Origin of the sequence: Brevundimonas sp. (genome assembly GCF_041648615.1) — a bacterium.
Lineage (GTDB): Bacteria > Pseudomonadota > Alphaproteobacteria > Caulobacterales > Caulobacteraceae > Brevundimonas.
In genome coordinates this window covers 1-57,671 of the sequence record NZ_JBAZOS010000005.1, presented here as the reverse complement: position 1 = coordinate 57,671, position 57,671 = coordinate 1, and the positions used below count along the sequence as shown (strand labels likewise).

The 57,671-nt window shown below is 68.0% G+C and carries 49 protein-coding genes and 1 tRNA gene (1 of these 50 running past the window's edge); 24 read left to right on the top strand and 26 right to left on the bottom strand.

Annotated features, from left to right (window positions below):
* Nucleotides 1-900, top strand: partial view of a PAS domain S-box protein gene (locus WC555_RS04010; protein ID WP_373251341.1) — the 3' end only. The gene continues 1,068 nt to the left of window position 1, outside the view; 900 of the gene's 1,968 nt are visible here — the last part of the coding sequence; its start codon lies off the left edge, out of view; the stop codon is at nucleotides 898-900.
* Nucleotides 901-978: 78 nt separating this feature from the next.
* Here WC555_RS04010 and WC555_RS04005 read toward each other — a convergent pair whose 3' ends face one another.
* On the bottom strand, nucleotides 979-1,812 hold the full coding sequence (locus tag WC555_RS04005; RefSeq protein ID WP_373251339.1) for a protein-glutamate O-methyltransferase CheR: 834 nt from the start codon (nucleotides 1,810-1,812) through the stop codon (nucleotides 979-981).
* Nucleotides 1,809-2,900: a chemotaxis response regulator protein-glutamate methylesterase gene (locus tag WC555_RS04000; RefSeq protein WP_373251337.1), complete on the bottom strand. Its 1,092-nt coding sequence runs from the start codon at nucleotides 2,898-2,900 to the stop codon at nucleotides 1,809-1,811. Before WC555_RS04000 ends, WC555_RS04005 begins: the two co-directional genes overlap by 4 nt.
* A gap of 311 nt (nucleotides 2,901-3,211) precedes the next feature.
* Between WC555_RS04000 and WC555_RS03995 the strand changes: the two genes are divergently transcribed.
* Together WC555_RS03995 and WC555_RS03990 are read left to right on the top strand one after the other, a co-directional pair.
* Complete coding sequence (locus WC555_RS03995) at nucleotides 3,212-4,108, top strand: BLUF domain-containing protein (RefSeq protein WP_373251445.1); 897 nt, start codon at nucleotides 3,212-3,214, stop codon at nucleotides 4,106-4,108.
* 171 nt (nucleotides 4,109-4,279) lie between these two features.
* Nucleotides 4,280-6,298 carry an ATP-binding protein gene (locus WC555_RS03990; protein ID WP_373251335.1) on the top strand — a complete coding sequence of 673 codons (2,019 nt, stop codon included), beginning with the start codon at nucleotides 4,280-4,282 and terminating at the stop codon, nucleotides 6,296-6,298.
* 301 nt (nucleotides 6,299-6,599) lie between these two features.
* On the opposite strand, the gene WC555_RS03985 is transcribed toward WC555_RS03990, so the two are convergent.
* Nucleotides 6,600-7,235: a dienelactone hydrolase family protein gene (locus WC555_RS03985; protein WP_373251334.1), complete on the bottom strand. Its 636-nt coding sequence runs from the start codon at nucleotides 7,233-7,235 to the stop codon at nucleotides 6,600-6,602.
* Nucleotides 7,236-7,374: 139 nt separating this feature from the next.
* Between WC555_RS03985 and WC555_RS03980 the strand changes: the two genes are divergently transcribed.
* From WC555_RS03980 to ppsA, 5 genes are all read left to right on the top strand, one after another.
* Nucleotides 7,375-8,685 carry an erythromycin esterase family protein gene (locus WC555_RS03980; RefSeq protein ID WP_373251332.1) on the top strand — a complete coding sequence of 437 codons (1,311 nt, stop codon included), beginning with the start codon at nucleotides 7,375-7,377 and terminating at the stop codon, nucleotides 8,683-8,685.
* A 43-nt stretch (nucleotides 8,686-8,728) separates the two neighbouring features.
* Entirely contained in the window at nucleotides 8,729-9,322 is a 594-nt protein-coding gene (locus tag WC555_RS03975) for a hypothetical protein (protein WP_373251329.1), read from the top strand.
* A gap of 220 nt (nucleotides 9,323-9,542) precedes the next feature.
* Nucleotides 9,543-10,007: an Hsp20/alpha crystallin family protein gene (locus WC555_RS03970; RefSeq protein WP_373251328.1), complete on the top strand. Its 465-nt coding sequence runs from the start codon at nucleotides 9,543-9,545 to the stop codon at nucleotides 10,005-10,007.
* Nucleotides 10,008-10,053: 46 nt separating this feature from the next.
* On the top strand, nucleotides 10,054-10,710 hold the full coding sequence (locus tag WC555_RS03965; RefSeq protein WP_373251325.1) for a phosphoribosyltransferase: 657 nt from the start codon (nucleotides 10,054-10,056) through the stop codon (nucleotides 10,708-10,710).
* Nucleotides 10,711-10,803: 93 nt separating this feature from the next.
* Nucleotides 10,804-13,284 carry a phosphoenolpyruvate synthase gene (gene ppsA / locus WC555_RS03960; protein ID WP_373251323.1) on the top strand — a complete coding sequence of 827 codons (2,481 nt, stop codon included), beginning with the start codon at nucleotides 10,804-10,806 and terminating at the stop codon, nucleotides 13,282-13,284.
* A 54-nt stretch (nucleotides 13,285-13,338) separates the two neighbouring features.
* Here the strand turns inward: ppsA and WC555_RS03955 are convergent, their stop codons facing one another.
* The 5 genes from WC555_RS03955 to WC555_RS03935 all read right to left on the bottom strand — a co-directional run bounded on the left by WC555_RS03955 (nucleotide 13,339) and on the right by WC555_RS03935 (nucleotide 22,516).
* A complete protein-coding gene (locus WC555_RS03955) occupies nucleotides 13,339-14,841 on the bottom strand; it encodes a tryptophan halogenase family protein (RefSeq protein WP_373251321.1) in 1,503 nt (500 codons plus the stop codon).
* 15 nt (nucleotides 14,842-14,856) lie between these two features.
* Entirely contained in the window at nucleotides 14,857-16,818 is a 1,962-nt protein-coding gene (locus tag WC555_RS03950) for a glycoside hydrolase family 3 protein (RefSeq protein ID WP_373251318.1), read from the bottom strand.
* A gap of 74 nt (nucleotides 16,819-16,892) precedes the next feature.
* The gene (locus WC555_RS03945) at nucleotides 16,893-19,685 is read right to left on the bottom strand and encodes a TonB-dependent receptor (protein ID WP_373251317.1); all 2,793 of its coding nucleotides are present in this window, start codon (nucleotides 19,683-19,685) and stop codon (nucleotides 16,893-16,895) included.
* Between the two features lie 229 nt (nucleotides 19,686-19,914).
* The gene (locus WC555_RS03940; RefSeq protein ID WP_373251314.1) at nucleotides 19,915-21,351 is read right to left on the bottom strand and encodes a glycoside hydrolase family 30 beta sandwich domain-containing protein; all 1,437 of its coding nucleotides are present in this window, start codon (nucleotides 21,349-21,351) and stop codon (nucleotides 19,915-19,917) included.
* A 97-nt stretch (nucleotides 21,352-21,448) separates the two neighbouring features.
* Entirely contained in the window at nucleotides 21,449-22,516 is a 1,068-nt protein-coding gene (locus WC555_RS03935; protein ID WP_373251312.1) for a LacI family DNA-binding transcriptional regulator, read from the bottom strand.
* Nucleotides 22,517-22,609: 93 nt separating this feature from the next.
* On the opposite strand from WC555_RS03935, the gene WC555_RS03930 reads away from it, so the two are divergent.
* The 3 genes from WC555_RS03930 to WC555_RS03920 all read left to right on the top strand — a co-directional run bounded on the left by WC555_RS03930 (nucleotide 22,610) and on the right by WC555_RS03920 (nucleotide 27,008).
* Complete coding sequence (locus WC555_RS03930; protein WP_373251310.1) at nucleotides 22,610-23,854, top strand: MFS transporter; 1,245 nt, start codon at nucleotides 22,610-22,612, stop codon at nucleotides 23,852-23,854.
* Nucleotides 23,855-24,018: 164 nt separating this feature from the next.
* Nucleotides 24,019-25,347, top strand: a complete 1,329-nt coding sequence (locus WC555_RS03925) for an Hsp70 family protein (RefSeq protein WP_373251309.1) — start codon at nucleotides 24,019-24,021, stop codon at nucleotides 25,345-25,347.
* Between the two features lie 182 nt (nucleotides 25,348-25,529).
* Nucleotides 25,530-27,008 (top strand): AMP-binding protein, encoded by a 1,479-nt coding sequence (locus WC555_RS03920; RefSeq protein WP_373251306.1) that lies wholly within the window; start codon nucleotides 25,530-25,532, stop codon nucleotides 27,006-27,008.
* Here the strand turns inward: WC555_RS03920 and WC555_RS03915 are convergent.
* On the bottom strand, nucleotides 27,005-27,766 hold the full coding sequence (locus WC555_RS03915; protein WP_373251304.1) for a TetR/AcrR family transcriptional regulator: 762 nt from the start codon (nucleotides 27,764-27,766) through the stop codon (nucleotides 27,005-27,007). The genes WC555_RS03920 and WC555_RS03915 overlap by 4 nt on opposite strands.
* A 293-nt stretch (nucleotides 27,767-28,059) precedes the next feature.
* On the opposite strand from WC555_RS03915, the gene WC555_RS03910 reads away from it, so the two are divergent.
* From WC555_RS03910 to WC555_RS03885, 6 genes are read left to right on the top strand one after another with little or no spacing between them, the layout of a single operon-like run.
* Nucleotides 28,060-30,681, top strand: coding sequence for a TonB-dependent receptor plug domain-containing protein (locus WC555_RS03910; protein WP_373251302.1), 2,622 nt, complete (start codon nucleotides 28,060-28,062; stop codon nucleotides 30,679-30,681).
* Between the two features lie 17 nt (nucleotides 30,682-30,698).
* Nucleotides 30,699-31,985, top strand: a complete 1,287-nt coding sequence (locus WC555_RS03905; protein WP_373251299.1) for a serine hydrolase domain-containing protein — start codon at nucleotides 30,699-30,701, stop codon at nucleotides 31,983-31,985.
* Nucleotides 31,982-32,791 carry an alpha/beta fold hydrolase gene (locus WC555_RS03900; RefSeq protein WP_373251298.1) on the top strand — a complete coding sequence of 270 codons (810 nt, stop codon included), beginning with the start codon at nucleotides 31,982-31,984 and terminating at the stop codon, nucleotides 32,789-32,791. Before WC555_RS03905 ends, WC555_RS03900 begins: the two co-directional genes overlap by 4 nt.
* A gap of 3 nt (nucleotides 32,792-32,794) precedes the next feature.
* Nucleotides 32,795-34,282, top strand: coding sequence for an MFS transporter (locus WC555_RS03895; RefSeq protein ID WP_373251296.1), 1,488 nt, complete (start codon nucleotides 32,795-32,797; stop codon nucleotides 34,280-34,282).
* Nucleotides 34,283-34,338: 56 nt separating this feature from the next.
* Nucleotides 34,339-35,220, top strand: coding sequence for an SDR family NAD(P)-dependent oxidoreductase (locus WC555_RS03890; protein WP_373251443.1), 882 nt, complete (start codon nucleotides 34,339-34,341; stop codon nucleotides 35,218-35,220).
* Nucleotides 35,217-36,866: a carboxylesterase/lipase family protein gene (locus WC555_RS03885; RefSeq protein ID WP_373251294.1), complete on the top strand. Its 1,650-nt coding sequence runs from the start codon at nucleotides 35,217-35,219 to the stop codon at nucleotides 36,864-36,866. Before WC555_RS03890 ends, WC555_RS03885 begins: the two co-directional genes overlap by 4 nt.
* A gap of 312 nt (nucleotides 36,867-37,178) precedes the next feature.
* On the opposite strand, the gene WC555_RS03880 is transcribed toward WC555_RS03885, so the two are convergent.
* The 9 genes from WC555_RS03880 to WC555_RS03840 all read right to left on the bottom strand — a co-directional run bounded on the left by WC555_RS03880 (nucleotide 37,179) and on the right by WC555_RS03840 (nucleotide 46,493).
* A complete protein-coding gene (locus tag WC555_RS03880; RefSeq protein ID WP_373251292.1) occupies nucleotides 37,179-37,868 on the bottom strand; it encodes a response regulator in 690 nt (229 codons plus the stop codon).
* 6 nt (nucleotides 37,869-37,874) lie between these two features.
* On the bottom strand, nucleotides 37,875-40,553 hold the full coding sequence (locus tag WC555_RS03875; RefSeq protein ID WP_373251291.1) for a DUF4118 domain-containing protein: 2,679 nt from the start codon (nucleotides 40,551-40,553) through the stop codon (nucleotides 37,875-37,877).
* Nucleotide 40,554: 1 nt separating this feature from the next.
* Entirely contained in the window at nucleotides 40,555-41,133 is a 579-nt protein-coding gene (gene kdpC / locus WC555_RS03870) for a potassium-transporting ATPase subunit KdpC (protein WP_373251289.1), read from the bottom strand.
* Nucleotides 41,134-41,145: 12 nt separating this feature from the next.
* Nucleotides 41,146-41,931: a TorF family putative porin gene (locus WC555_RS03865; RefSeq protein WP_373251287.1), complete on the bottom strand. Its 786-nt coding sequence runs from the start codon at nucleotides 41,929-41,931 to the stop codon at nucleotides 41,146-41,148.
* Nucleotides 41,932-41,957: 26 nt separating this feature from the next.
* A complete protein-coding gene (gene kdpB / locus WC555_RS03860) occupies nucleotides 41,958-44,027 on the bottom strand; it encodes a potassium-transporting ATPase subunit KdpB (RefSeq protein ID WP_373251285.1) in 2,070 nt (689 codons plus the stop codon).
* A 16-nt stretch (nucleotides 44,028-44,043) separates the two neighbouring features.
* On the bottom strand, nucleotides 44,044-45,753 hold the full coding sequence (gene kdpA / locus WC555_RS03855) for a potassium-transporting ATPase subunit KdpA (protein WP_373251283.1): 1,710 nt from the start codon (nucleotides 45,751-45,753) through the stop codon (nucleotides 44,044-44,046).
* 12 nt (nucleotides 45,754-45,765) lie between these two features.
* The gene (locus WC555_RS03850; RefSeq protein WP_373251441.1) at nucleotides 45,766-45,852 is read right to left on the bottom strand and encodes a potassium-transporting ATPase subunit F; all 87 of its coding nucleotides are present in this window, start codon (nucleotides 45,850-45,852) and stop codon (nucleotides 45,766-45,768) included.
* Between the two features lie 2 nt (nucleotides 45,853-45,854).
* Nucleotides 45,855-45,983, bottom strand: a complete 129-nt coding sequence (locus WC555_RS03845; protein WP_373251282.1) for a hypothetical protein — start codon at nucleotides 45,981-45,983, stop codon at nucleotides 45,855-45,857.
* 420 nt (nucleotides 45,984-46,403) lie between these two features.
* Nucleotides 46,404-46,493: transfer RNA gene (locus WC555_RS03840), tRNA-Ser, on the bottom strand.
* Nucleotides 46,494-46,628: 135 nt separating this feature from the next.
* Here WC555_RS03840 and msrA point away from each other — a divergent pair.
* The 3 genes from msrA to WC555_RS03825 are packed head-to-tail and all read left to right on the top strand — an operon-like array spanning nucleotide 46,629 to nucleotide 48,114.
* Nucleotides 46,629-47,291: a peptide-methionine (S)-S-oxide reductase MsrA gene (msrA, locus tag WC555_RS03835; RefSeq protein WP_373251280.1), complete on the top strand. Its 663-nt coding sequence runs from the start codon at nucleotides 46,629-46,631 to the stop codon at nucleotides 47,289-47,291.
* A gap of 2 nt (nucleotides 47,292-47,293) precedes the next feature.
* Nucleotides 47,294-47,650, top strand: coding sequence for an MmcQ/YjbR family DNA-binding protein (locus tag WC555_RS03830; RefSeq protein ID WP_373251279.1), 357 nt, complete (start codon nucleotides 47,294-47,296; stop codon nucleotides 47,648-47,650).
* Nucleotides 47,647-48,114 (top strand): hypothetical protein, encoded by a 468-nt coding sequence (locus WC555_RS03825; protein WP_373251277.1) that lies wholly within the window; start codon nucleotides 47,647-47,649, stop codon nucleotides 48,112-48,114. Before WC555_RS03830 ends, WC555_RS03825 begins: the two co-directional genes overlap by 4 nt.
* Here WC555_RS03825 and WC555_RS03820 read toward each other — a convergent pair.
* From WC555_RS03820 to flgF, 8 genes are all read right to left on the bottom strand, one after another.
* The gene (locus tag WC555_RS03820) at nucleotides 48,107-49,900 is read right to left on the bottom strand and encodes a DUF885 family protein (RefSeq protein WP_373251276.1); all 1,794 of its coding nucleotides are present in this window, start codon (nucleotides 49,898-49,900) and stop codon (nucleotides 48,107-48,109) included. The two genes, WC555_RS03825 and WC555_RS03820, sit on opposite strands and share 8 nt — an antisense overlap.
* Nucleotides 49,901-49,948: 48 nt before the next feature.
* Nucleotides 49,949-50,452: a hypothetical protein gene (locus tag WC555_RS03815; RefSeq protein WP_373251274.1), complete on the bottom strand. Its 504-nt coding sequence runs from the start codon at nucleotides 50,450-50,452 to the stop codon at nucleotides 49,949-49,951.
* A gap of 14 nt (nucleotides 50,453-50,466) precedes the next feature.
* The gene (locus tag WC555_RS03810) at nucleotides 50,467-50,892 is read right to left on the bottom strand and encodes a hypothetical protein (RefSeq protein ID WP_373251272.1); all 426 of its coding nucleotides are present in this window, start codon (nucleotides 50,890-50,892) and stop codon (nucleotides 50,467-50,469) included.
* A 35-nt stretch (nucleotides 50,893-50,927) separates the two neighbouring features.
* On the bottom strand, nucleotides 50,928-51,398 hold the full coding sequence (locus WC555_RS03805; protein ID WP_373251271.1) for a hypothetical protein: 471 nt from the start codon (nucleotides 51,396-51,398) through the stop codon (nucleotides 50,928-50,930).
* A 106-nt stretch (nucleotides 51,399-51,504) separates the two neighbouring features.
* Entirely contained in the window at nucleotides 51,505-52,242 is a 738-nt protein-coding gene (gene flgH / locus WC555_RS03800) for a flagellar basal body L-ring protein FlgH (RefSeq protein ID WP_373251269.1), read from the bottom strand.
* Between the two features lie 15 nt (nucleotides 52,243-52,257).
* Nucleotides 52,258-52,863: a flagella basal body P-ring formation protein FlgA gene (locus WC555_RS03795; RefSeq protein ID WP_373251267.1), complete on the bottom strand. Its 606-nt coding sequence runs from the start codon at nucleotides 52,861-52,863 to the stop codon at nucleotides 52,258-52,260.
* A complete protein-coding gene (flgG, locus tag WC555_RS03790) occupies nucleotides 52,860-53,648 on the bottom strand; it encodes a flagellar basal-body rod protein FlgG (RefSeq protein ID WP_373251265.1) in 789 nt (262 codons plus the stop codon). Before flgG ends, WC555_RS03795 begins: the two co-directional genes overlap by 4 nt.
* Before the next feature lie 16 nt (nucleotides 53,649-53,664).
* A complete protein-coding gene (gene flgF, locus WC555_RS03785; RefSeq protein WP_373251263.1) occupies nucleotides 53,665-54,399 on the bottom strand; it encodes a flagellar basal-body rod protein FlgF in 735 nt (244 codons plus the stop codon).
* Nucleotides 54,400-54,574: 175 nt separating this feature from the next.
* On the opposite strand from flgF, the gene WC555_RS03780 reads away from it, so the two are divergent.
* The 4 genes from WC555_RS03780 to WC555_RS03765 form a co-directional block, all read left to right on the top strand.
* Nucleotides 54,575-55,228, top strand: coding sequence for a flagellar basal body-associated FliL family protein (locus WC555_RS03780; RefSeq protein WP_373251439.1), 654 nt, complete (start codon nucleotides 54,575-54,577; stop codon nucleotides 55,226-55,228).
* A 2-nt stretch (nucleotides 55,229-55,230) separates the two neighbouring features.
* Entirely contained in the window at nucleotides 55,231-56,313 is a 1,083-nt protein-coding gene (fliM, locus tag WC555_RS03775) for a flagellar motor switch protein FliM (protein ID WP_373251262.1), read from the top strand.
* Nucleotides 56,313-56,855, top strand: a complete 543-nt coding sequence (locus WC555_RS03770; RefSeq protein WP_373251260.1) for a DUF6468 domain-containing protein — start codon at nucleotides 56,313-56,315, stop codon at nucleotides 56,853-56,855. The genes fliM and WC555_RS03770 overlap by 1 nt, the downstream gene beginning before the upstream one ends.
* Nucleotides 56,856-56,922: 67 nt before the next feature.
* Nucleotides 56,923-57,671: MotE family protein (locus tag WC555_RS03765; protein WP_373251258.1), on the top strand; the 749-nt coding region annotated here is incomplete at its 3' end.

The window sequence follows — 57,671 nt, the reverse complement described above, 5'->3', positions numbered from 1 at the left end:
TCCGAGGTCTGGATCCAGGCCAGCTACAATCCCATCTGCGACGCCTCCGGCAAGCCGATGAAGGTGATGAAGTACGCCTCGGACATCACCGTGCAGCGCAAGGTGGCCGAGCGGGTCAAGGAAATCTCCAACATCGTTTCGTCCGCCTCCACGGAGATGCGCGCGACGGCCGAAGCCATGGCCCAGACGGCGGCGGAGGCGACAACCCAGGCGGCCGCGGTCGCCAGCGCGGCCCAGGTGGCTTCCAGCAACGTCCAGACCGTCTCGGCGGCCGGGGAGGAGCTTTCGGCGTCGATCTCGGAGATCGCCCGGCAGGTCGCCGAGTCCACCAACATCACCCAGCGGGCCGTGGCCGAGACGGACACGACCAGGGCGGCCATCCAGACCCTGGCGGAGGCGGCCCAGAAAATCGGCAACGTCGTCACCCTGATCAACAACATCGCGGGCCAGACCAAGCTGCTCGCCCTGAACGCGACGATCGAGGCCGCCCGCGCCGGAGACGCCGGCAAGGGCTTCGCGGTGGTGGCGTCCGAGGTGAAGAGCCTGAGCGACCAGACCGCCAAGGCCACGCACGAAATCTCCTCGGAGGTCTCTGCCATGCAGGCGGCGACGAGCACCTCGGTCTCGGCCATCCAGGGCATCGCGGACACGATCGGCAAGGTCGCCGAGATCGCCGCAGCCATCGCCAGCGCGGTCGAGGAACAATCCGCCGCCACCGGGGAAATCTCCGCCAATGTGACGGAGGCCGCGGCCAGCACCCAGGAGGTTTCCAGCAACATCCAGGGGCTGAACGAAGGCGTGTCGCAAACCAGCGCCGCTTCCGCCCAGCTGCTCACCGCCTCGGGCGAACTGGCGGTCCAGGCCGAGGCGCTCAGCCGCGAGATGGACGGCCTGCTCTAGACCGGTCCGTAACCCGCCCGTGCGCCGGCCCGCCGCTTCGTCGGCGGGCCGGTTGCGTTCGGGGTCGGGGGGATTTGCTCAGGCGGAGCGGGCCAGGCGTGCGTCGGTGGGACGGTAGAGGCCGCGCAGTCCCGGGACCGGCTCCACATCGTTTGAAACGCCCAGCACCGTCTCGGCGCTGCCGAGCAGCAACGAGCCGTCGACCGCCATCGCGCGCCTGACCTGTTCGAGGATCCGGCGCTTGGTCTCGATGTCGAAATAGATCAGCACATTGCGGCAGAAGATCACGTCGAAGACCCCCAGGCCGGCCGAACCTTGCAGCAGGTTGTGAGGCCGGAACCGGACCATTTGCTGCAGCTTCGGCGACACGCGCCAGCCGTCCGGTTCCTGCTTGAACCAGCGCGCCTGGCGCTCCGGCGACAGGCCGCGTTTGACCTCGAAGTCATTGTACAGGCCCGCGCTCGCCTTGCGCAGGATCGGCTCGGACATGTCCGTGGCGAGGATTTCCAGCTTCCATCCCGCGAGCCGGTGTCCCATCTCCATCAGGATCATGGCCACGGAATAGGGTTCCTGGCCGCTGGAGCAGGCGGCGCACCAGATACGCAGGGTTCGCTGGGCCTGCCGGGCGGCGATCAGGGGCGGCAGGACCGCCTCCGCCAGCTGTTCGAAGGGCGCGGCGTCCCGGAAGAAATAGGATTCGTGGGTCGCCATGACGTCGACCGCCTGCTGCAGCAGCGCCTCCGACGCTCCGATCCGGAGCACGGCGAGCAACTCCGTCACCGTGCCCAGTCCTTCGGCCCGCGCGACCGAGGCCAGCCGGCTGGACACGAGGTAGGCCTTCTCGGTCGTCAGGACGAGGCCGGATCTTTGCCGGACCAGCCGGCAGAAGTGGTCGTAGTCCGGGCCGGTCACGAGGGCGCTCCGCTGATGCGTCGCATCCAGGGCCCGATCTGGTCGAGGGGCAGGACCCCGCCGGCGAGCCCGGTCGCGGCCGCCGCTCCGGGCATGCCCCAGACCACGCTGGACGCCTCGTCCTGGACGATGAAATGCCCGCCCGCTCGGCCCAGCGCCTCGCAGCCCTGGGCCCCGTCAGAGCCCATGCCGGTCAGAATGACGCCCAGCGCGCCGGAGCCGAAGACCCGGGCCGCCGTTCGGAACAGCGGGTCGACGGCGGGACGGCAGAAATTTTCGGGCGGGTCCTGATTCAGGCGCAGGGTCGGCATCGCCCCCTCGCGGGTCACGGTCATGTGCCAGCCGCCCGGCGCGATGTAGCAGTGGCCCGGCTTGATCCGGTCGCCGTCTTTCGCCTCCGCGCACGGCCGTTCTCCGGCGCGCGTCAACTGCTCCGCCAACAGGGCGGTGAAGGTGGGCGGCATGTGCTGGGTCAGGAGGATCGGCTGCTCGACCGCGCCCCGCAGCGCCGCGAACAATTTCAGCAGGGCCGGCGGGCCGCCGGTCGAGGCGCCAATGAGGATGACGCTCGGCCGGGTCCGGGGCGGACGGGCCAGGGTCGGCGGGGTCACCGTGACGGGCGCGGTCACGGTGGTCGGCGCCCGTACGATCGCCGCAGGCCGCTTCGCCGCCAGCGCCCTGATCTTGGAGGCCAGTTCGTGCCGGAATTCCTCGGCCGCGCCGAGCCCGGTCTCGGGCTTGGCGACATAGTCGCTGGCCCCGAGATGGAGCGCCTTCATGCTGATCTCGGCATTTCGCCGCGTCAGGGTCGAGGCCATGACGACCCGGACCGCCGGATATCGGACGACGATCTCGGCCAGGGCGGTCAGGCCGTCCATCACCGGCATTTCGATGTCGAGGACGACGACGTCGACGTCCCGCCGCGCCAGTTCCGCCAGCGCCAGTGCGCCGTTGGCGGCGGTCGCGACGACGCCGATGCCGGTTTCGGCGTTCAACTGTCGGGAGATCAGCCCCCGCACCACCGCGGAATCGTCTACCACCAGGACCCGGATATCCGTGGGCTGAACAGCCTGTTCGAACTGCGTCATGGGGAACCTCGATCAAACAGGCGGGACAGCGCGGGCCGGGACGCCGACCGCGAGGCCTGCGTGCCGCTCCGGATTCCCTTGTCACGAGTATCCGCGATGACGCCCTGCCGTCATCGGTTAGATGAGACCATTGATTGAGTAATTTTCCGTAAATAGTATTTGGACTGTATCTGTTGTTGCGACTTGCGATGGCTGAAGCGTAAATCGAAATAATGCGAATACCCCGCAAGTAGTCTGGCTGTTTGTAATATTACGTCATCCAGAAGATAAAATTGTACTTGAAGTGTAATTATGATTCGGATCCGAGGTTGATGCATTCCAGTTTGTCGGCGCTTTCGGGCGAGCAGATCAGGGCGGGCCGGGCGCTCGCCCGAATCGATCAGTCGGATTTGGCCAAACGCTGTGGCCTGAGCCTGGAAACGATCAAGCGCCTTGAGCGTATCCGGGGACCCGTCGACGCCAACAGCCGGACGCTCCGGGCGCTCGTCGAAGTGTTTTCGGGCATGGGCGTGGCGTTCGACAATCGCCAGGACGGCGGAATGGGCGTTTGCCTTGCGCCTGAAACGGCGTCGCGGCCGGCGGTGGGAACTGTGCGACCGTCCGGGACGGTCTGGAAGACGGATCGGCGTTCCGAGGAGGTCGGCTGCCATCGCCTGATCTACTACAGCACCGCCAATCCGGAGGCCCCCCTCCCGCTCCACGAACTGCTCGAGCAAATTCAGGTTGTCGGGGCCCAGCGCAAGGCGACCATGGACGTCACGGGAATCCTGTTCGCCCACGGTGGGCGGTTCCTCAGCGTCCTCGAGGGACCCAAGGACAGCGTCAGGCAGGTGTACGGGACGATTTCGTGTGACCGCCGCCATACCTCCCTGTCGATCATCAGCGACCAGCCGGCGCCCCGGCGGCGTTTCCCGGACTGGAGCGTCTGCTGCGGGTTGTTTCAATCTGACGCCGTGATGGTCGACGACGAACCGGCGCTGAAAGACGGCTTTCATCCCGAAGGTCTGTCCCCGGCTTCGGCGCTGGGATTGCTCAGCGTGATGCGGGATCTCAGGGAGGCGTCCCCCCGAAAGGATCTGCATTCGCGTTGTCCCTGCCCGCTGGCCGGCATCTGTCTTGATCGGGTCTGCGCCAGCGCCGCCGCTGGTTCCGGCGAGGCGGAGGCCGCCGCTGACAAGATGCGACAATCCGCCGCATTTCGGCCCTGATTGGACCTTGGGTGCAAAACGGCGCCCCTGACGGGGTTCTCATGCGCCTCCTGGTTGCAAGGCGTGGGCCACGCCCGGATGAGGGCCCGCTTCCGGCGCCGACGGCGGTTTGCAGGACTCGCAAATCGCTTCACGCGTGAGGGACGGGAACAATCGTGCGCGGGTATCAAGGTGGATGGATCTGATTCTGAGAAGCTGGTCCCCCACGCGATTCATCCCATATCCGCAGGCGGCGGCTCCGCCCTTTCGGTCGGACCGGAAGAGCTCCTCTGGCGGCTGAAAAGGGCCCAGGCCCTGGCGCAGATGGGCAGCTGGGAATGGAATATCCACACCGGCGAACTGCTCTGGTCCGACGAGATATTCAACCTGTTCGGCCTGCCGATCGATGCCTTCGGGGCCAGCTATTCGGCCTTTCTGGAATACGTTCACCCTGAAGATCGTGCGCGGGTCGAGGAGGCTGTCAGGCTGGCCCTCGACGAGGGCGCGGACTATGCGCTCGACCATCGGATCCTTCGGCCGGACGGTGAAATCCGCTTCGTCCACGAGTACGGCGAGGTCGAGCGCGATCAGGCCGGCGTTCCGATGCGCATGCGAGGGATTGTCCAGGACGTCACCCACTCGCGGGCCATCGAGCGATCCGCCACGCGCAATCGCGATATGCTTTCCGGTATGTTCCGCATCTCGCCGGAGGCAATCGTCGTGGCGAACGAAGAGGGACGGGTCGTCATTTTCAGCGCGGGGGCCGAGGCCGTGTTCGGCTACGCCGCTCACGAGATCGTCGGGGGTCCTATCGAGCGACTCATGCCGGAGCGCTTCCGGGGCGATCATGGACGGCACGTCGCCCGGTTCGCCGCGGGCTCTTGCGACAGCCTGCAGATGGCTCAACGCAGGCCCATTCTGGGCCTGCGGAAGGACGGTGTGGAGATTCCGATCGAGGCTTCTCTCGCCCGGATCGTGGCCGGCGGGGAGACCCTCTTCACGACTATCGTGCGGGATCTGACCGAGCGATACGAAAGCGAAGCCTGCCTGGTCGAGGCCCGGGACCGCGCCGAGCAGGCCAGCCGGGCGAAGTCGGTCTTTCTCGCCAATATGAGTCACGAACTCCGGACGCCGCTCAACGGCATTCTCGGGGTGGCCGAAGCCCTGGCGAGCGCCGCCGACGATCCTCGCCAGAAGGAGATGGTGGACCTTATCGTGACCTCGGCGAGCGCGCTCGAAGCTCTGCTGACGGACATTCTCGATCTCGCCCGGATCGAGGCGGGCCGGATGGATATCCAGAACGAGCCGTTTGATCTCGGCGTCATGGTCAGGAGTATCGCGGCCCTCTTCGCCGCCAGCGCGGAGAGCAAGGGTCTGTCATTCACTCTGGACCTGCCCGATTCGGCGGCGCTGATCCTGGCGGGCGACGGCAAGCGGCTACGGCAGATTCTCAACAATCTGCTCAGCAACGCAGTCAAGTTCACAGAGACCGGCGGGGTAACCCTGGCCGTGGAGACGGATTGCGGCGTCGGCGGGCACCGGGTGAGGTTTTCTGTCCACGACACCGGCATCGGCTTTGACGAGGCGACCGGAGCGCGGCTCTTTCAGCCCTTCGAGCAATCGGACAGTTCGATCACGCGCCGCTTCGGCGGCACCGGTCTTGGCCTGTCGATCTGCAGGAACCTGGTCGAACTCATGGGCGGAACGATCGAGGCCAGGTCGGTCGCCGGTCGGGGCTCAACCTTCACCTTCGAAGTCACGCTGGCGCCGGCCATGCTCGAGTCGGTCGAAGATGTCGCGCCGCCCGAGTGGTCAGGGCAGCCCCTTCGCGTCCTCCTGGCCGAGGATCATCCGGTGAACCGGCGCGTGGTGGAGCTCATCCTGGAGCCGATGGGTATCGAGGTGCGATCCGTGGAGAACGGACATCTCGCGGTCGCCGAGGCGGCGGCCGGATCGTTCGACCTCATTCTGATGGATATGCAGATGCCCGTCATGGACGGCCTCGAAGCGGTCAGGCGCATACGGGGGAGGGAAGGCGAAGCCGGCCTGCCGCCCGTGCCGATCTGCATGCTGACCGCCAACGCGCTCCCCCATTTTCAGGCCATGGCCTTCGAAGCCGGCTCCGACGGGTTCCTGACCAAGCCGATCAGCGCCGTGGCGTTGATCCAGAAGATCGCTCAGCTCGCCTCCCGACCAACGCAACTGGCGTGACTATTTGAAGGAAAGGACAATCGGCGGCGGCCTGTGGCGGTGCTGCAGTCCAACGCCGACTCAGCCTGGCAGGGCGCAAACTGGGCCGGGCGCCAAGGCTGGGCAGCGAGCGATTTCCATTCGGCCAAGGCTGCCCGGCGATACCCCCGCACGGTCGGCAGATTCTCCGCTTTCGCTTCGGAACGTGTGGCGCAGGGTTTGATCGCGCGAGCCCGGTCGGCCAAGGTGGCTGTGTCGGACGACAGCGGGGCCAGGTGGGCCCACACAGCCCGGTGTGAGAGAGACGCGCGCCTGAGCGCGATCAGAGGCGCTCCGTGAACCAGTCCGTCGCCAGGGCCGTAACCTCTTCCATGGCGCCCGGCTCCTCGAACAAGTGAGTCGCACCGGGGATGACCGTCACCCGGACAGGGCCGCAGATTCGCTCCGCGGCGTCGCGATTCCAGCCGAGCACGGGTTCGTCATTCCCGCCGACGATCAGCAGGGTCGGGGCCGTAACCCGGGGCAAGGCCCCGCCGGCGAGGTCGGGCCGCCCGCCGCGCGACACCACGGCCGTCACCGCCCGCGGTCGCGCCGCCGCCGCCTTCAGGGCCGCGGCCGCCCCGGTGCTGGCGCCGAACAGTCCGATCGGCAGGTCCGCGAGAGCCGGCTGGTTCGCGACCCAGTCGATGGCGTCGACCAGCCGCCGGGCCAGCAGGTCGATGTCGAACACATTGGCCCTGTCCGCCGCCTCGGCTTCGGTGAGCAGGTCGAACAGGAGGGTGGCCATGCCGGCGTCGGTCAGAGCCTGGGCCACCTGACGGTTGCGCGGGCTCAGCCGGCTCGAGCCGCTGCCGTGCGCGAAGATGACGACGCCCCGGGGCGGTTCGATCAGACGCAACTCGCCCGCCAGGCCGACCGGCGGAATGGCGACAGAGACGAAGTCGGAGGTGTTCGTCATGGCGTGGCTGACCCTGGGACCGTGAGAGCGTGGACCGATGTCCCATCGGCGCCTTGACCCACGTCAAGGCGGTCGGGAGGCGGAACAGCCAGCTTCAACAGTCCGCGGCATCGGGACGGATCAGGATGGAGCCTGGGCGATGACCTTCGCCGATCGTTCGCAGACCCTGGATCTGGCGGCCCTGGTGCGCCGCCGTTCCGAGCCGCTGGCCGCGATCGGCGACGAGGCCTTCGCCGCGGCCTTCGACGTCTTCGCGGACGCGACGGTGGTTCTGCTCGGCGAGGGCACGCACGGCACGGCCGAATTCTACGAGGCCCGGGCGGCGATCACCCGGCGTCTGATCGACCGGCACGGGTTCCGGATCGTGGCCCTGGAGGCCGACTGGCCCGATGCCGCCGAACTGGATCGCTTCGCCCGAAACCGGGGCGTCTGGGGCCAGAAGGCCAGTTTCCCGAATTTTCCGCGCTGGATGTGGCGCAACGCCGAGTTCTCGACCTTCGTTCGCGATCTCAGGGCGTGGAATCTGACGCGGCCGGCGGAGGACCGCGCCGAACTGCGCGGGCTCGACGTCTACAGCCTGTCGCAGTCGCAAGCCGACGTCCTGGCCTATCTGGACCGGGTCGATCCCGAGGCGGCCGGATCGGCCCGACGTCGATACGGGTGCCTGACGCCCTATCTGGACGAGCCGCAGCGCTACGGAGCAGCCGCGCGCATGGGAACCGCGGATTGTGAGGACGAGGTGGTCGATCAGCTCGTCAGCCTGCTGGCGCATCGACTGAGCTACAGCGCGCGGGACGGCGACGACTATTTCGACGCCGAACAGAGCGCCCGGGTGGTGGCGGCGGCGGAAGCCTACTACCGCGCCATGTATCGCGGCTCCACGGAGAGCTGGAATCTGCGCGACAGCCACATGTTCGGCACGCTCCAGCGGCTGCTGCAGGCGCGCGGGCCGAACGCTCGCGCCGTTGTCTGGGCCCACAACTCGCATCTCGGCGACGCCTCCGCGACGGCCATGGGCGCGGGCGGCGAATACAATCTCGGCCAGCTGTGCCGCAGGGCCTTCGGTCCCGCCTGCGTCTCGATCGGGTTCGGCACTGACCGCGGGCGGGTGGCGGCCGCCGACGACTGGGGCGGCGACGTCCGCTTCAAGACCGTCCTGCCGTCGCGGCCCGACAGCTGGGAGCAGGTCTTCCTCCAGGCGGGCCGGGCGCGGTCCCTGACCCGGTGGCGCGACGATCCCGCACTCGCCGCCGCCCTGGACATCCCGCGGCTGGAACGGGCCATCGGCGTGATCTATCGTCCCGAGACGGAGCTGCGCAGCCACTATTTCGAGGCCCGGCTCGGGTCGCAGTTCGACGCCTGGGTCTGGTTCGAGCAAACCGGAGCGGTGACGCCCTCGCCCGGAGCGGCCCCGGAGGGGGCGCCGGACACCTATCCATTCGGGCTCTGACGCCGCGTTCGGGGCCAGAGGCGGCGAGAGAGGGAAGGAAGGCATGGCCGCGGGTCAGGAACCGAGACGGATCGAGGCGGATCAGGGCGCGCCCGCCACCGCAGGCGACCGCCCGATCGAACTCAAGATCCGGGAGATCGGCCAGCTGTTCCAGTCCCTGGATCCGCTGCCGTTCCGCGAGCGGGACCTGGACGCGGCGGTCGAGGAATATGTTGTCGCCTGGGCGCGCGAACAGGGCGGGGCGAGGCCGATCCATGTCCTGGTCCACCTGCCCGCGGATGAGGCGGAACGCGAGGAGGCCGGGCATATCGCGGACGCGATACGCAACTATTTCGCCTATCGGGCCGAGGTCGCCGGATGGGAGCTGAAGGAGCTGTTCCGCGTCGGCCGCGCCTCGCTCGCCATCGGTCTGATGGTGCTTGCCCTGTGCGTCGTCCTCGGGGCGGAGGTCAGCGGCCGGGTCGGAGACGGGTACGTCGGCCGGTTTTTCGGCGAAGGCCTGATCATCCTCGGCTGGGTGGCCAACTGGCGGCCGATCGAGATTTTTCTGTACGACTGGTGGCCGCTGACCCGTCGTCGCAGGCTCTATGAGCGGCTGGCCCGGGCGGCCATCGACCTCAGGCCCACGCCGACGTGAGGCTGGCGCGGCCCTAGCCCGGGTTCGTCGTGGCCTTGCGAGCCTGCCTTCGCCCTCCCCGGAGGGCGGGGCAGGCTGCGCCGCTCGCTGGACTCCACGACGCGCGACCGGCCGAGGCGACGTCGGGTCGCGCCGCCTTCGGGATTGAGCCAGATCAAGGCGTCATTCGCAGAAAGACGCAGGCTCTGCACGAGCGGCTTTACCCTTGAAGGAGATGACCATGACCGCGCATGACGCCAAATCACCTGCCACGACGCCGACCCGTGCGACGACTTTCTTCGCGCCTCTGCAACGCGAGATCGATCGGATCAGGGCGGAGTTCGGCAATGTCGATCTCCCCGATTTCTTCGCTCCCACGCCTCGTATGGATCTGATCGCTGACGATGCGGGGATGGAGTTGACGGTTGAGACGCCGGGCCTGACGGAAAAGGATGTCCGGGTCGAACTGGACGGCGATGTTCTGACCGTCAGTGGCGACAAGAAGTCGGAAAACGAAGAGCGGAAGCAGGGGTATCACCTGGTCGAACGCCGCTTCGGCTCCTTCAGCCGGTCCGTCCGCCTCCCTGCCGGCTTCGACGCCGGCCAGCTATCCGCTTCGATGAAGGACGGTGTTCTGCAGATCAAGGCTCCCCGCGCCAAGGACACCTCCGCCGGCAAGGTCGCCATCCCGGTCAAGGCCGGCTGAGAGAACGACGTGGAAATCCACCGACCGCGCACAGGGGACCGAAACCGTGACCATCCCGCTTCCCGTCTTTTCCGACCGGGCCGAGGCCGGACGACGCCTCGGCGAGATCCTGGCGGATCGCGGGGTCGCCGACCCCGTCGTCTATGCCCTGCCCAGGGGCGGCGCGCCGGTGGGGCTGGAGGTCGCGCGTGCGCTGAACGCCCCGCTTGATCTCGCCCTGGTGCGAAAGATCGGAGCCCCGCGGAACCCCGAGGTGGCGCTCGCGGCGGTGATCGACGGCGGCCACCCCCGGACGATCATCAACGAGGACGTGATGGCGGCGAGCGGGGCGGACTGGGGCTATCTGGAGGCGGAACGGCGGACGGCCCTGGCCGAGATCGACCGGCGCCGTCGCCTGTATCTGGCGGGTCGCGCCCGGGTCGATCCGGCCGGGCATACGGCGATCATCGTTGATGACGGCCTGGCCACCGGCGCGACCGCGCGGGCGGCCATCGCCGGCCTTCAGGCCCAGGGCGCGCGCCGGATCATACTGGCGGCGCCGGTCGCCCCGCGGGCGCTGGCCCAGGCGCTCGGCGACGCGGTGGACGCGTTTGTCTGTCTGATCGAGCCCGAGCAATTCCGGTCGGTCGGCGCCTATTACGGGGACTTCCACCAGGTCAGCGACGCCGAGGTGATCGCCTGCCTGGACGCCTCGCGGGCCTGAGGTTTGCGGGATCCCTGACCGCTGGATGATCCTGATCAAGGCGGTGTGAACGGATCCGGCCACTCTCGGGCCGTGTGGTCCCCGGAGTCGAGCATGTCAGAAGCGGCACATCCTGCGACGTCGATCGGCCCGGCGGCGCCGAGGGAATCGTATGTCCTCGGATTGGACGGCCTCGGTCTGGAGGATGTCGCCCGCGTGGGCGGCAAGACGGCGTCTCTGGGCGAACTGCGGCGATTGCTGCGCGGTCAGGCCGTCGGCACCCCCGACGGCTTCGCCGTGACCGCGGCCGCCTATCGGGACGCCCTGACCGCGGCGGGCGCCTGGCCGCGGCTGGCGTCGTTGCTCGAGGGCGTGGATGGGACGGATGTCAGCCGGCTTTCGGCCCGGGCCGCCGAAGCCCGGTCGATCGTCTATGCGGCGACGGACTGGCCCCCGCTCAAGCGCGCCATCCGACAGGGCTACCGGGCGCTGAAGGCGCGGTCCGCGCCCTCGCTGCGGGTGGCGGTGCGCAGCTCGGCGACGGCCGAAGATCTGCCGGACGCGAGTTTTGCCGGACAGCACGACAGCTTTCTGCACGTCACGGGCGAGGAGCGATTGATCGAAGCCTGCCGCCGGTGCTTCGCCTCCCTCTTCACCGACCGCGCCGTCGTCTACCGGATCCAGAACGGCTTCGATCATCTCAAGGTCGCCCTGTCGGTGGCGGTGGTGGGGATGGTGGACGCGGACGCCGGCGCCAGCGGCGTGGCCTTCACCATCGACACCGAGACAGCCTTCACGGACGTCGTCTTCGTCACGGCCGCCTACGGCCTGGGGGAGGCCATCGTGCAGGGGCGCGTGGACCCGGATGAATTCTATGTCCACAAACCCACCTATCGCCAGGGCTTCCGCGCCGTCCTCCGGCGATCACTGGGCGCCAAGCAGGTGCGACTCGTCCGCCCGCGCCGTCGGGCTGACCCGACGGTCCTGCGGGAGCGCTCCGTCCCGACGCGCGACCGGGGCCGGTACTGCATCGCCGATGACGACGTGCTGGCGCTTGCCGGGACCGCCATCGCCATTGAGGACCACTATTCCGCCCACGCCGGTCGGCCGACGCCGATGGACATCGAGTGGGCTCGCGACGACCGCGACGGTCGCCTCTACATCCTTCAGGCCCGGCCCGAGACCGTCGCGGCCCGGCGACAGGCCGGCGTGTACGAAGTCCGCCGTCTTGAGGCCCGCGGGGCGGCGGTGCTCACGTCGGGCAAGGCCGTGGGAGAGGGCGTCGCCGCCGGACTCGTGCGGCGGATCGACGGTCCGGCGGATCTGGAGGCGTTCCAGCCGGGCGAGGTTCTGGTCGCCGCGACGACGAGTCCGGACTGGCTTCCGGCGATGCGGGCGGCCGCGGCCATCGTGACGGACAGGGGCGGGCGCACCTGCCATGCCGCCATCGTGGCGCGGGAACTGGGCATTCCGGCCGTGGTGGGGACCGGCGATGCGACGGCGCGGCTCGAGGCCGGGCAGCCGGTGACGGTCGACTGCGCCGAGGGCGAGGAGGGGGTCGTGCACGCGGGCCGGCTGCCATGGACCGTGGAGCGGCTGCGACTGAGCGATCTTCCGAAGACACGCACCGCCGTCATGCTCAACCTGGCCCAGCCCGACCTCGCCTTCCGGAGCGCCGCCCTTCCCGCCGCCGGCGTCGGACTGGCGCGGATGGAGTTCATCATCGGCGAGCAGATCGGCGTCCATCCGATGGCCGCCGCTCACCCGGACAGGGTCGCTTCAGCCAGCGTCCGAAGCGCCATCGCCCGGCTGGCCAGCGCGGATCCGTCGCCGCGAACCTGGTTCGTCCGCATGCTCGCCGAAGGCGTCGGCACAATCGCCGCGGCCTTCTATCCGCGGCCGGTGATCATCCGGCTTTCGGACTTCAAGACCAACGAATACGCCGCGCTTCTGGGCGGCCGCGGCTTCGAGCCGGTGGAGGAGAATCCCATGCTGGGGTTCCGCGGCGCCGCGCGCTACGCCCATCCGCTCTATGCCGACGGCTTCGCCCTGGAATGTGAGGCGCTTCTGCGCGTCCGTCAGACGATGGGACTGACCAACCTGAAGGTCATGGTGCCCTTCTGCCGCCGGGTCGAGGAGGGGCGGCGGGTTCTGGACGCACTGGCCGCCCATGGTCTCAAGCAGGGGCGGGACGGCCTGGAAGTCTATGTGATGTGCGAAATTCCGAACAACGTCATCCAGATCGACGCCTTCGCGGCGCTGTTCGACGGCTTCTCCATCGGATCAAACGACCTCACCCAGCTGGTTCTGGGCGTCGATCGGGACTCCGGAGACGTCGCCTTCGATTTCGACGAGCGGGATCCCGGCGTCCTCGACATGCTCCGCCAGGCCGTGGCCGGGGCCCGCCGCAACGGTCGGCCGGTGGGCATCTGCGGCGAGGCGCCCGCCTCCTATCCCGAGGTGGCGGCGATGCTCGTTCGCGCCGGGATTGACTCGATCAGCGTCAACCCCGCGAGCTTTCCCCGGACCGTGGAGACGGTAAGCCGCGCCGAGGGCGAGGCGAGGGTCTCGCCGGCCATGGCGCCGCGCCCCTGACGGGCCGGGACAACGCAACCGCCAGGGGATCGGCGCTGTCTCCCGTGCTGCTGCCTATGGGGCGGCGGGGCAGGTCCGCGCGATATAGGCGGCGTGGGAGGGCATGACCGCCACGCATTTCCGGATGACGTCTTCCACGCCGTCCAGGAAGGAACGCAGCTCGGCGGCGGACTTGATGTCGACCAGCGGGTCCCAGGCGCGCGGGATGACGCCCTGGCCCAGGAAGACCTGGATCCAGCTCTCCTCGGCGAACAACTCCTCGTCCTCCCGGAAGATGCGGCCGTTGGCCCGGAACAGGTCGATCTTGCGCTGCAGCGTGTCCGGAATTTCCATGTCGCGGCAGTAGCGCCAGAAGGGCGTATCGTCCCGTTCGGTGGCCTTGTAGTGCAGGATGATGAAGTCGCGGATGCGCTCGTATTCGAAGTCGCTCTGGCGGTTGAACTCGGCGATCGTGGCCGGATCGAATCCCGCGTCCGGCAGCAGGCGCACCAGCCGGATGATGGCCGACTGGATCAGATGGATGCTGGTCGATTCCAGCGGCTCGAGGAAACCGCTGGCCAGGCCGATGGCGACGCAGTTCCTGTTCCAGATCTGCTTGCGCTTGCCCGTGACGAAACGTAGCCGGTTGGGCTCAGCCAGCGGCTCTCCGTCCAGGTTGGACAGCAGGATCCGTTCCGCCTCGTCGTCCTCCATATACTGGCTGGAATAGACGTGGCCGTTGCCTGTCCGGTGCTGAAGCGGGATGCGCCACTGCCAGCCGGCGGGACGGGCCGTCGAGCGGGTGTAGGGGGTGAACGGCTCGACGCGGGCGCAGGGAACGGCCATGGCGCGATCGCACGGCAACCAGTGCGTCCAGTCCTCATAGCCGGTCTTCATCGCCTGTTCGATGATCAGGCCGCGAAAGCCCGAGCAGTCGATGAACAGGTCGGCTTCGATCACTTCGCCATCGCCCATGGTCACGGACTGGACGAAACCGTCATCGCCGCGCAGCGTCACATCGGCGACCTTGCCCTCGCGCCGGCGCACGCCTGACGCCTCCGCGAGGCCGCGCAGATATTTCGAGTACAGGGCGGCGTCGAAGTGGAAGGCGTGGGCGATGTGGCCCAGCGGCGAGTCCATCATCTTTGGATCGGCCCGCATGAATTTGTTCTCGAGCGCGGCCGCGGTGTTGATCGAGTAGTTGGCGAAGTCCGAGGCTTCGCCCCGGGCGTTCAGCTTGAGCCAGTACTGGTGGCAGCGCAGCCATTCAAGATCGCGTCCGATGACGCCGAACCCGTGAATATAGCTGGCGCCCTGCTTCCACCAGTCGACGAACTGGATGCCCAGTTTGAAACTGCCCTGGGTCCGTTGCATGAACGAATTTTCGTCGAGGCCCAGCAGTTCATTGTATTTCTTGATCGCCGGGATCGTCGCCTCGCCGACGCCGATGATGCCGATAGCCTCGGACTCGATCAGGGTGATCTCGTACAGGCCCTTGAACAGCTTCGAGATCAGGGCGGCCGTCATCCAGCCCGCCGTGCCGCCGCCGACGATCAGAATCCGCTTGAGCTGCTGCATGGTTTCGGATCCGCGCTACGGGGCGGACATTTCGCAGGCGGCGGGCGTGGCAGGCAAGGGCAGTTGGCCGACCCGGCGGCCGGCGGCGTAGCTGAGGCCATAGCCTCGCGCGAACTGGACGATGTCCCCCGGACCTTCGCCGGTGCTGCAGGCCGAGCCGGGCCAGGCGAACGACAGGCGGCCGGAGAAGTCATGGCGCCCGCCCGTCAGGACGTCGGCCAGCCCGGCTCCTTCAGTGCCCGGCAGGAAGGCGGCGACAAAGGCGTCGGACAGGTTGATCAGGTCGTTGGCGTAGGCGGGCCGGCCCGAATAGAGCACCGATACGACCGGCACGCCCTTGCCTGACACGGCCTGCAGGACAGCGAGATCGGCGGGATACAGCGCGCTGTGCTGCACCGGCTTCGGGAAGCGTACGTCGCCATTGAACTCGGCATACGGCGTCTCGCCCAGCACGGCCACGACGGTGTCGAAGTCCGCGACGTTCACGCCGGACCCGTCGGCGGACCAGGTCACATTGGCCTCGCCCAACGCCTGCCGCAAGGCGCCCAGAAGGGTCGAGCCTGTGGCGAAGTCGGCGTTGGTGTTCTCGGTGCCCTGCCAGGTCAGCGACCAGCCGCCGGTCTGGTTGGACAGGCTGTCGGCGCTGGCTCCCACGACCAGAATCCTGCGGCCGCGGGCAAGCGGCAGGGCGTGGTTGTCATTCTTGAGCAGGACGACGGACTTGCGCACCGCCTCGCGGGCCAGGGCGCTGGCGTCGAGGGCGGCGACGCGGCCGGTGAAGACACTGGCCGACGCGGGGTGATCAAACAGACCCGAACGCATCTTCACGCGCAGGATCCGGGTCACGGCGTCATCGATGCGTGACTCCGCGATGCGGCCCTCGCGGACGTCGGCGAGGGTGTTGGCGATGAAGGCGCGCCAGTCCTCCGGCACCATGATGATGTCCATGCCGGCGTTGATGGCCTGGGCGCAGCGGTCCCTGGCGCAACCTGGCACCTGTTCGATGCCGTTCCAGTCGGACACGACCAGCCCGTCGAAGCCGAGGCGGTGCTTCAGCACGTCGGTGATCAGTTCGCGATTGCCGTGCATCTTGCCATAATCGCGCCCCGCCGAGACGTCGTTCCAGCTGCTGTAGGACACCATCACGGTCTGAACGCCCGCGTTCAGGGCGGCGTAGTAGCCGACGGCCTCCTGCTGGATCAGCTGCTCACGGGTGTCGCGGTTCTCGCCCTGATCCACGCCGTCGAAGGTGCCGCCGTCGCCCAGATAGTGTTTGGCCGTGGCCAGGACGTCGCCCTCTCCGGAGATGTCCCCCTGGAGACCGTGCACCATGGCCGTGGCGTAGCGGGCGACCAGGGCCGGATCGCTGGACCAGCTTTCATAGGTGCGGCCCCACCGGCGGTTCTGGCCGATCGCCAGCGTCGGGGCGAAAGCCCAGGTGATGCCGGTGGCGCGAACCTGCTGAGCGGTGGCCCGGCCGATGCGCTCGATCAGCGCCGGATCGTTGGCGGCGCCGAGGCCTATGTTGTGCGGGAAGATCGTCGCGCCGGAGACATTGTTGTGCCCGTGTATGGCGTCCGTGCCCCACAGCAGCGGAATCCGCACCGGCATGTCGGTCGACAGGGCGGCCCGGGCGAAGCGGTCGGCCAGGGCGGTCCAGTCGCCGACCGTCGCGCGCTTGTTCATCGACGGCCAGGCGCCGCCGCCGTTGAGCACCGAGCCGATGTAGTACTGACGCACCTCGTCCGGCGTGATGTAGCGCACGTCGGGCTGGGTCATCTGCCCGATCTTCTGCTCCAGCGTCATGCCCGCGACGATGGCGGCGATGCGCCGTTCCATCGCGGCGTCCGGCGCCGTGGGCGACCGAAGCGCCGGCCATTCCGCCACGGTGGGCGAAACGGCCTGGCTCGCGGGCATTGGCGCGCAAGCGGCCAGCACCAGCAGCGAGGCGCAGAGCTTCAGTCGGAAGGGGATCATGCGTCTACTCGTTACTCACGTTGGAGGATGGCCCCCGCGAGGGCCGTGAAGATCGCGCCGGCGCCGGGCCCGCCCTAGAACCTGTAGTTGATGCCGAACAGGAACTGGCGACCGTATTCCTCGTAGGTCTCCGGAAGGGCTCCGCCGTCAGCCGTCGTGGTGCCGCCGGTGTCCAGACCCAGACGGGTGCGATAGGGCGAGTTGGTCAGATTGTTGACCTGGAACAGCAGGCCTAGCCCTTCGAACTGCCCTGACTGGAAGGTGTAGCCGATCTGGGCGTCGACCTGCTCATCGTCGAGGATTTCGGTGTAGCCGCGGGTCGCGAACAACTGGACCACCTCGCCCTTGAAGGCTTCGCGGAAGCGTTTGCTGATCCGCGCCTGGAAACCGTTGCGCTCGTAGTAGCCGGTGAGATTGTAGACCATGCCGGACAGGCCGGGGATCCGCACCTCGTCGCCGGTCGGGCTCGGGTTCAGGTCGGACTCGGTGAACGAGATGCTGCCGGTCATGCCGAAGCCGTCGAGCGGCTCCCATATCGTTCCGAAGTTCAGCGCGCCGCTGACCTCGAGGCCCTGAACCACGCCGCCGTCGCCATTGGCCGGCAGGGTCATCTGGCCGATCGGACTGATCAGCACGCCCGCAGGGATCGCCGAGGCGGTGCTGGGCAGGGGTATGCCGGAGAAGTCGAAGGTTCCGGTCTGCTGGTAGATGTAGGTCTCCAGCTCCTTGTAGAAGGCGGCGATCGAGAAATAGGTCGTGGAGTTCACGTACCATTCGTAGGCGAGATCATAGGCGTTGGCCCGCCACGGCTCGAGTTCGGGATTGCCGCCGCTGGCGGACCATGGATTGACGGTCTGGCCCGGCGTGCAGGGTTGGCCGGTGCAGACCAGGGAGTTGAAGCCCGGCGTCACATTCGCGCGCATCTCGTCCATCCGGGGACGCGCCATGGTCTTGGACGTCGCGAAGCGCAGGCGATGCCCGCCGCCCAGATCATAGATCAGGTTCAGGCTGGGCAGAACGTCGGTATAGTCGGCGCCCTTTGTGACCGACGTCGGCACGATCGGCTGTCCCGGCTCGAGGCCGTTGATAACGACCCCGGTCGACTCCTGCTCTTGCTGGACGACCTGCAGGCCGATGTTGCCGCGGAAGCGGCCGCCCTCGAAGTCGGCCTTGGCGAAGAAGGTCGTGACCCGTTCTTCGATGTCCCAGTTCTTGTCGAAATAGTTGGCGTCGAGGATGGGCGCGCGATCGTAATAGACGTCCAGCGCGCGGGACAGGTCCACCGACAGAACCGAACCGAAGCCGGCGTAGCCCAGCGAGGTCGGGGTCTCGAGATATTGTGGATCGACCAGAACCTGCTGACGCCCGTTCTTCAGGAACAGGTCGAAGTCATCGACCCGTTTCATCTTGTCGCGGTTTGCGAAATTCACACCGGCCGAGACGCTGGTGAAGAAGCCGTCGAGGTCGCGCTCTGCGCTCAGGTCGATGGCGTAGATGCTTTCCTCGACGTGCGGGAAACGGATGGCGCCGTCGTGGCCCCAGCCACCCCAGGGCGCCCGGTCGCCTAACGAGACCTGGCCCGCGTCGGCGTAGTTCAGGCCTTCTGAATAGGTCGGATAGCCGTCGTCGTTCACCTCGAAGGTGATGGTGTCGAGCGTGCGACCCACGTCCGGCGTTCCCGGCGTCACACCACCGACGCCGCGGCCGTAGCCGGCGTAGGTCTCCAGGATCTGTTCGTCCCGGATGTTGCTCGAATAGGAGAGGTCGGCCCGAACGCGAGTGACGTCGTCGATCTGGTATTCGTTGTTCAGGCCGACGGAGAACAGCTCGTCTTCACGGGTATTGTAATCGTTGCGGATGATCGGCACGCCGCCGTTCAGGGTCCCGCTGCGGGCGAAGGTCGAGCCGCCGCGCTGTTCCGTCTGGACGTTGGTGAAGGTCGCCCCGTCCGCCCAGCCGTTGGAGAACCACTGCGCGCCGCGCGTCGTCTCCTCCTGGTCAAACTTTGAATAGTAGAGGTCGAGAATACTGTGCAGGCGGTCGTTCGGACGCCATTCGGCGATGGCGATGAAGGCGTCGCGGGTGTTCAGGCGCGAGGTGGCGAACAACTCCTGGCCATTCAGGATCAGGGCGTCATCGGCGCTGTCAGGCGTTACGGCGAAGCCGAAGGCCTCATAGCCATAGGCCTTGTAATGCTGATTCTGCGACGGGGAATCGAGGTGCGCATAGCCCAGCGCGAGACCGAAGGTCCCGTCGGCGAACTGGTCGATGTAGCTGATCGAGGCGCGACCGCCGTAGTTGCGGACGTCATCATTGAGCGCATCGCCCTCGATAAGCTCACCCCGGACGTTGACCGCGATAGCGCGTTCCTGGAACGTCAGTGGACGCACGGTGCGCAGGTCGGCGGTGCCGGACAGGCCCATGCCCGAAATCCCGGCGTCGGGCGTCTTGTAGATCACGACGCTGGACAGAAGCTCGGATGGATACTGGTCGAACTCCACCGAGCGGTTGTCGCCGGAGCTGGCCTGTTGCCGGCCGTTGAGCAGGGTTGTGGTGAAGTCCGGAGCCAGGCCGCGGATGGAGATCACCTGGGCGCGGCCATTGACCCGCTGGGCCGCGAGGCCGGGCAGGCGGGCGATAGACTCGGCGATCGAGACGTCCGGCAGCTTGCCGATATCCTCGGCCGAGACCGCCTCGACGAGCGAGGTCTCGTCACGCTTGATGCTGATCGAATCCGCGATCCCGCGCCGGATGCCGGTGACGATGACTTCATCGAGCTGGGTCGCGTCGGGGTCCTGTGGCGTCCCGCCATCCTGAGCCAGCGCCGCACCGGGCAGGGCGATGGCCAGCGCAGCCACCGATGACATCAGGGCCGTCCTTGTCCTCCACATGGATCCGGACGAACGAACGCCTGCAAAATCGCTTCGCATGTAGACCCCTCTTGTTTCCCCGGCGCCGGCCTGTGGCCGGTCGTCCCTTTTATTTTTGGGCCCCCCGCCGAGATCATTCCTGACCGTGGTTGGAAGCGCTTCCAATTGCTATCCCATTTGCTCGCCGGCCGCAATCCCGATCAGCGTTCTTTGATTTCGCCGGCTGTCAGGGGCCCCGCCAGACATAGGTGGCGGCGGTTCTGGCGGGCAGGATGGCCGACGCCTGCCGGCCCGCCTCGCGGATGCTGAACGATACCGGCGTGACGGCCTCGTTCAGAACGATCAGCACGCGCTCGCCATCCGGATTGACGAAGGCGACACCCTGCAGGCCCTCCGGCTCGAGCGATGAGACGCGCCGCGCGCCCGGCCGAACGAAACGGCTGGCGTGGCCGAAGGCATAGTATTCCTGGTTCCGCTCGACCGCCCCGGTGCGGCTGTCGATGGTCACCACGCCGCGGCAGTCGCCGCAGCCGCCGGCGTGCGGCCCGTGGTTCTCGTCGAGGGCGAGGTTCCACATCAGAACCCCGCGCGCCCAGTGATCGGTGGAGCCGATGATGAGCGCCTTCATCGTCCAGCTGAAGCTGTCCGAGAAGTCAGCCGCCCAGTTCCCGCCCGAGCATTCGGTGAAGAAGACATCCTTGTCCGGATGGACGTCCCGCACCTGGCTCTGGGCTGCGACGTCGCCAGCATAGCAATGCCAGGCGACGCCGGCGACATGAGCGTTGGCGACGGGATCGGCGAGGACGCCAAGCGGCTGTTCGGGATGATCCCAATTGTGATCCCAGTCGAGAATCCGCGTCCCGATCCCGGCCGCCCGGAACCGCGGGCCCAGGTTCCGGCCGATGAACTCGGCCCGGCCTTCCGGCCCCCAGCGCATGCCGGGGTAGGAGTCCGGTTCGAAATCCGGTTCGTTCTGGATGCTCAGATAGTCGGTGGGCACGCCATGGTCGGCGGCGGAGCGGACGTAGCGGGCCAGATAGTCCGCATAGGTTCCGTAGTATTCCGGCTTCAGCTGGCCCTGGATCATCGAGCCGGTCGTCTTCATCCAGCCGGGCGCGCTCCACGGCGACGCCATGACCTTGAGGTCCGGATTGACCGCCAGCGCCTGCCGCACGGTCGGGAAGACATACTGTTCCATCCGCGCCGTGGAGAAGCCGGCCAGATCGGGATCGGGCGTGTCCGCCAGGCTGTAGTGATCCAACGAGAAATCCGAGGCGCCGATCGTGACCCGGGTAAAGCTGAAGCCCAGTCCGCCGTCCTCGCGCCCGAACAGGTCGCGAATCAGGGCGTCGCGCGCCGACGGCGTCATCTTCGTCTGGATCAACCAGGCCGAGGCGTCGGTGACCGCCGCGCCGAATCCGACCATCGTCTGATATTGCACCGCCGGATCGACGGCGATGACCGGGCCGTCAGCCCCGGCGGCGGCCCGAAAGACGAGGGCGGGCTGTTCGCTCAACAGCCGGCTGCGATCGCCGGACGTCATCCAGACGCGCGCCGTCGCGGCCGGCGCGGGTTGGGGAACGCCGGCGCAGCCGCCCAGGCAGAGGGCCGCCAGCGTGGCGCTGAAGGCCAGACGCCTCGTCAGCATTGAGATCTCGATCACCGTGTCCTCCCTGAGAGGGTGACGCTTCCGTTCGTCGGAAGTCGCTATCGAGCGCGTTGGAAGCGCTTCCAATAAGCGCCCGGTCCCCAGCCTTCTGTCAAGCCTCGGCGATGACCAACTGCGGCAGAAGGCGTCCCGCCGATCCCCGGGGAACCACGGCGTGGGGCAGGGTCATGAAGCTCCATGGCGCCCCCGCGCCGCTTCCGCCCAGCCGGCGGGTCAGCGCCAGGACGGCCTCGCGGCCCATGTCCTTCAGCGGCTGGTGCACCGTCGTCAGCGGCGGCCAGACGATCGACGAAACCGGCGTGTCATCGAAACCGGTGATGGACAGCTGGTCCGGCAAATTCAGTCCCCGGCCATGCGCGACGGACAGCGCTCCGGCGGCCATGTCGTCATTGGCGCATATGAGGGCGGTCGGCGGGTTCGGCATATCCAGCATACGCGCGGCCAGCACGCTTCCCGACCTGAAGGTGAAGTCGCCCCGCGCCATCTCGACGTCGTCGGGATCAAGCCCATGCTCCCGCAACGCGCGCTTGAGGCCGTCGAAGCGCTGCTCGGCGGACAGGTGGCCCTCGATCCCGCTGATGAAGGCGAACCGGCGGTGGCCGAGCTGCAGCAGGTGCTCCGCGATATCGTGGCCGCCCGCCTCGTCGTCGATGCCGACGCCGTCGGCCACCGAACGGCCCGGCCCGCCGGGAGAAATTGTCGCCACCTCGCAGCCGCGCGCGCGAATCTCCTCGATCAGGGTCACGTCGTCTGCGAACGGCGGCGTCAGGATAAGGCCGCGGCATCCTTGGGCGGTCATCAGCTCCAGCACCTGCTGTCGACGGTCCGGGCTCTGCGGCGGGACGTGACCGGTCAAGAGCTGGTACCCGAGAGACAGGCACTCCCGCAGGGCCCCCAGCTCAAGCGCCGAGGCGTAGAAGGAGTTCGGTTCGGCCTCCAGGTCGGACGCCAGGATCAGGGCCAGCATGCCGCCGCCCCCGCCCGCCAGTGACCGGGCCTGCGGATTGACGCGGTAGTCCAGCGACTCCACCGAGGCCAGCACTCGCCTCCGAACCTCGTCGCGGACGTTCGGCCCGCCGTTCAGCACGCGTGAGACCGTGGTTCGACCCACGCCGGAGTGGCGCGCGACGTCGTCGATGGTCGGTTTTCTGGCCGTCAAATTCCGCTCCCTCGCACCTGCGACGACGATGGGCCCGCGCCCCCGGCCTTTCAATAGCTCGACGGCGCGGACGCGGCGACGTCATATGCCGCCATGATCGACGCCGCCCCCAAGGCCGACGCGCCGCCGTCCCGGCGCTCGAAATGGTTCATCCTCGGATACGGCGCCGCCCAGACGGGCGCGTTTGTCTGCTTTATCCCTTTGCTGAGCCTGCTTCTGCCCGAAAAGGCCGGCGCGATCGGCGCCGCCGACCGCGCGATGCTGCTCAGTCTCGCCGCCATGCTGGGAGGGGCGACGGCCGTAGCCGCCAATCTTCTGTTCGGCGCGCTGAGCGACCGGACGCGCAGCCGTTTCGGCCGGCGCCGGCCCTGGATCCTGACCGGCATGGTCATGGTGGCGGTCAGCCTCGCCCTGCTGGCGTTGGCCCGGACTCCAGTCCACCTCGTCGTGGGCGTGATCGTGTTCCAGATCGCGGTGAATGCCCTCTACGCGCCCCTTACGGCGCTCGTGCCCGATCTGGTGCCCGATAAGCAGAAGGGGTTGATCTCGGCCTGGGCCGGGGCGGCGCTGCCGCTGGCCAACCTGTTTACAGTGCTGGTGGTCAGCCGGCTTGCCGGGTCGACCGACGCCCAGTTCGCGGTCGTGGGGCTGGCCGCGGGCGTTCTGATCCTGCCCTTCGCGCTCCGGCTGCGCGAGCCGCCGCCGGAGGGGCCGGCGGCGCCGTTCCGCCTGTCCCCGACCGCCCTTCGGAACGGTCGCTTCCGCGCCCTGTTCACCTCCCGCCTGCTCGCCGAGAGCGCCGTGGCGATCAACACCCTCTATCTTCTGTTCTGGGTGCAGGAACTGCCGACGCGGTCGATTCCGGCGGGCTGGTCAGCACTCGATGCGTTCGGCGTTCTGCTCCTCGTCTCCACCCTGGCGGCGACGCTTGGCGGATTCGCGGCCGGAACCCTCTCCGATCGATGGCGGGGTCGGCGGGTGTTCGTCGTCGCGGGCTGCGCAGGCATGGCTCTGGCGTTTGTCATGATGGTCGGCTGGCCGACCTGGACGGGCCTCCTGACGGCCCAGCTGCTGTTTGGCGCCAGCCACGGCGTACACGCCACGAGCGTGGCGGCCATGACGGCCGAGAGCTTGCCCGACCGCAGGCGCGCCGGTCGGGACCTGGGCGTGATGAATATGGCCGTTGCTGCGCCCCAGAGCCTCGCGCCCGCGTGCGCCGCCATGCTCCTCGCCCTGGGCCTGCCGCTCTCGGCGGTCTTTGTCGCGGCCGGCGTGGCGGCGACCGCAGCCGCGCTCTTACTGGCCCTGGATCGGGCAGTCATGGAAATTTCAGTCTAGTCCGACGATTCCCGCCTATGCGCCTTTCGCGGACGAGACGGGAACGCCTGCTGGGCGCCTGCGGTTCGAGTCACGGACGTGGGCCGATGATCCGTCTGCTTGATCATCGAGCGTTGTCGGGAATTTTCCGCTAGGAACGCCGCCCACCGTTCGGAGCCTCGTGCATGACCTATGGAATCTCGCCGACGGTCGGTATCGACTTCGGGACCACCAACACTGTCGTCGCTATCGCCGGTGCGGATGGTGAGGCCGTCATTCTCCGATTTGATGCGCCGACGGGTGAGCTGACGGCCTTTCGCTCGACGCTGAGTTTTCAACTCCAGCACGCCGTTGATGACCGGCCACCCGAGCGGATCGTGGAGGCGGGGCCCTGGGCCATTGACGCCTACGTCGAAGATGCCCTGGAGACCCGCTTCATCCAGTCGTTCAAGGCATTCGCCGCCAGCGCCGCCTTCACCGACACGGTCATCGACAACCGGCGCTACAAGTTCGAGGACCTGCTGAGCGCCTTTCTGCTGCGTCTGCGCCATCATGGCGGGGAGGGGATGGCCACCCTGCCTCCGCGCGTCATCGTCGGCCGGCCGGTGACCTTCGCCGGCGGCGCGCCCGATGAACAGTTGGCGCTGAAACGCTATGAGACCGCCTTCTCCCGCCTGGGCTTCAGCGACATCCGCTACGCCTATGAGCCGGTCGGCGCCGCGTTCTTCTTTGCTCGAACGCTCGAGACGGATGCGAACGTGCTGGTCGCCGATTTCGGCGGCGGCACCAGCGACTTCTCCATCGTTCGCTTCGAGCAATCTCCGGAGGGCCTTCGATCAACCGCCCTGGCGCGGTCGGGGGTCGGCGTGGCGGGCGACGCCTTCGACTATCGAATTATCGACCAATTGGTGTCGCCGGAGTTGGGGAAAGGCGGGCTGTACCGCACGTTCGGCAAGGCCCTTCCGATCCCGCAGCGCTACTACGCCGCCTTTGCGCGTTGGGACCAGCTGGCGCTGCTGCGGGCGTCGAGGGACATGCGCGACATCCGCGCCTTGGCGCGCACGGCGATGGAACCTGAAAAACTCGATCGATTGATCGAGATCCTCGATGATAACCACGGGTATGCTCTCTACCAGGCCGTATCGTCCCTGAAGATGGACCTGTCCCTCCACGAGGAAGCGACCTTCTCCTTCGTCGCCGGATCCGTCCGGATCGAGAGGTCTGTCACCCGGACGCAGTTCGAGGGCTGGATTGCCCCTGAGCTTGCAGCCATCAAGGACGCCGTAGACGAGGCGATGGATCGTTCGGGCCTGGCGTCCGACCAGATCGACCGGATATTTCTGACCGGCGGCACGTCGTTCGTTCCCGCTGTACGAGACATCTTCCATCGACAGTTCGGCCCGGAACGGATCGAAACGGGCGGCGAGTTCGAGTCCATTGCGTCCGGCCTGGCGCTGATCGGGAGAGAGACGAACCTCGATGTCTGGAGCGAAGCTCGATCATCGTCGGGCTGAAGGGCCGCCGCCTCGATTCTGACCGGGCTGAGCCGACCGACAGCTTGCGCGCTGTCGGTCGCTCCGGACAGCCATGCGCCAGCGCCCTTTTCATTCATTTAGCGCTAAGTTAGTGAATGTGGTCGCGACGACCCTCGCTTTGGGAGGAGGGCGTCGATGAGGGTCAGGGAGACGCTGCCGCCATGACGGATCAACAGGTCGCTTTCAGCGCCATTCTGACCCACCACGCGCGCGCAGCGCCGTCTCGGAAGGCTCTGGTGCTGGATGATGTCGCCGTCAGCTATGCCGAACTGGACGCGCGGGCGAACCGCCGGGCGCGGTGGCTGGCGGCGCAGGGCGCCGGCTATGGCGACTTCGTCACCGTCGCGCTTCCCAACGGCCTGGAGTTCTACGAGACCGTCTTCGCCCTCTGGAAGCTCGGGGCGATCCCGAACATCGTCGCGGCCAAGCTCGCGCGCCCCGAGATGGAGGCCATCCTCGACATCGTTCGGCCGAGGCTGTTCGTCGGCTCGGCGCCGGCGCCCGGCATCGCGACGCTCGCCGCGGGCCAGCCGATCCCGGACAGTTGCTCGATGGATCCCCTGCCCGAGGTGGTTTCGCCGCACTGGAAGGCGATGACCAGCGGCGGCTCGACGGGGCGCCCGAAAGTGATCGTCGACGCCATGGCCGCGCAGTGGAATCCGGAAGAGGGATTTCTCCTCCAGTGTCCGGGCGACGTCATCCTCAATCCCGGGCCGCTTTATCACAACGCCCCGTTCCACTGCATCACCATGGGCATGTTCGTCGGCGCCACGATCATCGAAATGGGCCGGTTCGATGCGCTCCGCGCGCTTCAGCTGATCGAGGCGCACAAGGTGAATTGGGTGACCATGGTGCCGACGATGATGCATCGCATCTGGCAGCTGGGGCCCGAGGCGCTTGCGGACTTCACCCTGCCCAGTCTGCGGATGATGCTGCACATGGCCGCCCCCTGCGCCCCCTGGCTCAAGGACGCCTGGATCGACTGGCTCGGCAGCGAGCGGGTCTGGGAATACTACGGCACGACCGAGGGGATCGGCTCGACGATCATCTCCGGCACGGACTGGCTGGCGCATCGCGGCTCGGTCGGCCGGGTGCGCGACGGCTATGCGATGAAGATCCTCGACGACGCGGGGCGCGAGCTCCCGGCGGGCGAGGTCGGCGAGGTCTATTTCCGCCCCGAAGGCGGACCCGGCTCGACCTATCAGTATCTCGGGAGCGACTCGAAACGCGTCGGCGAATGGGAGACGATGGGCGACCTCGGCTCGGTCGACGAGGCGGGCTATCTCTATCTGTCCGACCGCCGCAACGATCTGATCATTTCCGGCGGCGCCAATATCTATCCGGCGGAGGTCGAGGCCGCCATCGACGCGCATCCGGACGTGCAGGGGAGCGCGGTGATCGGGCTTCCTGACGAGGAATGGGGCGCGAGGGTCCACGCCATCGTCCAGCCGGTCGCGGGCGCTGAACCGGACGAGGCCGGGTTGCTGGAGTTCGTCGCCACAAGGCTGGCGCGCTTCAAACTGCCCCGCAGCATAGAGTTCACCAGCGAACCCCTTCGCGACGAGGCCGGGAAGGTGCGCCGCGCCGCGCTGCGCCAGGCCCGGCTCGACGGCCCGGTCGGGGAAACGGCGGGAGCCTAGGCGCCGGGCTTGCTGCGCCCGGTCTTTCGGGCCTTCGGCGGTCTGGTCGCCGCCGCTCGCGCAGGCGCCGCACCTCCGGACAGTCTCTGTCTGTGCAGGGCCTCGAAGCCGCCGGCCATGAAGGTCACGAACCGGTCGCGAACGGCCTCGAAGTCGTCGGAGGTGCACAGATTGTCCGACAGGCGATCAATCCGTCCCGTGCGCGACAGGATCAGGGTGTAGGCGCCGGAGGTGAATTGGAAACTCCAGAACAGGTCTTCGGGCTGGGCGTCGGGCGAGGCCTTGTGCAGAAGGTCGATGAGGCGGAGCACCAGCGGATCGAAATAGGCGTCCATCATCTCGGCGCCGTAGCCGGGGGCGTTATTCACCTGGGCGAAGATGCGGCCGAAATTGCGCCAGCCCTCGTCGCCGTTGATGTAGACGTCGAAGGCGCTGTCGTAGTAGGCGCGCAACGCGCCCTCGATGGTGGGATGATCGCCCGCCTCCGCCTCATAGGCGTCGAGGCCCGCCGTCCGGGCCGTCACCGCATACTCGACCCGTCGCTCGAAGACGGCGTCGAACAGGGCTTTCTTCCCGTCGTGGTAATAGTGGATCAGCGCCGGATGGATTCCCATCCGGTCGGCCACATCCTTGATCGTCACACCGAAATAGCCAAGCTGGGAGAACAGGTCTTCAGCGGTGTCGAGGATCAGTTTTTCAGTCGAGGCGCGCTGCTCGGCGCGCGTCCGGCGCCCCTCGCGTTTCGGCGCTCCTGCCATCGCCCGTAACTTTCCTTAGTGGTTCCGGAGGGGCCGTCTTCGCTCCACCGGTGAACATCGACGATGGGGCAGTGGTGCGGACGGGTCAAGAATGACGGGCGATTGATTTACTGCTGAATAAATGAACTTGACGGCGTTCGTTCACTTAGTGCTAAATCAATGAACCTCGATCACCGACCCGTTACGGGCGGCGGGGGCAGAGCGGTAAACCGCCATCAGGGGAGGAAGACATGACAAGACCTTGCAGAACCACGCGGCAGATTGCGCTGTCGGGTGCGTCGTTGATCGCCGCCATGCTTCTCGCGGCTCAACCCGGATACGCCCAGACGGCGAGCGCCGCGCCCCAGGACCCGGGGCAGCCCCCCGAGACCGCCGAAAATGTGCTCGAAGACGTCATCGTCACGGGCTCAAGCATCCGGGGCGTCCCACCCACCGGCTCGAATCTCATCAGCGTCTCCCGCGACGACATCGTGACGCAAGGCGGCGCCAACACACCCGATCTCAGCGCGAGCATCCCGCAGCTCAGCAGCTTCAACACCGCGCCTCAAACGAGCGCCGGCACGGGGCCGGGACTGGGTTCATTTGCACCCGCCCTCCGCGGTCTGCCCGCAACCGCGACCCTGCCGCTGATGAACGGCCACAGACTCGTTGGCGCGGGGGTGCAGGTGACAAATCCTGATTATCCCCTCATTCCCAATCTGGCCGTCGAACGGATCGAGGTCGTGGCGGACGGCGCCTCGTCGATCTACGGTTCGGACGCTGTCGCCGGCGTGGTGAACTTCATCACCCGCCAGCATGTCGATGGCGTCGAACTCTCCGCGAGCTACGGCGTCGCCGACGACTATTATGCCGGGAACATCGGCGCTTTGTTCGGCAAGGATTGGGGAACCGGATCCTTGCTCGCGGCCTACCAATACTCTGAAAATGACAATATCACCGGCGGCGAGCGTGATTATCGGGTTCTGGATTACAGACCCTGGGGCGGCGTGGACTCGCGCCCGAACGCCTGCTCCGCGCCGAATGTCTATCCCTTCCCGTCGTATGCGGTTCCGTATGCGTACAACGCCGCGACCAACTCGTTCGGCGCGGCGGGCACGCTGAACCGTTGCGACAACGGCGCCGGGGCGGACCTTTTCCCGGCCTCGACGATTCACGCGGGATTTCTGTCCGCTCGTCAGGACCTGAGCGACTGGGCGACGCTGTGGGGCGAGGTCCTGTATTCGGATCGCCACGACGCCATTCGCGTCGCGCCCCAGAACGTCTATGTCTACATGTATTGCCCTGGCTTCACCGCCAATCCAAACGCCAGATGCCCGACAGGCGCGATCCATGAGTTTGTCTACTTCAATAGTGGTCAGCTCCTCGGGACGGACCACTTCACGAACACCAATGACAAGGCGGTCGGCAACTCATCGTTCGGGATCGACTTCGACCTGCCGCGCGATCTGAATCTGACCGTCTATGGAACACTGGATTGGGCGAAAAACGACAGTTACGTCTTCGCGCTCAGTCAAACGGCGCTTCAGGCCTACGCGGACGTCAATCTGGATCCGTTTGGCTCCAACACCCCCCAAGGCACGATCGACGCGATTCTGGCCTACAATTATTTCGTCGACATCACCGAACGGCACGAAGTCCGCGCCGCCGGCGCCAAACTCGACGGTCCCCTGCTGACCCTGCCCGGCGGCGAGATGCGATTCGCCCTCGGCGCCGAGGCCCGGTACGAAGCATTCGAGCAGCGCGGCTACTATCTGTCGCCGGCGTTCAATGTCTCCGAAAACATGGAGCGCGATATCGGCGCGGTCTATGGCGAGCTGTTCGTGCCGATCGTCGGGGCCGGCAACGAAGCGCCCCTGATGCGCAGTCTGGCTTTGTCGATCTCTGGCCGATTCGACCACTACAGCGACTTCGGATCGACGACGAACCCGAAGGTCGGCGTCAATTGGGAGCTGATGGAAGGCCTGGCCTTCCGGGGCTCCTACGGCACCTCCTTCAGGGCGCCCGGGCTGCGCCAGCTCGGGGCGACGATCGGCTCCTACTATACCGCCGCCGCGGGGGCGGCTGCGCTGGATGCGTCTCTGGCCGGGGTCCAGACCATCTATCTGTCGGGGGGCAATCCCGACCTCGCGCCCGAAAAGGCGACCACCTGGTCGTTCGGCGTCGACCTCGCGCCGACGTCGCTGCCGAACTTCCGCGCCAGCCTGACCTACTACAATGTGGATTACACCGATGTGATCGCCTCGCCGACGCTTCCGCAGGTATTCGCGGATTCGGTGTTGGCGAACGCACTTGTCTTTTATGATCCTTCCTACGCCGCCGGGAGCAACCCGGACATTGATTCCCTGCTGGGCATCGCGATTCCGAGCGGCGGCGCCCCGATCGCCGGCAACCCGATATTCGTGGTGGATCGGCGGAACCAGAATCTGAGCAGTCTCACAACCGACGGTCTGGACTTCGACACCGGTTATCGCTGGATGACCGATTTCGGTTCGGTGTCCGCCGGCCTGGCGGGCAACTATGTGCTCAACTATCACACGCGGTTTTCGCCGACGGCCGCCGAATCCGACGTCCTGAAACTCGGCCTGTCCCGCTGGACGGCCAGGGCGTCACTGGCCGTGGACGCGGGATCGATGTCGGCGGCGGCCTTCGTGAACTACCGGGACGGCGTGACCAACAACTACAGCCTGGCCGCAGGAGGAACGGCCCCGTACGAGTCCGATCCTTACATGACCGTCGATCTGCGCTTCAGCTGGACACTGCCGGCTGACGGCCCGACCGACGGAATGGTGCTGGCCCTGCTGGTGAATGACGTCTTCGATCAGGATCCGCCGTTCTTCCCCGGCTATGAAGGCGTCGGCGGCGCCTACAATGTGGTCGGGCGTTTCGTCTCGCTGAACCTTCGCAAAGCGTTCTGACCGCTTGGAACGCCTCAATGCCCGGTAGCGTCTACCCGCGTGCCCACCACCTCGATCCTGTGAAACTCGCCACGGTCCGGTCCGCCCTGCAAGGGTTCGTGGACCGTGGCGAACTTTCCGGGGTCGTAACCCTCTCCTCCCTGGGCGGCGAGGTCGTCGAGACGAGCGCGATCGGCTGGAGCGACATCGGGACCCGAACCCCGATGCGGCCGGACACCCTGTTCCGGATCGCCTCGATGACCAAGCCGGTCACCTCGGTCGCGGCCCTGATGCTGATGGAGGAAGGGCGGATCGCGCTCTCGGATCCCGTCTCGCGCTGGGTTCCCGAGCTCGCTGATCCAGTGGTCCTGCGCGACGCCGCGGGTCCCCTGGACGAGACGACCCCCGCGCGGCGGGCGATCACCATCGAGGATCTGCTGACCCACCGCTCGGGCATCGCCTATGCGCCCTTCTCGGAGGGTCCGCTCAAACAGGCCTATGAGGCGGCGCTGGGAGATCCCGGGATGAACCGGCTGACGCCCGACGAATGGCTGGCCGCCCTCGGCGCCCTGCCGCTCGCGTATCAGCCTGGCGAACGCTTCCACTACGGCCATTCGTCGGACGTGCTCGGCTTTCTGATCGGCCGGGTGGAAGGCAGGCCGCTCCGGGAGGTCCTGCGCGAGCGCATCTTCGCGCCGCTCGGCATGGCCGACACGGATTTCTGGCTTCCGCAAGAGAAGCGCAGCCGTCTCGCCAGCCTGTACGCCTATGATGAGACGTCGGCGAAGCTGGCGAAGGTCGAGCCCGAGATGTACGACGAACCGCCGGCCTATACGCCGGGCGGCGGCGGCCTGATCTCGTCCGCCCCCGACTATCACCGCTTCGCCCGCATGCTGCTGGGGGGCGGCGCCCTGGAGGGAGTCCGCCTGTTGCGTCCGGAAACCGTCCGGCTGATGCGGACCAACCGCCTGACCGACGCGCAGCGGCGGATTCCGTTCGCGGGCATGGATCTCTGGAAGAAGTCCGGGTTCGGACTGGGGGTCTCGATCGCCGAGGACGTGGTCGACAATCCCTATTCCTGCGGCGCCCCGGGCTCGATCACCTGGCCGGGCGTGTTCGGCACCTGGTGGCAGGCGGACCCCGTCAACGACCTCGTGCTGATCTATCTGGTCCAGCATCAGGTGCCAGTGTCCGCCAATTCGGGATCGACCATCGCCACCGGGCGCGGCGCGGCCGGACGCCGCGCCCTGCCGGTCTATCAGCGGGGACTCTATGACGCCCTCGGCGAGCAGTCGGGACTGGTGCGACGGGAACCGGCGGCGTGAACGCCCGGCCCGGCGCCCTTGAGGGACATGTCGACGCCGCCGGCGATCGCATCCACTACGTCGGTCAGGGGGCCGGGGACCCGGTGTTGCTGATCCACGGCGCCTTCGGCAGCGGGACCAATTTCCTCCAGACCGACTTCGGACAGCGACTCGCAGAGCGGCGACGGGTCATCGCGCCGGATTCCCTCGGGCATGGAGACAGCGACGCGCCGTCTGATCCCTCACGTTACGGCCCGCGCCGCCGGGCCGACCAGCTGACCGCCGTGCTGGACGCGCTCGGGATCGAGCGCGCCCATGTGGTCGGCTATTCCATGGGGGGCTGGATGGCGTCCGCCCTGGCGACCTTCCATCCCGGGCGCGTCGCCTCGCTGGCGATCGGCGGGTGGGATGCAGCGGGCGGCATGTATACGCCCGCCGCGGTCTGGGGCCTGCCGGAGATCACCTATGACACGCTCGTCGCCATGGTGCGCCAGACCCGTCCGGAGTTGCTCGCCGGGCTGGACCCCGCGAGGGAAGCCGGTCTCGCGGCGGCGATCAATGCGATGAATGATCTCGGTGGTCTGGCCGACGGGGTCGCCCGCTGCGCCGCGCCGACCGCTTTATGGCTGGGCCGGGAAGACCTCTACTACGACGCGAGCCGTCGTTTCGCCGATGCGAACGGCCTGGCGTTCATCGCCCTGCCCGGCGATCACGTCTCGGCCCTCGAAGCGCACGGCGCGGAAGCGGCCCGGCGGGTGGACGAATTCATCGAGCAGGCCGCGGGGCTCCGCCCCGGGCCGGCGAACCAGATCCGGGACCGGGGGTAAGTCGTGGCCGTTCAACAGAGTCCCGCCTTCGACGAAGCGGCCGCCTCGGCCGCGCGCAGCGTGCCGCTGACCGCGCGCTTCAAGGCCGCCTATGGCGCCGGCGCCATGGCCGACGGCATCGTCGCCGCCGGCTTCGGCTTCTTCCTGCTGTTCTACCTGACCGCCGTCTGCGGCATGTCGGGCACGATGGCCGGGATGGCCAAGCTGATCGCCCTGCTGATCGACGCGGTCGCGGATCCGGCGATCGGCCTGGCCAGCGATCGTCTGCGCTCGCGCTTCGGTCGCCGGCTCCCCTTCATGATCGGCGGCCTGCTCCCGTTCGCCTGCGCCTTCGGCCTGCTCTTCTCGGTTCCGGCGTCGCTGACCGGCGCCGCCCAGTTCATCTACGTCACCGTCTGCCTGATCGTCCTCAGGCTGTCGCTGTCGTTCTTCGTCCTGCCCTTCACCGCGGCGGGGGCGGAGGTGACCGACGACTATCGCGAGCGCGCCAGCATCGTCTCCTATCGCCTCTCGTTCCAGAACGCCGGCATCCTGCTCGGCGTGGTGCTCGGCCTCGGCGTCTTCATGGCCGGAGCGGACGGCATGCTGAGCCGCGGGAACTACGTCCCCTTCGCCTGGACCTGCGCGGCCGCCATGCTCGTCGCGGGGATGATCGCCATCCGGGCCGTGCGCAGCGCCCTGCCGCGGCTGCACGGCCCGGAGGAGGGCGGGGGGATGTTCTTTTCCGGTTTCGGCCGCGAGATGATCGAGCTGTCGCGCAACCGCTCGTTCCTGATCCTGTTCGGGACGGTGCTGACCTACTTCCTGGCCTATTCCGCGCATGTCTCCCTGGCGCTCCACGCCAGCCGCTATTTCTGGGGCCTCGACACCGGCGCCATCCAGCTGATCCTGCTGAGCACGACCCTCGGGCCGTTGCTGGGCGCGCCCATCAGCGCCTTCGCCCTTCGTCATATCGAGAAGCGGACGCTGTCGATCACGGCCTTCCTGGCCATCGCCCTGTTCCTGATGTGGCCGCCCCTGCTGCAGCTTTACGGGCCATTCTCCCTCACCCCCGCCACCGCGACGGCGGTCCTGTTCGTCAACGGGCTGCTCGTCGGCACCTCGATCATGATCGGCGGCATCGGCTTCCAGTCCATGCTGGCCGATACGGCGGACGAGCACGAATGGCTGTTCGGCGTGCGCCGCGAGGGCCTGTTCTTCTCCGGCCTGACCCTCGCCTTCAAGGCGGCCTCGGGTCTGGGCGGGCTGATCGCCGGCATCGCCCTGGATGTGATCCGGTTTCCGACGGACCTCGCCTCACGCGCGCCGGACGTGCCCATTCCGCAGGAGGTGCTGGAGAAGCTGGCGCTCATTTCCGGGCCGCTGCCGGCGATCTTCGCCATGGTCTCGCCGCTCTTCCTGATCGGCTACCACCTGACCCGAAAGCGGCACGCGCAGATCATCGCCGACCTCGAGCAGCGCAATGCGAACAGGTCCGGGGCGGCGACCTGAAGGGCTCGCTTCTTCGCGGCGGACGGTCGTCTCATCAGACAGAGGACAAGAGCGTGATCAGACTGGATGGCCGTGTGGCGATCGTGACCGGGGCGGGCGGCGGTCTCGGACGGGCGCACGCCCTGCTGCTGGCGCAGCGCGGCGCGCGCGTGGTGGTCAACGACGCGGGCGGGGCGGCCGAACAGGTGACGGAGGAGATCGTCGCGGCCGGCGGCGAGGCGATCGCGGCGGTGGGCTCCGTGACCGATTACGACTTCGTGGGGCGGATGGCGGCGGAGGCGAGGCAGCGCTGGGGCCGCGTCGACATCCTCGTCAACAACGCCGGCATCCTGCGCGACAGGACCTTCGCCAGGATGGATCTCGCCGACTTCCGCCTGGTGGTCGAGGTGCACCTGATGGGCGCGGTCAACTGCACCAAGGCGGTCTGGGAGACGATGCGCGAGCAGGCCTATGGCCGTATCGTGATGACGACCTCGTCGTCCGGCCTCTACGGCAATTTCGGCCAGTCCAACTACGCGGCGGCCAAGATGGCGCTCGTCGGCCTGATGCAGACCCTGGGGCTGGAAGGCGAGAAGTACGGCATCAGGGTGAACTGCCTGGCGCCGACCGCGGCGACGCAGATGATGGAGGGGGTCCTGCCCGCGGAAATGCTGCGCCTGCTGAAGCCCGAACACGTCAGCCCGGCCGTGCTGGCGCTGGTGCGCGAGGACGCCCCCAATCGCGCCATCCTCTGCGCCGGGGCGGGGGGCTTCGAGGCGGCGCGGATCTCGCTGACCCGGGGCGTCCAGATCGCGACCGGCGACGACGCCGCCGAGGCGGTGGCCGAGCGATGGGCGGCGATCATCGACCCCGCCAATGACTTCGTGCCCGACAACGCCCTGCGGCAGAGCGAGATGGAGCTGGCCCGGGCCGGCTACGCGCCGGAGAGGTCGTCGTGAGGACGGCGCCGATCGCCTTGTCGGCGTTCCGGCGTGGCGTCCGGGCGGCGGCCGCCGCCCTGGCGCTGTGTCTGGCGACGCCTGTCTCGGCCCAGGACGCGCCGCTCGTCACCGCCCCCGCGGGCGATGTGCGGGGCGTCGCGGCAGACGGCGTTCATGTCTTTCGCGGCATCCCCTACGCGCGTCCTCCCGTCGGCGACCTGCGCTGGCGTCCGCCCGCGTCCCTGCCGCCCTGGACCGGCGTCCGCGAGGCGACGGCGTTCGGCGCCGCCTGCATGCAGCCCGCATCGCCCTTCGCCAGTCACGCGGCGATGAGCGAGGACTGCCTGTTCCTCAACGTCTGGACGCCCGGCCCGGCCCGCAAGGCCCCGGTGCTGGTCTGGATCCATGGCGGGTCGCTGGTGAGCGGCGCGGCCAGCGAGGCGATCTATGACGGCGCCGGGTTCGCCGGGCGCGGCGTCGTGCTCGTCTCGATCAACTACCGGCTCGGCGCCCTGGGCTGGCTGGCGCATCCGGGGCTCAGCGCGGAGTCGCCGGACAATATCTCGGGCAACTACGGCCTGATGGATCAGATCGAGGCGCTGCGCTGGGTGCGACGGAACATCGGCGCCTTCGGCGGCGACCCCGACAATGTGACGATCGCCGGCGAGTCCGCCGGCGCTCTCAGCGTCCTGTATCTGATGGCGGCCCCGAAGGCGCGCGGCCTGTTCCACCGCGCCATCGCCCAGAGCGCCTATATGATCACCATGCCCGAGCTGCGGAACGGGTCCTGGGCGGACTGGCCCGACGCCGAGACCGCCGGAGCATTGCTGGCGGACGCCCTGGGCGCCGCCGATCCCGCCGCCCTGCGGGCGCTCGACGCCCGGGCGATCATCGAGGGGACGGCGCGCACCCGCTACTTCCCGCTCGGCAATATCGATGGACACACCCTGCCGCGCCAGCTGGTGGAGACCTTCGACCGCGGCGAACAGGCGGCCGTGCCGGTCCTCGCCGGCTACAACGAGGGGGAGATCCGCTCGCTCCGCTTCCTGCTGCCGCCGGCGCCGGCGAGCGCCGCCCTTTACGATGCCGAAATCCGCGCGCGCTACGGCGACCTCGCGGAGGCCTTCCTCGCCCGCTATCCGGCGGAGACGATGGCGGAGAGCATGCTGGAGACGACGCGGGACGCCCTGTACGGCTGGACGGCCGAGCGGTTGGCGGTGAAGCAGACAGCGCTCGGTGCGCGGGCGTTCCTCTACTACTTCGACCACGGCTACCCGTCCGCTGACGAGGGCGGATTCCGGGCGTTTCACGCCTCGGAGATTCCGTTCGTCTTCGGCACGACCGACGCGACGCCGCGGTACTGGCCGCCCGTGCCGCAGGACGCCCGGGAACGGCGCCTGTCCGACGCCATGCTGAGCTACTGGGCGACGTTCGCGCGCGACGGCGCGCCCCGCGCGCACGGGGAGGAAGCATGGCGGCCCTACGACCGGGAGCGCGCCTATATGGCCTTCGAAGATGCGCCGCGTCTGCGCGGGGGCCCACCGAACGGCTACGATCTCCATGAGGCCGTGGTGTGCCGACGCCGGGCGTGGGGCGTCGCCTGGCACTGGAATGTGGGCGTCATCGCCCCGCCCTTGCCGCCACCCTCGCCCGATTGTGAGTGAGCGCCCGCGGGGCGGGGAATATCAGACTGCACACCGTGGTTTCGGGAAGGTCTGTTCCTGGCGCGGAAAATTCCGCCGCCGCGCAAGAAATCTCCATCATGCGGTGTAAGTTTCGCTGATGGTTCAGCCTGCGCTACGAGCATTCGCCGGACCGACCTCATCTCTGTACTGAGATTGTTCATCGAGGTGCGTGGCGGTGGGGGCAGTCCAACAGACAACCTGTCTCCGAAACGGGGGCGAGGTTCCGTCACCGGCTCTGGAAGGATGTGTCTATCGGGTCGCGACGAGCAGAAACGAACGGTCGGCGCCCTGTTACGCTTCGAGCCTGTAGCCCACGCCCGGCTCAGTCACGATCAGTCTGGGTTGAGACGGGTCGGTCTCAAGCTTCTGACGCAGCTGGCTGATGACGACGCGAAGATATTGGGTGTCGGCAACGTGGGCCGCGCCCCAGACGGCGGTTAGCAGATCGGCATGGCTGATCAGCTTGCCGACATACCGAGCGAGATGGGCGAGCAGGTCGTATTCCTTTGGGGTCAGGCGAACGAGTTCGCCGTTCCTCGTCACCAGTCGCCGATCGAAATCCATAATGACCTCGCCGGCGGTGACGGGACCCTTGCGGACAGCCGGGTCCGCGCTCTGACGTAGGCTGGCGCGGATGCGGGCCAGCAGTTCACCGACGCCGAACGGCTTTTCGACATAGTCGTTGGCGCCCAGATCGAGCGCTTCGATCTTCTCGGCCTCGCGGTCACGGGCGGACAGGATGATGATGGGGCCGCTGTAGAACTCGCGGGCCCGGACAAGCACGTCCTTGCCGTCCATGTCGGGAAGGCCGAGGTCGAGCACCACCGCGTCGGGGCTCCACAGGGCGATACCGCGCAAGCCTTCCTGGCCGCTGTCCGCCCGCTTCGGCTCGTAGCCGGCCGCGTCGAGCGCGGGCGAGAGGAAGCGGTGAATCTGCGGTTCGTCATCGATGACGAGGATGCGGGGTCTGACGGCAGACATGGCGCTCTATAACAGGTCCCGATGGGTGGCGATGGACTTGGGCAGGCTGATCAGGATGCGGGTGCCGTGGTCGTCCAGGATGGGGCTGGCGGCGGCGATGCGGCCGTTCATCGCCTCGACGAAGCCCTTGGCGATGGCGAGGCCGAGGCCCGCCCCCTTGGAGCGATCCGGCTGCTCCTCCATGCGCCGGAACTTGTCGAACACCAGTTCGAGTTCGGCGGTGGGAATGCCTTTGCCCTCGTCCTCGATGCTGATGACCACCGAGCCCCGGTCCTCATAGGCCGCGAGTTCAATGGTCGAGCCGTCGGGGCTGTAGGCGATGGCGTTCTCGAGAATGTTGACCAGCGCCTGTTCCAGCAGACCCTGGTCGAGGCTGACCACGCTGAGTTGGGCGGGAAAGTCGCGGGTCAGGCGCCGCGATCCGAGCCGGCGTGAGACCCGCTCGGCTGCGGCGTTGAGAACATCGCGGATATCGGTCCAGTCGGCCTTGATGTTGAGCGCGCCGCCTTCGAGCCGGGTCATGTCGAGCAGGTCGCCGACGTAGCGGCTGAGGCGTTCGGCCTCCTCGCGGATACTGAGCAGCAGGTCTTTTCGCACCTCCGGCTTCAGGGTCGGGCCATATTCGATCAGGGTCGTGGCGGCCCCAAGCACGGTTGAGAGCGGGGTGCGCAGGTCATGGCTGACCGAGTTCATCAGGGCGCCGCGGAAGCGGTCGGTGCGGCGCAGGGTTTCGGTCTCGACCGCGTCGCCGGCCAGCTGGGCCCGTTCCAGCGCCACGGCGCCCTGGTCCAGCAGGGCGAGGGCCAGCCGTTCCTCGTCCGAGCCGGGAGCGAGGGCGTCCGCCTCGATCCCGGCCACTCCGGAACGGGACCGGACGCCCTGGAGCGGCCGGAACGTCCAGCTGGTCTGCGGCAGCGTGCCGGTGCCATGGCCGGCCGGTTCGCCCCGCTCCCACGCCCACCGGGCCGCCGCCATGGCCGCCGCTCCCAGCTTTTCCAGTTCCGGCGCGCCCGCGACCGGCGTGATGTCGCCGTCCCGGGGCAGCAGGACGATGGCCTTGGCGCCGGCCGCGGCGGCGGTCTGTTCGGCCAGCACCCGGGCGGTTTCGAAACGGTCGTCGGCGGCGGCCAGAGCCTGGCTGGCCGCGAGAAGGGCCGAAACGGCCGAGGCGCGGCGCTGGGCGTTTCTCGCCTGGTCCCTGACCCGACCCGCAAGGCCGCCGGTGACCGAGGCGACAGCCCAGAAGACGATCAGGGTCAGAATGTCGGTCGGAGAGCCGATGTAGAAGGTGTAGCGCGGCTCGAGAAACAGGAAGTTGTAGACGAGGAAGGCGACCGTCGCCGCCGCCAGCGCGGGGCGCAGGCCGTACAGGACGCCGGCCGCCAGCACGGCGGACAGATAGACCACGCCCAGATCGACGCGCTCGAAGGCGCGATCGAGAAACAGGGCCAGGGCCGTGGCCGCGCCGATGAAACCGGCCCCGACGGCGTAGGCGCGCCAGTGGGGCGACCCGGGCGGCGGCGGGACCGCCTTGTTCAGCTCCACCGTGTCGTCGACCGGCTCGGTGACGATATGGATCGCCACCCCCCGCGCCGCCCGCAACAGTCCGGCGGCGAGCGACCGGCCCAGAAGGTCGTGGATGCGGCTGTCCCGGCCCTTGCCGATGACGATCTGGGTGACGTTGTTGCGATGGGCGTGGTCCATCACGGCCTTGACCACGTCGTCGCCGGTGAGGACGAGCGGCCGCCCGCCCAGCTGCTCGGCCAGCATGAAGGCCTGGCTCAGCCGGGCGGCGCTGTCGGGACCCGACACCGGCCGGTTCGGTCGCTCGACATGGGCGACGGTCCAGGGCGCGTCCATCATCATGTCGGACAGCCGCCGACCGGTCCGCACCAGCGCCGCGGCCATCGCATCGCCGCCAACCAGGACCAGAATGCGCTCGCCCGCCGCCCACGGCCCCTCGACGCCGCGCTCGCGCAGGGTCGCCAGAAGCTGATCGTCCACCGTCTGCGCCGCGCGCCGCAGCGACAGTTCGCGCAAGGCCGTCAGGTTCTCGACCTTGAAGAAATTCTCCGAGGCCAGACGCGCCGTTTCGGGCACATAGACCTTGCCCTCGGACAGGCGTTTGCGCAGTTCGTCGGGGGTGATGTCGACGACCTCGATGTCGTCGGCCCGGCTCAGGGCGCTGTCGGGCACGGCCTCGCGCTGGCGAACACCGGTGATGCGCAGCACCACGTCGGACAGGCTTTCCAGATGCTGGACGTTCAGCGTCGTCCAGACGTCGATGCCGGCGGAGAGGAGCTCCTCTACATCCTGCCAGCGCTTGGGGTGGCGGGAACCGGGGACGTTGGAATGGGCGTATTCATCGACCAGCAGCAGGCCGGGCTTGCGCGCCAGCGCGGCGTCGATGTCGAACTCCATCAGGACGCGGCCCTTGTAGTCGATCGGTCGGCGCGGCATCATCTCCATCCCGCGCAGCAGGCTTTCTGTCTCGCGCCGGCCGTGGGTCTCGACCACCCCGACAACGACGTCGCCGCCTTCGGCCTTTCGGCGTCGGGCGGCGCGCAGCATCTCATAGGTCTTGCCGACCCCCGGCGACATGCCGAGGAACACCTTCAGCCGGCCTCGCTTCGGCCGCGTCAGGGCGACCGGCGAAGGATCGGGACCGGGGGGCGTTTCCGGCAACTCAGCTCGCGGCGGGGAAGCGGGCGTCGAGCGCCCGGTTGGTCAGCAGCACATTGACGCGCGGCTGACCGATGAAGCCGAGCAGGGCGCCCTCGGTATTCGCGTCGATCACCTGCCGCACCGCCGTCACGTCGATCCCCCTCGCCTGCGCCACCCGCGCCGCCTGCAGGCGAGCGTAGGCCGGAGAGATGTGGGGGTCGAGGCCCGAGGCGGAAGTCGTCACGGCGTCGGCCGGGATGACTGTCGCACCCGTCTCGGCCCGGAGGACGTCGGCGTCGGTCTTGATGCGGTCGGCCAGGTCGGTGTTGAGCGGACCCAGGTTCGAGCCCGAGGAGGCCGAGGCGTCATAGCCGTCGCCGGCGGCCGAGGGACGCGGGTGCAGATACCGCGCCTCGTCGAACGGCTGGCCGATCAGGGCCGAGCCGACGACCTGGCCATCCGCGTCGCGGATCAGGCTGCCGTCCGCCTGCGCGGGGAAGGCGAGCTGGGCGACGCCGGTGATCGCGAACGGATAGGCGACGCCGAGCAGGAGGGTGAACAGGGCGATCATGACGATCGCGGGGCGGAGTTGGCTGAGCATGGGCGTCGTCCTCTAGAAGGCCGCCTTCAGCAAGGCCACGGCGCGGCTGCCGTAGATGTCGCCGAAGTCGTGCTCGTCGGTGTCGTGGTAACGGACATCGAGGGTCAGGTTGTCGGTCAGCTGCCGGGCCACGCCGAGGTTCCAGGTGGTGTAGTCGAAGTCCGAGGACAGGAACTGGCGTCCGACGGCGCCCGAGACCGTCCACTTGTCGGCCGGCGAAAAGGCGGCGTTGGCCTCGACGTAGGTCGCCTCATCCTCGGCGGCGCCGAAGAAGTCGGGGGACCAGTAGACCGCCGCGCCGAGGGTGGCGGGACCGAAGGCGCGCGAGGCCGCGACCTTGGCCTCGACATAGTCGTAGTCGGCTCCGTTCGGCTGGCCGGTGTAGAAATAGCCGACCACGCCGAAGTCCCAGGCGAATCCGGCGAACTCTGGCCGGACGCCGCCATAGAGGTCGATTTCGGCATCGGTGTCCGGGTCGCCGGGGAAGGCGACGTTGGAGGCCCAGGCGCCGGCATAGACGGTTCCGCTGGTCAGATCGACGCCGCCCGAGATCGCGGCGTCTTCCTCGGTCTGGCTCACGCCCCGGAAGACGTAGTCGGAACCGACGGCGACGTTCCAGGCGATGGCGGGACCGGACGGTTCGGCCACGGCCTGCGACGGGTTCTGGGCGGTCGCTGGATCGGCGACCTGGGCGTCGGCGTTCGAGGCGATGCCCCAGACGACCAGGGCGACCAGACAGGCGCCGGCGAACCAGACATCGTTGCGGCCGGATGACTTGAGGTAGGTTTTGCGGGTCATGGAAATCACTCCTTGGATTTGGGGGGTCACGCCAGGCCGAGGCCGGAGATGACGATGTCGATGAGTTTGATGCCGACGAACGGGGCGACGAGACCGCCGAGGCCGTAGATCAGCAGGTTGCGGGACAGCAGCGCCCCGGCCCCGATGGCGCGGTATTTGACGCCGCGCAGGGCCAGCGGGATCAGCGCCACGATCACCAGGGCGTTGAAGATCACCGCCGACAGGATGGCGCTCTGCGGGCTGTGCAGCCCCATGACGTTGAGCGCGCCGAGCGCCGGCAGGGCGACCACGAACATCGCCGGGATGATGGCGAAATATTTGGCCACGTCGTTGGCGATCGAGAAGGTCGTCAGGGCGCCGCGGGTGATCAGCAGCTGTTTGCCGACCTCGACGATCTCGATGACCTTGGTCGGGTCGCTGTCGAGATCGACCATATTGCCGGCCTCGCGGGCGGCCTGGGCGCCGGTCTGCATGGCGACGCCGACATCGGCCTGGGCGAGCGCCGGCGCGTCATTGGCCCCGTCGCCGCACATGGCGACCAGACGCCCCTTGGCCTGCTCGGCCTTGATGAGGCGCATCTTGTCCTCGGGCGTGGCCTCGGCGAGGTAGTCATCCACGCCCGCTTCCGAGGCGATGGCGGCCGCGGTGACCGGGTTGTCGCCGGTGATCATGACGGTGCGCAGGCCCATGCGGCGCAGGTCGGCGAACCGCTCCTTCATGCCCGGCTTGATCACGTCCTTCAGGTGGATGATACCGACTAGGGCGCCGTTTTCGACCACCGCCAGCGGGGTGCCGCCCGAGCGGGCGATACGGTCGACCGTCTGGCGGAACTCGGCCGGGGCGTCGGCCTCCGCCAGTTTCAGGGACTTGAGCACGGCGTCGACCGCGCCCTTCCTCCAGGATTTTCCATCCGCGTCGACGCCCGACTGGCGGGTCATCGCCGAGAAGGGGATGGCCTTGGCGCCGGCGGGCAAATCAACGGCCAGACCGGCGTTACGGCCCAGTTCGATGATCGAACGGCCCTCGGGCGTCTCATCGGCGAGGGACGCCATGACGGCGGCGCGCATGGCGGCCTCGGGCCGCACGCCGGGCACGGGGATCACCTCGACAGCCATGCGGTTGCCGAAGGTGATGGTGCCGGTCTTGTCCAGCAGCAGGGTGTCGACATCGCCCGCCGCCTCGACGGCGCGGCCGGAGGTGGCCAGCACATTGACCTTGAGCAGCCGGTCCATGCCGGCGATGCCGACGGCGGACAGCAGGCCACCGATGGTGGTGGGGATCAGGGTGATGAACAGGGCGCCGAGCACAATGGGATCCAGCCTGATGCCGGAGTAGGCGCCCAGGCCCAGCAGCGTCACGACCGCGATCAGGAACACCAGCGTCAGGCCCGCCAGCAGCACGGACAGGGCCAGTTCGTTCGGCGTCTTCCTGCGGTTGGCGCCCTCGACCATGGAGATCATGCGGTCGAGGAAGGTCGAGCCCGGGGCCGAGGTGATACGCACCTTGATCCAGTCGGACACCACCGTGGTGCCGCCGGTGACGGCCGAACGGTCGCCGCCGCTTTCGCGGATCACGGGCGCGCTCTCGCCAGTGATGGCGGCCTCGTTGACCGAGGCGATGCCTTCGATGATCTCGCCGTCCGAGGGGATGACGTCGCCCGCCTCGACCAGGACGACCGAACCGACCTCCAGTTCTCCAGCGGGCGTCGGCACTGTGAGACCGGTGGTGGGATCGACGATCAGCTTCGCCTTCGTCGTGACGCGGGTGGCGCGCAGCGAGTCCGCCGCCGCCTTGCCGCGCCCTTCGGCGACGCTCTCGGCGATGTTGGCGAACAGCACCGTCGCCCACAGCCAGACCGCCAGCTGGATGGCGAAGCCGGCGGCCTCGCCGGCGACGACGGCGGCGATGGCCGAAACCGTCGCCAGCAGCGCCACGATCCAGGTGGTGAAGATCACCGGGTTCCGCAGCAGTTTGCGCGGGTCCAGCTTGACGAAGGCGTCGCCGACCGCCCGGCCCAGCATGGGGCCGGACAGGCCGCCGGCCAGGGGAGCGGCCCGGCGGGTTTCGCCCAGGTGCTCGGGGTTTGCGAAGGTCATGTCAGGGGGTCCCGGATCAGAGCCCGGCCACCACGCCCAGCACCTGGAAGTGCTCGACGAGGGGGCCAAGGGCGAGGGCGGGGAAGAACTGCAACCCGCCGAGGATGAGGATGACGCCGATCACCAGGCCGATGAACAGCGGGCCGTGGGTCGGCAGCGTGCCGGGGCTGGGCGCCAGCTTGGGCTTGACCACCAGGCTGCCGGCGATGGCCAGCACGGCGATGGCGGGAACGAAGCGGCCCATCAGCATGGCGATGCCCAGGGTCGTGTTCCACCACGGCGCGTTGGCGGTCAGGCCGGCGAAGGCCGAGCCGTTGTTCCCCGCCGCTGATGTGTAGGCGTAGAGTATCTCGGACAGGCCGTGCGGACCGTCGTTCAGCAGCCCAGCGAGAGCCGTGGGCAAGACCGCCGCGACCGCCGTGAAACCGAGGACGGCGAGTGGCAGAACCAGCACCGCGATCATGGCGAACTGGATTTCGCGCGCCTCGATCTTCTTGCCCAGATACTCCGGGGTCCGCCCGACCATCAGGCCGGCGACGAACACCGACAGCACGGCCATGACGACCATGACGGCGATGCCCGAGCCGATCCCGCCGGGCAGTATCTCGCCCAGCTGCATCAGGAACATTTGCAGCGCGCCGCCCAGCGGCATGTAGCTGGCGTGCATGGAGTTGACCGAGCCGTTGGAGGCTCCGGTGGTCTGGACCGCCCAGGCGACCGAGGCCGGCACGCCGAAGCGGACTTCCTTGCCTTCCATATTGGCCGAGGCTTCGACCCCGGCCGCGACAAGGGCGGGCGCCGGCTGGGACTCGATCGCATACATCGCCGCGCCCGACAGGCTGAGCAGAACCAGGGCCGCGATGGCGAGGGCGCGGACGTCCTTCTTCGCCAGAACGCTGCGGCCGAAGGCGAAGAAGGCGGCCCAGCCGAGCACATTGATCGAGATGGCGGTGATCAGATTGGTCAGCGGCGTGGGGTTCTCGAACGGATGCGCCGAGTTGACGTTGAAGACGCCGCCGCCGTTGATGCCGAGTTGTTTGATGGCCAACTGACTGGCGGTCGGGAACAGCGACAGGGTTTGAGACCTGCCCTCCAACCCGGTCGCCGTGGCTGAGGCTGCCAGTGTCTGGGTCACGCCCAAACCGACCAGCACCAGGGCCAGAACGATCGAAAGGGGCAGTAGAACCCACAACGTCGTCCGGGTCATGTCAGCCCAGAAGTTTCCGACCCCCTCGCCGCGATTGGCGACGAAGGCCCGCGCCAGGGCGGCGGCGATGGCCGCCCCGGTCGCGGCCGAGAGAAAGTTCTGCACCGTCAGGCCAGTCATCTGGGTCAGCGTCGACATCGTCGTCTCGCCGCCATAGCTCTGCCAGTTGGTGTTGGTGACGAAGCTGACGGCGGTGTTGAAGGCCAGATGCGGCGACAACCCCTCGAACCCCTGCGGGTTCATGGGGAGGCCGCCCTGCAGACGCAGGATGGCATAGAGGAACAGGAAGCCCGCCGCGTTGAACGCCAGCAGGGCGCCCGCATAGCCGAGCCAGCCCTGGCTGTGCGCCGGGTTCACGCCGGCGGCGCGGTAGAACAGGCCCTCGACCGGCTTCAGAACCGGATCAAGCCAGGTTCGCTCGCCGTTCCAGACGCGGGACATGTAGATGCCGATCGGCCAGCCGATCAGGGCGGCGAGGCCGAGGGTCAGGGCGATCTCCGCCCATCCTTGAATGTTCATGGCGGCGGCTCCCTAGAACCGCTCGGGGCGCAGCAGCGCCGCGACCATGTAGACGGCGACGACGACCGCGCCGACGCTCCAGAGTATGGCGACCAGCATCGTCACACCCGCTTCAGGACAGCGGCGAGAACGGCGAAGGCGACAAACGCCCCGCCGCCCAACACCAGAAAAACCAGATCGGCCATGCCGACACCTCCAGCCAGACATTCAGCGACGCGCGCGCCTGTCACGCGCTTCCGCGTGACAGTGTGATCGAGGTCAGACCGACCTCGGCGTGCTGTCCTCAGCAGATCATCGACGGGCGTAAGAGGGCTATTCGGGAAGCCGGCTCGCGCATAAGGCGCGCATAAGTGCGTGGATCAGTAACGCCCCCCGCGCGGGTCGCCCTGACTGGGTAGGCGGCTCATGGGAACATCTGATGGGCGTTCGAATCGGAAATTCGAGCGATTTCCCTGTACTTCCCTGTTTTCAGGGGCAGGCGAAAACGACCCGTCGCCGGGCGAGCGGAGACGGGGCCGGCAAAAACGGGGTGTTGCAGGCAAGGTCCCGCGAACAGAGACGGGCTGTCTGTCTCCGGGTTCGACGAAGGCGCGGTAATGTCGGGGTTATTTCCCGGGTTACAGGGACCCGGCAGTTGTCGAGGAAGTGCGTGGCGGACAGAGAGGGATTCGAACCCTCGGTACGCTTTCACGTACACACGCTTTCCAAGCGTGCGCGATCGACCACTCCGCCACCTGTCCGTTTCCACGACGCGCGTGAAACCCGCCGGAGGTCGATCCGGCGCGAGGCGAGGCTGATAGAACACCCGGACCCCCTCGGCAAGCGCCTCGACGCATCCCATATAGGCGTTCGACACCCCGACCGGAGTTCCCGCCATGCTGTTCAAGAAATCCCACGAAATGCCGACCGCCGCCGAGGCCCTGCCGGGACGGCCGACGCCGCTGCACACCGACGAGGTCCACTACGTCACCGGCCGTCCGTTGAAGGGCCCGCATCCGGAAGGCTTTGAGACCGCCATCTTCGGCATGGGCTGCTTCTGGGGCGTCGAGCGCATCTTCTGGCAGTTGCCGGGCGTCTGGGTGACCTCGGTCGGCTATGCCGGCGGCATCACGCCCAATCCCACCTATGAGGAAACCTGCACCGGCAAGACCGGCCATGCCGAGGTGGTCCAGGTGGTCTTCAACCCGCACGAGATCAGCTATGGCGACCTGCTGAAAGCCTTCTGGGAAAATCACGACCCGACCCAGGGCATGCGCCAGGGCAATGACGTCGGCACCACCTATCGCTCGGTCATCTACTGGCTGAACGACGAACAGCGGGCCGAGGCCGAGGCTTCGCGCGAGGCCTATCAGGCCGCCCTGTCGAAGGCCGGGCGCGGGACGATCACCACCGAGATCGCGCCGGCGGGGCCGTACTATTTCGCCGAGGACTATCACCAGGGCTATCTGGCCAAGAATCCGGCCGGCTATTGCGGCATCGGCGGGACCGGGGTGGTCTGCCCGATCGGTGTGGGCGTGGCCGCCGGCGCGGAGGCCTGATCATGGACCGGGAGGGGGTCGGCAAGGTCTGCCTGGCCTTGCCCGCGGCGACCCTGGACCATCCGTTCGGCGAACATCACGACGCCTACCGCGTCGGCGGCAAGATGTTCGTCATGGTCGGCGAGCAGGGCGGCATTTCGTTCAAGGTCTCGGACATCGCCTATGAGGTGCTGACCGAGTCCGGCCATGCCCGTCCCGCCCCCTATATGGCCCGGGCGAAATGGGTGAACCTGCCGCGCATCGACGACTGGCCCGACGACGAACTGGCCGAGCATCTGGCCATCGCCCACGGCATCGTGGCGGCGAAGCTGACGAAGAAGGTCCGGGCCGAGCTCGGTTTATCGGATAGCCAGCCATGAACCTTTTCGACCTGCCGCCCCTTCTCGAGCCGCTTGTTGAGGCCCGCAATCGGCTGCGCAACCACTATCAGGCTGCCGGCCTGACCTTCACCTTCGATGGGAAGCTTGTAGGAGATCTGGGAGAAGCGATCGCCGCGGAGGTCTTTGGCTTGAAGCTGAAGAGCGGGCCGGGAATTGACGGCCACGCGCCAGACGGGCGATCCGTTCAGGTGAAAACCAGCACGACAGGACGCGGACCAGCGTATCGGCGGGTCGATACAACTGCACAACATCTGTTGTTCTTCCAGCTCGATCTCGAGGCCCGGAAAGCGGCGGTCGTGTTCAACGGCCCCGAGCACATCGCGCTGGCCTGCCTCCCGGATACCTGGGACGGGCGCCAGAGAATGATCTCGCTTCCGAGGCTGAAAGCGGCGAACGCGCTTGTTCGCGACGACGAGAGGCTCCGGCCGGTCGCACCTACCTGACTTTCTCCTCGGCGATCCAGCGGTTCATCCGTTCGTCCAGCAGGGCCATGGGCAGGGGCCCGTCGACCAGCAGGGCGTCGTGGAAACGCCGGATGTCGAACCGGTCGCCCAGATCGGCTTCCGCCCGTGACCGGACCTCGCGCAGCCGGATTTCGCCGATCTTGTAGGCCGTCGCCTGACCGGGCCAGCCGATATAGCGCTGCAGTTCGGTCTCGATGTTGAGCGGCGCCAGGGCCGAGTTGTCGCGGAAGCAGGCGCGGGCCTGTTCGATGTCCCAGCCCAGCCAGTGGATGCCGGTGTCCGAGACCAGCCGGCAGGCGCGCCACATCTCGTAGCTCAGCCGGCCGAACCGCTCATAGGGGGTGCGATAGAAGCCCATCTCCTCGCCGAGGAATTCCGAATACAGGCCCCAGCCCTCGATGAAGGCGGTCACGTCCACGCCGCGGCGGAAATAGGGGCCGTCGGCGGCTTCCTGCTGCAGGGCGATCTGCAGATGGTGCCCGGGGACCGCCTCGTGCAGCGTCAGGGCCGGCAGCTCGTACAGGGGGCGCTGGTCCAGGGCCGAGGTATTGACGATGTAGCCGCCGGCCACGCCGTTCTTCATCGATCCCGGAAAGTAGCGTCCCGTTGTGTAATTCGCTTCGATCTCGGCCGGGACCGGACGCACGCCATAGGGGGTGCGGGGCAGGGTCCCGAACAGGGCCGGCAGGCCGTCGTCGGACCGCTTGGCCATCTCCGACGCCTTCTCCAGCAGGTCCTCGCGCGTCGTGGCGTAGAACTGCGGATCGGTGCGCAGGAAATGGAGGAAGCCGGCGAAGTCGCCGGTCCATCCCGCCGCCCGCATTTCAATGTCCATGCGGGCGCGGATGCGCGCGACCTCGTCCAGCCCGATCCGGTGGACCTGATCCGGGGTCAGGTCGGTGGTCGTGAAGCCACGCACCAGATAGGCGTACAGCTCACGCCCGCCCGGCCGGTTGACCAGGCCGAGCGTTTCCGGCGCGCGGGGCAGATAATCCTCGCGCAGGAATCGCGCCCATTCGCGGCGCTGAGGCATGACGCCGTCGGCGACCGCGCGGGCCGCTCGCTCGCGCAGCCCGTTCTGCTGCGGCACGGGAATGGAGGCGGGCAGGGCGGCGAAAGGCTTCAGCAGCGGATCGGTCCCGGGCGTCAGGGCCGCCTCCGGCTCGATCAGGGTGAGGGCGTTCTCGACGATGGAGCGGGGTTGCAGCATCCCGGTCTCGAGACCGCGCCGGGCGTTGGCCAGCTGATCCGCATAGACCTTCGGCATGGCCTCCAGCCGCGCGATCCAGGCCTCGGCGTCGGCGGCGGTGGCGATGCGCGTGACGCTGGCGATATAACCCATGCCCTGGCCCGGCCCGCCCTCGGACGAGAAGGCGTCGATGCGACCCGTATCCAGCGGGATGCGATCGCGCGACCGCTGGACGACATAGGTCATGAAGGCGTGGTTCAGGCGCTCGTCCTCGGTCAGACCGGCGGGATCGATCAGAGCCAGCCGGTCGGCGAACCCCTTGAGCACGGGCTCCTGCGCGACCTCAAAGGCGCGCGAGGCGTCGCCCAGGCGGGACAGGGCCGCGCGATCCCCCTCCATCCCCGCGCCGACCGGATCGACGGCGCGCAGATAGATTTCATAGTCCGCCAGGATCGAGGCCAGGGCCGCGTTCGGAGCGGCGGGAGCCGTGGCGGCCGGCGCGGTCGTCCGGGCCATGGCCGGCTGGACGAAGGCGGCGAGCAGGGCGATGGCGCTGACGGCGATGACGGTTTTCATGAGGTCCCTCCCGAGGATGAGGGACTGCACCGGAGCCGGCGCCCCGCGTCAACCACAGAAGGCGAAGAAGCGCTCGATATCGGGGGCGGACGCAGGATGCGGCGCATAGGTCTGCCGGACCCCGTCCTCCCACACGGCCAGCCAGCCGACCCGGCGGAACCGCTGGAACACGGGCGCGTCGGCGGGGGCGTCCGCGCTGAGGAAAACGCCGTCATTAAGCTGGGACGGTTCGGCCCTGGCCTGGAAGCGCTCCGTCTCGCCGCCGGATTCGATGTGGAACTCCGGCCTGGCCGCAGCCGGGGCGACGCCGCTGAGGGACAGTCGCCCGGACGCGCGGGTGCAATCCAGACCCAGCCGCAGGTCGTCGCTCTCGGCCAGACCATAGGCGAGGCGGGCGGCGTCCTCATCGGCATGGAAGAACCAGTCATAGCCCTCGATCGGGGCGGGCGATCCGCTGGAGGCGGTCGTTGCGGGCGCTTCCGGCGCGACTGTAGCGCAGGCCGACGCTGTCAAAGCCACGGCGGCCAGGGCGAGGATCGTGGGGCTGCGCATGTCGGCTCCGGAGTTCAGCCGGAACACAGTTCGGAGAAACGGCGCAGCTTGGCAAGGTGGCCGGCCGGAACCTCGATCGGCCGGCTCTGTTCGCCGACCAGCAAGGTCATGCGTCCGCCCGCGGCAAACGCCGCGAAGGCTGGATGGTCCGTGCGCAGGGCCAGTCTGGTCCCGCCGCCCCGCGCCGGTGCAGCCTCGGCCATGGCGACGGCCTCGCCGGCGGTGGCCCGGGCCATTCCGGTCAGGGCGACCCCGTACAGGGTGACACGCGCCACGCTCGACCCGGGATCGCATTCCAGGGTGACGCGCAGACTGGCGGTGTCGGGGATCTCATTGGCCAGCACCACGGGGGCCGTGTCGGCGTACAGCGTCCATGTCCAGACGGAAACGGGCGGCGCGGTCTGTGCGGCCAGGGCCGCGGCGGCTAGAAAGACAATCATGGCTCAGCCCCCGCTGAAGGTTCGATCGGATGTGATCAGGCCTGCCCGTTTCCGCAATAGGCGAAAAACTCGCCGACCAGTATGCGCTCTTCGCGGGTGGTGGTCAGTTCGAAAGCGCCTGCGTCGCCCACCACGTCCAGCTTGCCGCGGCGGACGAGTTGTTTCAGAGCCGGATCGGCGACCGACATCCGGACCCCGGTATCCAGCCCGCCGCTGAGAGGATCAATGGCCATGGGCCTCATCGCAGCGTTCTGATAGCGGGCGCCGACGGGCTCGACGTCGCCGTAAAGGACGGCCTGTTTCTGACCGGGCGCGCAGGTCATGATCAGCGCCAGCTGATCGGAGTTGGCGACGCCGTAGGCCAGCTTGGCCAGGTCGCCCTCATGGCTCAGATGCCATCCCATCGGCGCCACGGCGGTCGTGGTGTCCGAATTGGTCGCCTGCGACTGGGCGGCGAACGCGATCAGTCCGAGGGCGGCGGCGGCGGGAATGGCGAACTTCAGCATGAAAAACACTCGCGTCTGTCAAACAAACGCTGCTCTTCATTAACGGTTCACGGCTCCGCTTGGCCGGGGCCTCGCGCCGTCCCGCCGTCTTACGGACCCGCCGCGGTCAGAACGGGCTGAACCGCTCCACCAGGGACTGGGCCGCCGGGGTAGCCTGCACCCGGCTGATATCGCCGCGGCCGCCGTAGCTGATGCGGGCTTCGGCGATCTGGGTGTGGGCGATGGTGTTGCCCGAGCTGATGTCCTCGGGCCGCACGATGCCGGCGACGGTCAGTTCGCGCACCTCGCGATTCGTGCGCACCTCCTGCCGGCCCTGGATGACCAGATTGCCGTTGGCCATGACGCCGGTGACGACGGCGGCGATGGTCAGGCTGACCTTTTCCGACCGGTTGACCGAGCCTGTGCCGCTGGCGTTGGATGCGCCTTCCAGTCCGACGAGGTTTTGCGGATCGAACCCGCCCGGGAAGGCGCGGCCCAGGCTGTTCTCCAGGCCGAAGAAGTTCGAAACGCCGCCCGAGATGTCGTTGGAACGGGACCGCTGGGTCGAGTTCTGGGTCTGGGCGCGGTCATCGATGTCGATGTTGACCGTCAGGATGTCGCCGACGCTGCGGGCGCGCTGATCGCCGAAGAAGGTGCGGGCCCCGGTGCGCCACAGGCTGTTGGCGCTGGCGGCGCGGTCGGCCTGCTGCTGGACGGCCGAGGCCATGATGATCTGGTCGGTGGGAACCAGAGCCGACGGATAGCCGATCGGGGCCAGTTGGGGCCCCATGACGGTTTCGACGGCGGTCGAGCAGGCGCCGAGGGCCAGAAGCGAAGCGGCGGCGAGGATCGGGGCGGTACGCATCAGGACTGTTTCCCTTTACCGGGCGGCGAGTTGCTGGGTGGAGGCGCGGGCGGCGGGACCGGCGGCGGCCTGCCCCGGGGCGATGGCGACGGCGTCGATGATCCGGTCGGACTGCAGATTGCGGATCGCCAGACGCTGACCGGCGGCGGCGTTTCCCTCGGCCCGGCCGCTGATGGTCAGGCGGACGCCGCCGACCTCATAGGCGACCTCGACGATGTCGTTGCGGCTGATGACCCGGTCGGCGTAGGCGCTGCGGACCGGAGAAGGACGCGAAACCACCGGTGCGGCGGACCTTGCCGTCGCATCGGCCGCCGCCGCGACGGGCGCGCCGGGGGCGAGGGCGGCGTTGCGCACCACGACCCGGCGCAACCCGGTCGGATTTGCCCAGTCCAGACCCGACTGGCGGGCGAGGCTCTGCAACTGGCCGGCCTCGAACACGATCGACGGGCCGGCGCGCTGGCCGACGACGACGTTCGCGGCGCCGCCTGCGCCGTCGAACAGGTCGCCCAGCGTCACGCGTCCGTCGGAGTCCACCGGATTGGCTTTCAGCGTCACCGGCCCGGCCAACGCCGGCGCGGCGAGGGTCAGGGCGGCGACGGCGGCGAGGATCAGCGTCCTCACGACTTCACCTGCCCGGCGACCGACAGCATCTGGTCGGCGGTGGTGATGACCTTGGAGTTCATCTCATAGGCGCGCTGGGCGATGATCAGGGCGCTGATCTCGGACACGGCGTCGACGTTTGAGGCCTCTGTGTAGCCCTGCAGGATCTGACCGAAGCCGACCTCGCCCGGCGTTCCGACGTTGGCTGTCCCTGACGCGGCGGTCTCCATCAGCAGGTTGTCGCCCACGGCTTCCAGCCCCGCCTCGTTGAAGAAGCTGGCCAGTTCGAGCTGGCCGACGATGGCCGGCTCGGTCTGGCCGTCGGTCTTGACCTGGACCTGGCCCGATTTGGAGATCGTCACGTCGATCGCATCCTGCGGGATGGTGATGGACGGTTCGACCGCATAGCCGTCGTCGGTGACCAGCTGACCTTCGCCATTGACCGAGAAGTTGCCGGCGCGGGTGTAGGCGGTCTCGCCCGAGGGCAGGACGACCTGGAAATAGCCGCGTCCGTCGACAGCCATGTCGTAGCGCCCGCCGGTCTGGGTCGGGCTGCCCTGTTCGGTGATGCGGTAGACAGAGCCGGCCTTGACGCCGGCGCCGATCTGGATGCCGGTCGGAACCACCGTGCCCTGGCTGGACGACTGCGCGCCCATCCGTTCGACGTTCTGGTACAGCAGATCCTGGAACTCGGCCCGCTGACGCTTGAAGCCGACGGTGTTCATGTTGGCGATGTTGTTCGAGATGACCTCGACGTTCAGCTGCTGGGCGGCCATGCCCGAGGCTGCGGTTCTGAGCGCACGCATGTCCCAGTCTCCCTTTCTATGCCCGGCCCAGCCGCTCGACGGCGCGGCGTGACAGGTCTGTGGTGTTCTCGATCATCCGGGTCACGCTCTCGTAGGCGCGCTGGATCTCGATCAGATTGGTGATCTCAAGGATCGGATTGACGTTGGAGCCTTCCAGCATGCCCTGCCGCACCCGGACGTCCGGGGCCTCGGCGGGGGCGGCGTTGGAGGCGTTGCGGTACAGGCCGTCGCCGCCCTTCTCGAGCACGGCGAGGGAGTCGAAGCGCACCACCGCCAGCCGCCCGACCAGGGCGCCGTTCTGGCTGATGGTGCCGTCGGGAGCCACGGAGGGCTCGCCGAGGGCGGGGTCCAGGATGATGTCGCCGGCGTCGCCCTGAACGGCCGCGCCGCCTTCGGTCATCAAGCGGCCTTCGGCGTCCACGGTGAAGGCCCCGTCGCGGGTGTAGGCTTCGCCCTGTCCGTCCGTCAGTTTGAAGAAGGCGCCTTCGCCCTCGATGGCGAAGTCCAGGTCGCGGCCGGTCTGGCCCAGGGCGCCCTGGCCGAAATCGCGCCCGACGCCGTTGTCCAGCACGAAGCTGACGCCCGGGCGGATGAAGGCGTTGCGGGCCCGTTCGCCGACCTCGGTTCCGACCAGCAGCTGTTCGACCTTGAAGCCGGTCGTGTCCGCATTGGCGATGTTGTTGGCCACGATGTCGAGCTCGCGGCGCAGCGTCATCTGGCGTGACAGTCCGACATAGGCGGCGTTTTCCACGGGCGGCTCCTTTCGGTTCATCCCTCGCAACAGCCGTGCCAGGAGGGTTAACCCAGCAGCGACGGGCATTTGAGCCGTAGCGCCTGATCCGGAGCCCGGCAGGATTTGCCGGTTCTTAGCGGCTCGTTAACCAAAAAACGGTCGTATGGACCGAGAGATTCTCGGGGCGCTGCGTATGTTCAAATTCGGCAAGAAGAAGGGTGCGGCGGCGGGCGATGACGCCAACCTGCCCGCCGTATCGGATGCGCCCACGCCGGAAGGCGAAGAAGGCGAGGCGCCGAAGAAAAAGAAGCTGCCGCTGCTTTTCATCATCATTCCCGCGGCCCTTGTGGTGCTGGGCGGGGGCGGGGGCGCGGCCTTCTTCCTGATGCAGCCCAAGCCCGCCGCCGCCGAAGACGGCGATCACGGCGCGGAGAAGAAGGATGGTCACGCGAAGAAGGACGAGAAGAAGGGCGGGGGGCACGGCGCCGCCGGTGAGGCGGCGGCGGATCCTTCCCTGGGCGTGATCGCGGAAGGTCCGGATGGCGTAACCTTCTTCACCCTGCCCGACATGGTGGTGAATATTCAGTCGCCCGACGGCCGACCGACCTTCCTCAAGCTGAAGCTGACGCTGGAGACGAAGGACGCCCACGTCGCGGAGCAGTTGCAGGCCGAGATGCCGCGGATGCAGGACATGTTCCAGGGCTTCCTGCGGGAGCTCCGCCCTGAGGATCTCGCCGGTTCGGGCGGTAGTTTCCAGCTGCGGGCCGAGATCCTGCGTCGGGTCAATCTGATCGCCGCGCCCGGCAAGGTGGATGCCGTGCTCATCGAAGAAATGCTGGTGCAGTAGGGATGACTGACGCGGCATTCGCCGAAGACGCCGATCCGTTCGCGGAAGCGATCGATCCGCTGGCGGAAGGCGGTGCGGACGAGCGTCCGGCCGCCCTGGCCGAGCGGGTCCTGAACCAGGACGAGATCGACAGCCTGCTGGGTTTCGATCTCGGCGAGGACGACGGGTCCGAGCGGTCGGGCATCCGCGCCATCATCAACTCGGCCCTGGTGTCCTACGAGCGCCTGCCGATGCTCGAGATCGTCTTCGACCGTCTGGTGCGGTTGATGACGACGTCCCTGCGCAACTTCACCTCGGACAACGTCGAGGTCAGCCTCGACAACATCTCGTCGATCCGCTTCGGCGACTATCTGAACTCCATCCCCCTGCCGGCCATCCTGGCGGTGTTCCGGGCCGAGGAGCTCGACAACTACGGCCTGCTGACGGTCGATTCCAATCTGATCTATTCGATCGTCGACGTGCTGCTGGGCGGTCGTCGCGGGACGGCGGCGCTGCGCATCGAGGGCCGGCCCTACACCACCATCGAGCGGGTGCTGGTCCAGCGGATGGTCGAGGTCGTTCTGGCCGACGCCCGCGCCGCCTTCGAGCCACTGACGCCGGTGCATTTCACTCTCGACCGGCTGGAGACCAATCCGCGCTTCGCCGCCATCGCCCGTCCGGCCAACGCGGCCATTCTGGTCAAGCTGCGCATCGACATGGAAGACCGCGGCGGCCGCATTGAGCTGCTGCTGCCCTACGCCACCCTGGAACCCATCCGGAAGATGCTGCTGCAGCAGTTCATGGGTGAGAAGTTCGGCCGCGACAATATCTGGGAAGGCCACCTGGCCACCGAACTCTGGACCACCGAGACCGAAGTGCGCGCGGTTCTGGATGAGCAGCAACTGCCCCTGTCGCAGGTTCTGGCGCTGAAGGTCGGCGACACCCTGATGCTGAACGCCACGCCCGACAGCGACATCTCCGTCCGTTGCGGATCGATCCCGGTCACGACCGGCAAGATGGGCCGCAAGGGCCAGCATATCGCCGTACGCGTCGAGGCCCCGATCAGCATCGAGGCGGCGACCAGTCTGACGAAGGGAAAACGCTGATGACCGGTATGATTCTCGACGCCGTCCTGATGCTGTTGCTGGTGGCCGCCCTCGGCTACGGCGTGCGGCTGGAGAAAAAGCTGACGGCCCTGCGCGCCGGGCAGCAGGCCTTCGCCTCGGCGGTCACCGAGCTGAACGCCGCCGCCGGACGCGCGGAGGCGGCCCTGGCCAGCCTGCGCGCCTCGGGTCAGGAGACGGATCTTCTGCACGACCGCATCATCAAGGCCCGCGAAGTGAAGGCCCAGCTCGAGGCGCTGATCGCCCGCGGACCGGCTCCAACGGTTGAGTCGCCCCCGGCGCCCGTCAGGTCCCGGCCCGCACCGACGCCGATCGCGCCTGTCGAGGACGAACGTGCGCTGCGGATGGCGGCCCTGGCTGAACGCATTCACGGCATGGCGCCCGCGGCCGCCCGCGCGCCGGCGCCGGTCGCCGGCGGAAGCAACGTCGCCGCCATCCTCGGCGCCCTGACCGCTAACCAGTCTGCGAAGCAAAGCCTCAACCGGGCGCGGCGTAGTCTGGACGAAGACCTGTTCGCCGCCTGACCTTCATCCTTGTGGCCCTATGGCGAACGCCCGGCGTTCGCCGACTTGAGGGCTGGAGTAGCCGATCATGAGCAAGATTCCTCGCCTGCTGCCCCTGATCGCCATCGCCATTGGCGGCGTGGTCGTCGTCCGCGCGGTTGGCGTCGCCCCCGGCATGTTCGAAGGCGCCAAGGCCTGGGCGGAGGAAGCCGTGCCTGCCGCCGCTCCGGCCGTCCCCGCCGCCGCGGTCTGCGCCCTGACGCCGGAACAGCTGGCCCAGCAGGCGGGCATTTCCCCGGCCGAGCTGCGCATCCTCCAGTCGCTGTCCGGCCGCCGCACCGAACTGGACGCCCGTGACGCCGACCTGGCGGCCATGCTGCCGCTGATGGCCACGGCCGAACAGAAGCTCGACGCCAAGGTCGCCGCCCTGGAGGCCGTGAAGGCCGAGGTACAGGTTCTGCTGGGACAGGTCAGCGAGCAGGAAAAGGCGGAGAACGACCGCATGGTCGCCGTCTATTCGGCCATGCGGCCCAAGGACGCCGCCCGGGTGTTCGCCACGCTGGACGATGATGTCCGTCTGCCCGTCGCAGCCGCCATGCGGCCGCGGTCCCTGGCGGCGATCATGGCCCAGATGGAACCGGCGGCGGCGCGCGTCCTGACCGAAAAGCTGGCCCATCGCTTCCAGGCCCGTCAGCAGCTGGCCGCCCGGGCGACCGCCGCGGCTGCGCCCGCCGTGACAGCCCCCGCGCCCGTCGCCGCGCCGACAGCCGCTCCGCCCGCCGCGGCCCCGGCTGTCCAGACCGCCGCCGCCGACACGCCGCCCGCCGCGGCTCCCCG

Bases quoted from the DNA above. Each gene is read 5' to 3' on its own strand.
- WC555_RS03910 (WP_373251302.1), top strand. From the start codon at position 28,060: ATGCTTCTCGCGGCTCAACCCGGATACGCCCAGACGGCGAGCGCCGCG.
- WC555_RS03880 (WP_373251292.1), bottom strand. From the start codon at position 37,868: ATGTCTGCCGTCAGACCCCGCATCCTCGTCATCGATGACGAACCGCAG.
- kdpC (WP_373251289.1), bottom strand. From the start codon at position 41,133: ATGCTCAGCCAACTCCGCCCCGCGATCGTCATGATCGCCCTGTTCACC.
- kdpB (WP_373251285.1), bottom strand. From the start codon at position 44,027: ATGACCTTCGCAAACCCCGAGCACCTGGGCGAAACCCGCCGGGCCGCT.
- WC555_RS03780 (WP_373251439.1), top strand. From the start codon at position 54,575: ATGTTCAAATTCGGCAAGAAGAAGGGTGCGGCGGCGGGCGATGACGCC.
- flgH (WP_373251269.1), bottom strand. From the start codon at position 52,242: ATGCGTACCGCCCCGATCCTCGCCGCCGCTTCGCTTCTGGCCCTCGGC.
- WC555_RS03930 (WP_373251310.1), top strand. From the start codon at position 22,610: ATGATCGACGCCGCCCCCAAGGCCGACGCGCCGCCGTCCCGGCGCTCG.
- WC555_RS03915 (WP_373251304.1), bottom strand. From the start codon at position 27,766: ATGGCAGGAGCGCCGAAACGCGAGGGGCGCCGGACGCGCGCCGAGCAG.
- WC555_RS04000 (WP_373251337.1), bottom strand. From the start codon at position 2,900: ATGACGCAGTTCGAACAGGCTGTTCAGCCCACGGATATCCGGGTCCTG.
- WC555_RS03980 (WP_373251332.1), top strand. From the start codon at position 7,375: ATGACCTTCGCCGATCGTTCGCAGACCCTGGATCTGGCGGCCCTGGTG.
- ppsA (WP_373251323.1), top strand. From the start codon at position 10,804: ATGTCAGAAGCGGCACATCCTGCGACGTCGATCGGCCCGGCGGCGCCG.
- WC555_RS03995 (WP_373251445.1), top strand. From the start codon at position 3,212: ATGCATTCCAGTTTGTCGGCGCTTTCGGGCGAGCAGATCAGGGCGGGC.
- WC555_RS03920 (WP_373251306.1), top strand. From the start codon at position 25,530: ATGACGGATCAACAGGTCGCTTTCAGCGCCATTCTGACCCACCACGCG.
- WC555_RS03975 (WP_373251329.1), top strand. From the start codon at position 8,729: ATGGCCGCGGGTCAGGAACCGAGACGGATCGAGGCGGATCAGGGCGCG.
- WC555_RS03815 (WP_373251274.1), bottom strand. From the start codon at position 50,452: ATGCGCAGCCCCACGATCCTCGCCCTGGCCGCCGTGGCTTTGACAGCG.
- WC555_RS03925 (WP_373251309.1), top strand. From the start codon at position 24,019: ATGACCTATGGAATCTCGCCGACGGTCGGTATCGACTTCGGGACCACC.
- flgG (WP_373251265.1), bottom strand. From the start codon at position 53,648: ATGCGTGCGCTCAGAACCGCAGCCTCGGGCATGGCCGCCCAGCAGCTG.
- WC555_RS03985 (WP_373251334.1), bottom strand. From the start codon at position 7,235: ATGACGAACACCTCCGACTTCGTCTCTGTCGCCATTCCGCCGGTCGGC.
- WC555_RS03830 (WP_373251279.1), top strand. From the start codon at position 47,294: ATGGACCGGGAGGGGGTCGGCAAGGTCTGCCTGGCCTTGCCCGCGGCG.
- WC555_RS03945 (WP_373251317.1), bottom strand. From the start codon at position 19,685: ATGTCATCGGTGGCTGCGCTGGCCATCGCCCTGCCCGGTGCGGCGCTG.
- WC555_RS03955 (WP_373251321.1), bottom strand. From the start codon at position 14,841: ATGCAGCAGCTCAAGCGGATTCTGATCGTCGGCGGCGGCACGGCGGGC.
- WC555_RS03850 (WP_373251441.1), bottom strand. From the start codon at position 45,852: ATGCTGGTCGCCATACTCTGGAGCGTCGGCGCGGTCGTCGTCGCCGTC.
- WC555_RS03820 (WP_373251276.1), bottom strand. From the start codon at position 49,900: ATGAAAACCGTCATCGCCGTCAGCGCCATCGCCCTGCTCGCCGCCTTC.
- WC555_RS03810 (WP_373251272.1), bottom strand. From the start codon at position 50,892: ATGATTGTCTTTCTAGCCGCCGCGGCCCTGGCCGCACAGACCGCGCCG.
- WC555_RS03825 (WP_373251277.1), top strand. From the start codon at position 47,647: ATGAACCTTTTCGACCTGCCGCCCCTTCTCGAGCCGCTTGTTGAGGCC.
- WC555_RS03865 (WP_373251287.1), bottom strand. From the start codon at position 41,931: ATGACCCGCAAAACCTACCTCAAGTCATCCGGCCGCAACGATGTCTGG.
- WC555_RS03805 (WP_373251271.1), bottom strand. From the start codon at position 51,398: ATGCTGAAGTTCGCCATTCCCGCCGCCGCCGCCCTCGGACTGATCGCG.
- WC555_RS03905 (WP_373251299.1), top strand. From the start codon at position 30,699: ATGCCCGGTAGCGTCTACCCGCGTGCCCACCACCTCGATCCTGTGAAA.
- WC555_RS03770 (WP_373251260.1), top strand. From the start codon at position 56,313: ATGACCGGTATGATTCTCGACGCCGTCCTGATGCTGTTGCTGGTGGCC.
- fliM (WP_373251262.1), top strand. From the start codon at position 55,231: ATGACTGACGCGGCATTCGCCGAAGACGCCGATCCGTTCGCGGAAGCG.
- WC555_RS03950 (WP_373251318.1), bottom strand. From the start codon at position 16,818: ATGATCCCCTTCCGACTGAAGCTCTGCGCCTCGCTGCTGGTGCTGGCC.
- WC555_RS03970 (WP_373251328.1), top strand. From the start codon at position 9,543: ATGACCGCGCATGACGCCAAATCACCTGCCACGACGCCGACCCGTGCG.
- kdpA (WP_373251283.1), bottom strand. From the start codon at position 45,753: ATGAACATTCAAGGATGGGCGGAGATCGCCCTGACCCTCGGCCTCGCC.
- msrA (WP_373251280.1), top strand. From the start codon at position 46,629: ATGCTGTTCAAGAAATCCCACGAAATGCCGACCGCCGCCGAGGCCCTG.